Origin of the sequence: Pseudomonas sp. RAC1, from assembly GCF_030658255.1 — a bacterium.
Lineage (GTDB): Bacteria > Pseudomonadota > Gammaproteobacteria > Pseudomonadales > Pseudomonadaceae > Aquipseudomonas > Aquipseudomonas boreofloridensis.
Genome location: NZ_JAUTXS020000030.1, coordinates 1 through 57,671 on the forward strand (window position 1 = coordinate 1; position 57,671 = coordinate 57,671).

General features: G+C 61.5%; 50 protein-coding genes and 2 tRNA genes (1 of these 52 running past the window's edge). 16 read left to right on the forward strand and 36 right to left on the reverse strand.

Annotation, left to right across the window (positions count from 1 at the left end; all coding sequences use genetic code 11):
- Positions 1–445: 445 nt before the first annotated feature.
- From msrQ to mrcB, 9 genes are all read right to left on the reverse strand, one after another.
- On the reverse strand, positions 446–1,048 hold the full coding sequence (gene msrQ / locus Q7C30_RS10080; RefSeq protein ID WP_317871413.1) for a protein-methionine-sulfoxide reductase heme-binding subunit MsrQ: 603 nt from the start codon (positions 1,046–1,048) through the stop codon (positions 446–448).
- On the reverse strand, positions 1,048–2,061 hold the full coding sequence (gene msrP / locus Q7C30_RS10085; RefSeq protein WP_065864949.1) for a protein-methionine-sulfoxide reductase catalytic subunit MsrP: 1,014 nt from the start codon (positions 2,059–2,061) through the stop codon (positions 1,048–1,050). The genes msrQ and msrP overlap by 1 nt, the downstream gene beginning before the upstream one ends.
- Positions 2,062–2,139: 78 nt before the next feature.
- Positions 2,140–2,991, reverse strand: a complete 852-nt coding sequence (pssA, locus tag Q7C30_RS10090; RefSeq protein ID WP_054892580.1) for a CDP-diacylglycerol--serine O-phosphatidyltransferase — start codon at positions 2,989–2,991, stop codon at positions 2,140–2,142.
- 151 nt (positions 2,992–3,142) lie between these two features.
- A complete protein-coding gene (gene ilvC / locus Q7C30_RS10095; RefSeq protein WP_317871414.1) occupies positions 3,143–4,159 on the reverse strand; it encodes a ketol-acid reductoisomerase in 1,017 nt (338 codons plus the stop codon).
- A gap of 55 nt (positions 4,160–4,214) precedes the next feature.
- The gene (gene ilvN, locus Q7C30_RS10100; protein ID WP_003250040.1) at positions 4,215–4,706 is read right to left on the reverse strand and encodes an acetolactate synthase small subunit; all 492 of its coding nucleotides are present in this window, start codon (positions 4,704–4,706) and stop codon (positions 4,215–4,217) included.
- Position 4,707: 1 nt separating this feature from the next.
- Entirely contained in the window at positions 4,708–6,432 is a 1,725-nt protein-coding gene (locus tag Q7C30_RS10105; protein ID WP_029612653.1) for an acetolactate synthase 3 large subunit, read from the reverse strand.
- Positions 6,433–6,840: 408 nt separating this feature from the next.
- Positions 6,841–7,173, reverse strand: a complete 333-nt coding sequence (locus Q7C30_RS10110) for a YqcC family protein (protein WP_317871415.1) — start codon at positions 7,171–7,173, stop codon at positions 6,841–6,843.
- Positions 7,170–7,916 (reverse strand): tetratricopeptide repeat protein, encoded by a 747-nt coding sequence (locus Q7C30_RS10115; RefSeq protein ID WP_317871416.1) that lies wholly within the window; start codon positions 7,914–7,916, stop codon positions 7,170–7,172. The genes Q7C30_RS10110 and Q7C30_RS10115 overlap by 4 nt, the downstream gene beginning before the upstream one ends.
- A gap of 25 nt (positions 7,917–7,941) precedes the next feature.
- Positions 7,942–10,263, reverse strand: coding sequence for a penicillin-binding protein 1B (gene mrcB / locus Q7C30_RS10120; RefSeq protein WP_039575233.1), 2,322 nt, complete (start codon positions 10,261–10,263; stop codon positions 7,942–7,944).
- A gap of 115 nt (positions 10,264–10,378) precedes the next feature.
- Between mrcB and Q7C30_RS10125 the strand changes: the two genes are divergently transcribed.
- The gene (locus tag Q7C30_RS10125) at positions 10,379–11,941 is read left to right on the forward strand and encodes a bifunctional aminoglycoside phosphotransferase/ATP-binding protein (protein WP_317871417.1); all 1,563 of its coding nucleotides are present in this window, start codon (positions 10,379–10,381) and stop codon (positions 11,939–11,941) included.
- Between the two features lie 145 nt (positions 11,942–12,086).
- Entirely contained in the window at positions 12,087–12,362 is a 276-nt protein-coding gene (locus tag Q7C30_RS10130; RefSeq protein ID WP_029612657.1) for a TfoX/Sxy family protein, read from the forward strand.
- A gap of 208 nt (positions 12,363–12,570) precedes the next feature.
- On the opposite strand, the gene Q7C30_RS10135 is transcribed toward Q7C30_RS10130, so the two are convergent.
- The 3 genes from Q7C30_RS10135 to Q7C30_RS10145 are packed head-to-tail and all read right to left on the reverse strand — an operon-like array spanning position 12,571 to position 15,256.
- Positions 12,571–13,338, reverse strand: a complete 768-nt coding sequence (locus tag Q7C30_RS10135; RefSeq protein WP_295480982.1) for a heme ABC transporter ATP-binding protein — start codon at positions 13,336–13,338, stop codon at positions 12,571–12,573.
- Positions 13,338–14,321 (reverse strand): iron ABC transporter permease, encoded by a 984-nt coding sequence (locus tag Q7C30_RS10140; protein WP_317871456.1) that lies wholly within the window; start codon positions 14,319–14,321, stop codon positions 13,338–13,340. Before Q7C30_RS10140 ends, Q7C30_RS10135 begins: the two co-directional genes overlap by 1 nt.
- A 50-nt stretch (positions 14,322–14,371) precedes the next feature.
- Positions 14,372–15,256, reverse strand: coding sequence for an ABC transporter substrate-binding protein (locus tag Q7C30_RS10145; protein WP_295480984.1), 885 nt, complete (start codon positions 15,254–15,256; stop codon positions 14,372–14,374).
- Positions 15,257–15,405: 149 nt separating this feature from the next.
- Here Q7C30_RS10145 and Q7C30_RS10150 point away from each other — a divergent pair, with 149 nt between their 5' ends.
- Complete coding sequence (locus tag Q7C30_RS10150) at positions 15,406–15,723, forward strand: Rieske 2Fe-2S domain-containing protein (RefSeq protein WP_029612661.1); 318 nt, start codon at positions 15,406–15,408, stop codon at positions 15,721–15,723.
- Here Q7C30_RS10150 and sfsA read toward each other — a convergent pair.
- Both sfsA and Q7C30_RS10160 read right to left on the reverse strand, forming a co-directional pair.
- Positions 15,713–16,426: a DNA/RNA nuclease SfsA gene (sfsA, locus tag Q7C30_RS10155; protein WP_317871418.1), complete on the reverse strand. Its 714-nt coding sequence runs from the start codon at positions 16,424–16,426 to the stop codon at positions 15,713–15,715. The genes Q7C30_RS10150 and sfsA overlap by 11 nt on opposite strands.
- A complete protein-coding gene (locus Q7C30_RS10160; protein WP_317871419.1) occupies positions 16,426–17,598 on the reverse strand; it encodes a pyridoxal phosphate-dependent aminotransferase in 1,173 nt (390 codons plus the stop codon). Before Q7C30_RS10160 ends, sfsA begins: the two co-directional genes overlap by 1 nt.
- A gap of 211 nt (positions 17,599–17,809) precedes the next feature.
- Between Q7C30_RS10160 and dksA the strand changes: the two genes are divergently transcribed.
- From dksA to Q7C30_RS10220, 12 genes are all read left to right on the forward strand, one after another.
- Entirely contained in the window at positions 17,810–18,256 is a 447-nt protein-coding gene (dksA, locus tag Q7C30_RS10165) for an RNA polymerase-binding protein DksA (RefSeq protein WP_029612663.1), read from the forward strand.
- 63 nt (positions 18,257–18,319) lie between these two features.
- Positions 18,320–19,207: a tRNA glutamyl-Q(34) synthetase GluQRS gene (gene gluQRS, locus Q7C30_RS10170; RefSeq protein WP_039575215.1), complete on the forward strand. Its 888-nt coding sequence runs from the start codon at positions 18,320–18,322 to the stop codon at positions 19,205–19,207.
- A 161-nt stretch (positions 19,208–19,368) separates the two neighbouring features.
- On the forward strand, positions 19,369–19,545 hold the full coding sequence (locus tag Q7C30_RS10175) for a hypothetical protein (RefSeq protein ID WP_003250005.1): 177 nt from the start codon (positions 19,369–19,371) through the stop codon (positions 19,543–19,545).
- Positions 19,529–22,504 carry a sensor histidine kinase gene (locus Q7C30_RS10180; RefSeq protein WP_162889489.1) on the forward strand — a complete coding sequence of 992 codons (2,976 nt, stop codon included), beginning with the start codon at positions 19,529–19,531 and terminating at the stop codon, positions 22,502–22,504. Before Q7C30_RS10175 ends, Q7C30_RS10180 begins: the two co-directional genes overlap by 17 nt.
- 4 nt (positions 22,505–22,508) lie before the next feature.
- Complete coding sequence (locus tag Q7C30_RS10185; RefSeq protein WP_317871420.1) at positions 22,509–23,957, forward strand: sigma-54 dependent transcriptional regulator; 1,449 nt, start codon at positions 22,509–22,511, stop codon at positions 23,955–23,957.
- A gap of 743 nt (positions 23,958–24,700) precedes the next feature.
- Positions 24,701–26,083 carry a polynucleotide adenylyltransferase PcnB gene (locus Q7C30_RS10190; protein WP_317871421.1) on the forward strand — a complete coding sequence of 461 codons (1,383 nt, stop codon included), beginning with the start codon at positions 24,701–24,703 and terminating at the stop codon, positions 26,081–26,083.
- Between the two features lie 2 nt (positions 26,084–26,085).
- The gene (gene folK, locus Q7C30_RS10195) at positions 26,086–26,565 is read left to right on the forward strand and encodes a 2-amino-4-hydroxy-6-hydroxymethyldihydropteridine diphosphokinase (protein ID WP_029613937.1); all 480 of its coding nucleotides are present in this window, start codon (positions 26,086–26,088) and stop codon (positions 26,563–26,565) included.
- A gap of 251 nt (positions 26,566–26,816) precedes the next feature.
- Complete coding sequence (gene panB / locus Q7C30_RS10200) at positions 26,817–27,617, forward strand: 3-methyl-2-oxobutanoate hydroxymethyltransferase (protein ID WP_029613936.1); 801 nt, start codon at positions 26,817–26,819, stop codon at positions 27,615–27,617.
- Positions 27,614–28,477 (forward strand): pantoate--beta-alanine ligase, encoded by an 864-nt coding sequence (gene panC, locus Q7C30_RS10205; protein ID WP_317871422.1) that lies wholly within the window; start codon positions 27,614–27,616, stop codon positions 28,475–28,477. Before panB ends, panC begins: the two co-directional genes overlap by 4 nt.
- Before the next feature lie 195 nt (positions 28,478–28,672).
- Positions 28,673–30,337, forward strand: coding sequence for a glucose-6-phosphate isomerase (gene pgi / locus Q7C30_RS10210; protein ID WP_039575142.1), 1,665 nt, complete (start codon positions 28,673–28,675; stop codon positions 30,335–30,337).
- Positions 30,338–30,348: 11 nt separating this feature from the next.
- The gene (locus Q7C30_RS10215) at positions 30,349–31,218 is read left to right on the forward strand and encodes an oxygenase MpaB family protein (RefSeq protein WP_317871423.1); all 870 of its coding nucleotides are present in this window, start codon (positions 30,349–30,351) and stop codon (positions 31,216–31,218) included.
- 77 nt (positions 31,219–31,295) lie between these two features.
- A complete protein-coding gene (locus Q7C30_RS10220; protein WP_317871424.1) occupies positions 31,296–34,232 on the forward strand; it encodes a DUF748 domain-containing protein in 2,937 nt (978 codons plus the stop codon).
- Positions 34,233–34,337: 105 nt separating this feature from the next.
- Here the strand turns inward: Q7C30_RS10220 and Q7C30_RS10225 are convergent, their stop codons facing one another.
- From Q7C30_RS10225 to rlmE, 16 genes are all read right to left on the reverse strand, one after another.
- Positions 34,338–34,697: a BON domain-containing protein gene (locus tag Q7C30_RS10225; RefSeq protein WP_029613932.1), complete on the reverse strand. Its 360-nt coding sequence runs from the start codon at positions 34,695–34,697 to the stop codon at positions 34,338–34,340.
- A gap of 264 nt (positions 34,698–34,961) precedes the next feature.
- Positions 34,962–37,067: a polyribonucleotide nucleotidyltransferase gene (gene pnp, locus Q7C30_RS10230; protein ID WP_317871425.1), complete on the reverse strand. Its 2,106-nt coding sequence runs from the start codon at positions 37,065–37,067 to the stop codon at positions 34,962–34,964.
- Positions 37,068–37,326: 259 nt separating this feature from the next.
- Positions 37,327–37,596 (reverse strand): 30S ribosomal protein S15, encoded by a 270-nt coding sequence (gene rpsO / locus Q7C30_RS10235; RefSeq protein ID WP_029613930.1) that lies wholly within the window; start codon positions 37,594–37,596, stop codon positions 37,327–37,329.
- Positions 37,597–37,747: 151 nt separating this feature from the next.
- Entirely contained in the window at positions 37,748–38,665 is a 918-nt protein-coding gene (gene truB, locus Q7C30_RS10240) for a tRNA pseudouridine(55) synthase TruB (protein ID WP_317871426.1), read from the reverse strand.
- A 3-nt stretch (positions 38,666–38,668) separates the two neighbouring features.
- Positions 38,669–39,067, reverse strand: coding sequence for a 30S ribosome-binding factor RbfA (gene rbfA, locus Q7C30_RS10245; RefSeq protein WP_317871427.1), 399 nt, complete (start codon positions 39,065–39,067; stop codon positions 38,669–38,671).
- A 117-nt stretch (positions 39,068–39,184) separates the two neighbouring features.
- Positions 39,185–41,722 (reverse strand): translation initiation factor IF-2, encoded by a 2,538-nt coding sequence (gene infB / locus Q7C30_RS10250; RefSeq protein ID WP_039575131.1) that lies wholly within the window; start codon positions 41,720–41,722, stop codon positions 39,185–39,187.
- A gap of 27 nt (positions 41,723–41,749) precedes the next feature.
- Complete coding sequence (nusA, locus tag Q7C30_RS10255) at positions 41,750–43,231, reverse strand: transcription termination factor NusA (protein ID WP_029613928.1); 1,482 nt, start codon at positions 43,229–43,231, stop codon at positions 41,750–41,752.
- Positions 43,232–43,290: 59 nt separating this feature from the next.
- Positions 43,291–43,749, reverse strand: a complete 459-nt coding sequence (gene rimP / locus Q7C30_RS10260) for a ribosome maturation factor RimP (protein WP_029613927.1) — start codon at positions 43,747–43,749, stop codon at positions 43,291–43,293.
- Between the two features lie 130 nt (positions 43,750–43,879).
- Positions 43,880–43,956: transfer RNA gene (locus Q7C30_RS10265), tRNA-Met, on the reverse strand.
- Positions 43,957–44,055: 99 nt separating this feature from the next.
- Positions 44,056–44,141, reverse strand: a tRNA-Leu gene (locus tag Q7C30_RS10270).
- Positions 44,142–44,162: 21 nt separating this feature from the next.
- The gene (gene secG / locus Q7C30_RS10275) at positions 44,163–44,555 is read right to left on the reverse strand and encodes a preprotein translocase subunit SecG (protein WP_029613926.1); all 393 of its coding nucleotides are present in this window, start codon (positions 44,553–44,555) and stop codon (positions 44,163–44,165) included.
- Between the two features lie 4 nt (positions 44,556–44,559).
- Positions 44,560–45,315, reverse strand: a complete 756-nt coding sequence (gene tpiA, locus Q7C30_RS10280; protein WP_317871428.1) for a triose-phosphate isomerase — start codon at positions 45,313–45,315, stop codon at positions 44,560–44,562.
- 66 nt (positions 45,316–45,381) lie between these two features.
- Positions 45,382–46,722 carry a phosphoglucosamine mutase gene (gene glmM / locus Q7C30_RS10285; protein ID WP_029613924.1) on the reverse strand — a complete coding sequence of 447 codons (1,341 nt, stop codon included), beginning with the start codon at positions 46,720–46,722 and terminating at the stop codon, positions 45,382–45,384.
- Positions 46,723–46,739: 17 nt separating this feature from the next.
- On the reverse strand, positions 46,740–47,591 hold the full coding sequence (gene folP, locus Q7C30_RS10290) for a dihydropteroate synthase (protein ID WP_029613923.1): 852 nt from the start codon (positions 47,589–47,591) through the stop codon (positions 46,740–46,742).
- An 8-nt stretch (positions 47,592–47,599) separates the two neighbouring features.
- Positions 47,600–49,507, reverse strand: a complete 1,908-nt coding sequence (gene ftsH, locus Q7C30_RS10295; protein ID WP_029613922.1) for an ATP-dependent zinc metalloprotease FtsH — start codon at positions 49,505–49,507, stop codon at positions 47,600–47,602.
- A 203-nt stretch (positions 49,508–49,710) separates the two neighbouring features.
- Positions 49,711–50,337 carry a 23S rRNA (uridine(2552)-2'-O)-methyltransferase RlmE gene (rlmE, locus tag Q7C30_RS10300; RefSeq protein WP_029613921.1) on the reverse strand — a complete coding sequence of 209 codons (627 nt, stop codon included), beginning with the start codon at positions 50,335–50,337 and terminating at the stop codon, positions 49,711–49,713.
- Positions 50,338–50,439: 102 nt separating this feature from the next.
- On the opposite strand from rlmE, the gene yhbY reads away from it, so the two are divergent.
- On the forward strand, positions 50,440–50,748 hold the full coding sequence (yhbY, locus tag Q7C30_RS10305; protein ID WP_317871429.1) for a ribosome assembly RNA-binding protein YhbY: 309 nt from the start codon (positions 50,440–50,442) through the stop codon (positions 50,746–50,748).
- 12 nt (positions 50,749–50,760) lie between these two features.
- Here the strand turns inward: yhbY and Q7C30_RS10310 are convergent, their stop codons facing one another.
- From Q7C30_RS10310 to dnaJ, 6 genes are all read right to left on the reverse strand, one after another.
- The gene (locus tag Q7C30_RS10310; RefSeq protein WP_080754697.1) at positions 50,761–51,210 is read right to left on the reverse strand and encodes an MFS transporter; all 450 of its coding nucleotides are present in this window, start codon (positions 51,208–51,210) and stop codon (positions 50,761–50,763) included.
- A complete protein-coding gene (greA, locus tag Q7C30_RS10315) occupies positions 51,188–51,670 on the reverse strand; it encodes a transcription elongation factor GreA (protein WP_080754696.1) in 483 nt (160 codons plus the stop codon). The genes Q7C30_RS10310 and greA overlap by 23 nt, the downstream gene beginning before the upstream one ends.
- Positions 51,667–54,888, reverse strand: coding sequence for a carbamoyl-phosphate synthase large subunit (carB, locus tag Q7C30_RS10320; RefSeq protein ID WP_317871430.1), 3,222 nt, complete (start codon positions 54,886–54,888; stop codon positions 51,667–51,669). The genes greA and carB overlap by 4 nt, the downstream gene beginning before the upstream one ends.
- A gap of 106 nt (positions 54,889–54,994) precedes the next feature.
- Positions 54,995–56,131 carry a glutamine-hydrolyzing carbamoyl-phosphate synthase small subunit gene (gene carA / locus Q7C30_RS10325; RefSeq protein WP_295486089.1) on the reverse strand — a complete coding sequence of 379 codons (1,137 nt, stop codon included), beginning with the start codon at positions 56,129–56,131 and terminating at the stop codon, positions 54,995–54,997.
- A gap of 211 nt (positions 56,132–56,342) precedes the next feature.
- Positions 56,343–57,146 (reverse strand): 4-hydroxy-tetrahydrodipicolinate reductase, encoded by an 804-nt coding sequence (dapB, locus tag Q7C30_RS10330; protein WP_317871431.1) that lies wholly within the window; start codon positions 57,144–57,146, stop codon positions 56,343–56,345.
- Between the two features lie 13 nt (positions 57,147–57,159).
- Positions 57,160–57,671, reverse strand: the 3' portion of a protein-coding gene (dnaJ, locus tag Q7C30_RS10335; RefSeq protein ID WP_116887552.1) for a molecular chaperone DnaJ. It continues 613 nt past the right edge of the window; only the last 512 of its 1,125 coding nucleotides appear in the window; its start codon lies off the right edge, out of view; the stop codon is at positions 57,160–57,162.

Below are 57,671 nucleotides of genomic sequence, written 5' to 3' on the forward strand. Positions count from 1 at the left end.
TGGCCACTTGTGATGCTGATAATCTAGGCGACGATCAGTCCGTACTCACAAGCACCCACACGAATTGCTTGATTCGATTTGTTAAAGAGCGTTTGGCTAAGAGCGTTTCGTCTCAACCGAGGCCGCGCATTTTACAGCAGCCTTACTTCGTGTCAAGCGTTTATTTTGAAGTTTTTACCGAGAAACTCGTTTAGCTTCAAACACTTGACTCGCTGCGATCGCTCGTAGCGGGAGGCGAATCATACAGCACCATTCGATGCTGTCAACTGCCTTTTTCGCCGCTTTCAACCCGAGGATCGAAGCCCTTCGCACCGCACCGAACTCGCTTAACCCGTTGATTAACAAGAAGTTTTGCGTTCCGTTTGCTGCGGAAGTGGGGCGCATTATAAGGGGATCTGAGAGGGCGTCAACCTTTTATTTCAAAAAAACGATAAGAATGAAAAGCTTAAGCGCGCCGGCCTATCAGCCGGGGCACCCGCCGCCATACCGGTGGGGCCCGCATCACCATCAGCAGTGCACCTACCCCAGCATAGATAGCCCACTCCTGCAGGTCCGAACGCACAATCCACAGGAAATGCAGCAAGCCCAGGCCGAGAATTACATAGACCAGCTTGTGCAGCTTTTTCCAGCGCGCACCGAGCCGTCTCTGGCTATAACGGTTGGAGGTCACCGCCAAGGCCAGCAGCCCCAGGAAGGCGATAACCCCGACGATGATATAAGGCCGCTTGCGCAACTCGACGCCAAGCTGCCCCCAGTCGAGCCCAAGGATGAAGACCATATAGGCCGTCATGTGCAGGACGATATAGGCAAAACACCACAATCCGAGCTGTCGCCGCGCGACGATCCAACCACCCCACCCCGTCAGACGCTGCAGAGGGCTCATGCCCAAGGTCACCAGCAGGAACACCAGCGCACCGAGCCCTAGCCTGTCTACCAGAATTTTTCCCGGATCCGGCCCAAGCAGATTCGTAGCCGCCTCATACAACCACCAGGCCGGAAACAGGCAGCCAACGATGAAAATCGCCAAGCGAAACCAGGGATAACGCATCAGTAGTTCTTCCGAAGATCGAGGCCGCTATAAAGAGAGGCAACCTCCTCCTCATAGCCATTGAACATCTGAGTGGTACGCACATTGGGGCTGAACAGGCCACTGGGCAGCCGCCGCTCACGCGCCTGGCTCCAACGCGGGTGATCGACCTGCGGATTGACGTTGGCATAGAAGCCATACTCGTTCGGCGCCAGCCCCTGCCAAGTGGTCTGCGGTTGCTCGGCCACCAGACTGATGCGCACGATCGACTTGATGCTCTTGAACCCGTACTTCCATGGCACCACCAGACGCAGAGGCGCACCATTCTGGTTGGGCAGCTCGCGCCCATACATGCCCACCGCCAGGATCGCGAGCGGGTTCATCGCCTCATCCAGGCGCAACCCTTCCACGTAGGGCCAGTCGATCAGGGCAAAGCCCGAGCGCTGGCCCGGCATGCTCTTGGGGTCCTGCAGCGTTTCGAAACGCACATAGCGGGCCTTGGAAGTTGGCTCGACCTGCTTGAGCACCTCGGACAGCGGAAAGCCGAGCCAGGGGATGACCATCGACCAGGCCTCGACGCAACGCAGCCTATAGATGCGTTCTTCAAGCTGCAGGGGCTTGACGAAATCTTCCAGCGCGTAGCGCCCAGGCTTGCCGACCTCGCCATCGACCACCACGCTCCAGGGTTCGGTCTTGAGGCTACCGGCATTGGCCGCCGGGTCGCCCTTGTCGGGTCCGAACTCGTAGAAGTTGTTGTAGTGGGTAGCGTCCTTGAACGGCGTGATTGCCTCATCCTTGACCGTCACGGCCTGCCAGCGCGTCGCACCGAGCTTGTCCTTGAACCAGCCAGGTGTCGAACCCGCTTCCACGTCAGCATAGCGTGAAGCCTCGGCGGCCTGGCCGAGCACGGGCAAGGCGCCCAACGCAAACCCGGCTAGAGAGGCACCCAAAACAGAGCGGCGAGAGAAATAGACACTTTCAGGGGTAACGTCCGATTCGTTGCAATCGGACGACTTGGGAAGCTTGATGAGCATGGCGGCTCCACAGCACTGGTGGCGGATGTACCAGTAAGACTATGGAGCCGGAGAGTTATTCCAGCATTAAATCTTTTTTCAGACTTTGCGACGACGACCGCGCAGCAAGTACTGCACTGGGCCTGAAACCGCATAGCCGAGGAAGATCAGCAGCAGAATCCGTGGTGGATCGCTGAACACCACGGCGAACACCAGCACCACGGCCAGGATCGCAACAAAGGGTACGCGCCCCTTGAGATCCAGCTCCTTGAAGCTGTTGTACTTGATATTGCTGACCATCAGCATGCCTGCAGCCGCCACCAGCAGCGCCACCAGGAACGACAGTTTCGAGCCCTGGATACCGTAGTCGCTGAAGGCCCAGACGGTACCCGCCACCACACCTGCGGCAGCCGGGCTGGCCAGACCGATGAAGTAGCGTTTGTCGGCGGTGCCGACCTGGGTGTTGAAACGCGCCAGACGCAACGCAGCGCCGGCCACATAGATGAAGGCGACCATCCAGCCGACCTTGCCCATGTCACCCAATGCCCAACCAAAGGCCAGAAGTGCCGGCGCCACACCGAACGCAACCATGTCCGACAACGAGTCGTACTCGGCACCGAAAGCGCTCTGCGTGTTGGTCATCCGCGCCACACGGCCATCGAGGCTGTCCAGAACCATGGCGACGAAGATGGCGATAGCGGCGAAGGCGAAGTACTTACTCGCCTCGCGCGGGTCGCCTGCGCTCAGGGCGCTCTGCGCACTGATGGAGTTGATGATCGAGTAGAAACCGGCGAACAGGTTGGCGGTGGTGAAGAGGTTGGGCAACAAGTAGATGCCGCGATGCCGGACCTTGCGCCCTTCGGCGTCGTGACCTTCCTCAACATGCTCATCGACAGGTAGCAGGCTTTCGGCGTCGGAGGGCTTGTTCGGCTCTTCGGGACGTTCGCTCATGAAATGCACCTTGCAACTGGGTGGAATAAGTTCGACAGAGGCCGGCGAAACAGGTTCTAACAGCAGGCCTCTGGTCGCTTTATACCAGAAGCTGGCTGCCTAAACGAAAAAACGCGGCCGAAGCCGCGTTTTTAATCTATCGAGGCAAGACTCAGTTCTTGGTCTTGTCGACGATCTTGTTGGCCGCGATCCAAGGCATCATCGAACGCAGTTGCTCGCCGATCACTTCGATACCGTGGGCTGCGTTGTTGCGACGCTTGGCGGTCATCGACGGATAGTTGGTAGCACCTTCGCTGATGAACATCTTCGCGTACTCGCCGTCCTGGATGCGCTTGAGGGCATTGCGCATGGCCTTGCGGGATTCTTCGTTGATGACTTCAGGGCCGGTGACGTACTCACCGTACTCGGCGTTGTTGGAGATCGAGTAGTTCATGTTGGCGATGCCGCCTTCGTACATGAGGTCGACGATCAGCTTCAGCTCGTGCAAGCACTCGAAGTAGGCCATTTCCGGCGCATAACCGGCTTCGACCAACGTCTCGAAACCGGCCTTGACCAGCTCAACGGTGCCGCCGCACAGAACGGCCTGCTCGCCGAACAGGTCGGTTTCGGTCTCGTCCTTGAAGGTGGTTTCGATGATGCCGGTACGGCCGCCACCGACACCAGCGGCGTACGACAGTGCGACGTTCTTGGCGTTGCCCGAAGCGTCCTGGTAGACGGCGATCAGGTCAGGAATACCACCGCCCTTGACGAACTCGGAGCGCACCGTGTGGCCCGGAGCCTTCGGCGCGATCATGATCACGTCGAGGTCGCCACGTGGAACGACCTGGTTGTAGTGGATCGAGAAGCCGTGGGAGAAGGCCAGGGTCGCGCCTTTCTTGATGTTCGGCTCGATCTCGGTCTTGTACAGGGTGCCCTGGAATTCATCAGGGGTCAGGATCATGACCAGGTCGGCAGCAGCGACGGCGGTGGCGACGTCAGCGACTTTCAGGCCGTGGGCTTCTGCCTTGGCAACGGTAGCCGAACCTTTACGCAGACCGACGGTGACGTCTACACCGGAGTCCTTCAGGTTGCACGCCTGGGCGTGACCCTGGGAGCCGTAACCGATGATGGCGACTTTCTTGCCCTGGATGATGGAGAGGTCGCAGTCTTTGTCGTAGAACACTTTCATGGAAATACCCCTGGTTATATCTCGGCCCCGCAGGGCCATCGCTAATTGGATGAAGTTAGATGCTGAGGACTTTGTCGCCACGGGCAATGCCGGTGACGCCACTGCGCACGGTTTCGAGAATCGATGCGGTGCCGATCGCCTGAATGAAGCTGTCCAGCTTGTCGCTGGTTCCGCTCAGTTGCACGGTATACACGCTGGCGGTGACGTCCACGATCTGGCCACGGAAAATGTCCGTGGTGCGCTTGATCTCGGCACGCTGAGCGCCGGTGGCCTTGACCTTGACCAACATCAGTTCGCGCTCGATGTGGGCGCTCTCCGAGAGGTCGACCAGCTTGACCACTTCCACCAGCTTGTTCAGGTTCTTGGTGATCTGCTCGATCACTTCGTCGTGGCCCACGGTGGTCAAGGTGAGGCGCGACAACGTCGGGTCCTCGGTCGGTGCCACGGTCAGGCTTTCGATGTTGTAGTTGCGCTGGGAGAACAGACCAACCACGCGCGACAAGGCACCGGGTTCGTTTTCCAGCAGCAGGGAAATGATGTGCCGCATATCAGGTACGCTCCGTCTTGCTCAGCCACATGTCACGCATCGAGCCATCCTTGATCTGCATGGGATAGACGTGCTCGGACCGGTCCACCGCGATGTCGATGAACACCAGGCGGTCCTTCATCGCGAAGGCCTCTTCCAGCTTCGGCTTGAGATCTTCCAGGCGGGTGATGCGAATACCCACATGGCCATAAGCCTCGGCCAGCTTGATGAAGTCAGGCAGCGACTCGACGTAGGAGTGGGAGTGACGGCCGTTGTAGGCCATGTCCTGCCACTGGCGAACCATGCCCAATACCCCGTTGTTCAGGTTGACGATCTTCACCGGCAGGCCGTACTGCATGCAGGTGGACAGTTCCTGAATGTTCATCTGGATGCTGCCTTCACCCGTCACGCAGGCCACGTCCTGATCCGGGAAGTTGAGCTTGATGCCCATGGCGGCCGGGAAACCGAAGCCCATGGTGCCCAGGCCACCGGAGTTGATCCAGCGGTTAGGTTTGTTGAACCGGTAGTACTGCGCTGCGAACATCTGGTGCTGGCCCACGTCGGATGTGACGAAGGCATCGCCCTGGGTCACTTCGCACAGCGTCTCGATCACCTGCTGGGGCTTGATCACGCTGCCGTCACCCTTGTCGTAAGGGAACAGACCGCGATCACCGCGCCATTCGTCGATCTGCTTCCACCAGGCATCCAGCGCAACCTTCTCAGGCTTCTCGCCGATTTCCTTGAGGATCGTCAGCATCTCGCTGAGCACGCTGTCGACCGGGCCGACGATCGGCACATCGGCCTTGATCATCTTGGAAATCGACGCCGGGTCGATGTCGATGTGGATGATCTTGGCATTCGGACAGAACTTGGCCGGTCCATTGACCACACGGTCGTCGAAGCGCGCGCCGACCGCAAGGATGACATCGGCATTGTGCATCGCCTGGTTGGCGGTGTAGCTGCCGTGCATGCCGAGCATGCCAAGGAACTGCCGATCAGTGCCCGGGAAGCCGCCCAATCCCATCAGGGTATTGGTCACCGGCAGGTTCAGTGACTTGGCGATGTCGGTCAGCGCCGCAGAACCGCCACCCAGAATCACGCCGCCACCGGAATAGATGATGGGGCGCTTGGCGGCCACGAGCATCTCGGCCGCCTTGCGGATCTGCCCGGAGTGACCACGCACGGCTGGACTGTAGGAGCGCAGCTTGACCTTTTTTGGGTAGACGTATTCGAATTTCTCGGCCGGGTTGGTCATGTCCTTCGGAATGTCGACCACGACGGGGCCCGGACGGCCGGATTGAGCCAGATAGAAGGCTTTCTTCAGCGTCTCGGCGATCTCGGTCGGGTGCTTGATCATGAAGCTGTGCTTCACGATCGGCCGCGAGATCCCGATCATGTCGGTTTCCTGGAAGGCATCGGTGCCGACCATGGTGCTCGGCACCTGGCCCGACAGGATGACCATCGGAATCGAGTCCATATAGGCGGTGGCGATGCCGGTGATGGCATTGGTCGCCCCGGGACCGGAGGTCACCAGCACCACACCCGCCTTGCCGGTGGCGCGGGCGTAGCCGTCGGCCATGTGGGTGGCCGCCTGCTCATGACGAACCAGGATGTGTTCGACTTCCGGTTCCTTGAACAGGGCATCGTAAACATGCAGGAGAGCACCGCCAGGGTACCCGTAGATGTGCTTAACGCCTTCGTCACGCAAGAAGCGGACGACCATCTCAGCGCCAGATAAAAGCTCCACGTTGTTCACCTCTAAAACGCCAGAATACCGCCCCATCCGGGCGGGTCTTAATAGGTTTACTGCCAAGCAGAGCATGAGCGAACGTCAGCACTGACTGAGCAAGTATTGGGAGCGCCCCAGAGTGTTGCGGGGTTTTCCCACCCAGCGCGAGGTAACGCGTTGCGGGGTGTAGCGAGTCGGCGCGGGTGTGCGCCTCATGATCTGCCTAGCGGGTCTGCTTCTGGCAGTCCCCCTACAGCGGAAACTGGATTCTTCTGATTCAGCGCGTGCAAGTCAAGAAAAATTATTGCCAGTTTTCCCAAGAGTTCAATTTCATCCACCACTAAAAAGCAGTGATGCAGCAGGAAAATAAAGATTTCCACAAAAAAGGGCCACAATCTGCGGCCCCGGAAGCAAAAACAGAGAAAATCAGGCAGATGGCGTGATCAATTCGTCGAATGCGGCCAGCAGCCGCCGAAGCTCACGACTTTCTTCAGGGCGATGAGCAAACACGGTTTCGGCCATGACCAGAATCCCCGACGCATTGGGCAGGGGATGCCCATGCTCGAGAATCAACTTCATGCGTGGCAGGAAAATCCATTGCAGCCATTGCTCGAACGTTAGGCTGTCGACTGCGAAGGGAACGTTGCTGGCAAGTGCCTCAGGACTGGGCGGATGCTCATCCCACCAACCCTGGATCTGCAGCTCCCGCTCGATCAGCAGCAGATGATCGGCGATGTCGAGGATACGCTGCTCCATCACGACGCGGTCCGCGCCTTCTGACGGGCCGACGCCGCGCCAGCACTGTCACCTTGCTTGTCACGGGCCTGGGCGATGACGTTCCACAACTCGGCTTGCAGATCAGGACGGCCGTTGGCGTAGGTCAACGCCCGGCGAGCCAGTTGCTCGGCCTGCGCGGCATCACCCTGGGACAGTCGCACCTGGGCCAGGCGGAACAGCACCTGTGGCTCACGCGGGGCGATACGTTGGGCACGTTCGAGGCTCGACGCGGCGCCATTGAAATCGCCGCCGCCCTGCTGCTGCTGGGCAGTGGTGAGCAAGGCGAGTACCGGCCCATCGAGCTGCTCGTCCGCCGACAGCCCACCAGCACTGCTGCGCGGGATGCCGGTCGGCGCACTGCTGGCCGCTGGCGCATTGTTCATAGCGGCGATATCGAACGGCTCATCACCGGCCGGGTTAGGGCTGGTGGTGATCGGGCCGGTGCTCAAGGGCGCAGCACCGGTCTGTGCCGGGAAGGTCTGGATCGGCGTCGAGCCCGCGCCTTGCGGGATCATCACGGTGACGCCCGAGTCTTCAGGCAGCGACTGAGCCTGGGACGTGCCGCCGCTCGGTGCCCGCACCGGCGCACCACGATTGGCGGTCACGCGCTCGCTGTTCGAGACCCGGGTGCTCGAATCCACCACAGGTATGGCGCCACGCGGGACGCTGGCGCAACCGTGCAACACGGCCAGCGCGGTCAAGGCAGGAAACCACCACTTGTTCACGTCATACCCTCTTCAATACAGCCACTCAATTCATCCAGCCCTTGACCCAGTCCATGACCGACTCGGCAGGATTCTGCTCGCCGCCACAGGCCGTGCCGGGCGCTGGTTCGCTGCCGCGAATATACGGCATCTGCACCGCTCCCGGACAGCTGGCATCCGAGCCCTGGCCGCTGTGCGGGTCGATCCAGGCCAGGACCACGTTGTCCGGCTGCGGCATGTCCAACGGCAGCGGATCGGCCTTGCGCATGAAGCTGGTCCACACCTGCAGCGCACCGGTAGCACCCGTAAAGGGCGTCTTGCCGTTGTCGTCGCGGCCAAGCCAGACCACCGCCAGCAGATCCTGGCTGAACCCGGAGAACCAACTGTCGCGCGAATCGTTGCTGGTGCCGGTCTTGCCTGCCAAGGTCAGGTTATTCGGCAGCACGTTGTACACCGAGCGTCCGGTGCCCTCGCGCATCACCCGCTGCATGGCGTTCTGCACCAGGTAAATGGCGCCGGGGTCGAAGGTCTGCTGGATCTGGAACGGGTAGCGCTTGAGCGGCTCGCCCTCGGCGGTCAGCACACTGCGAATACCGCGCATCGGCGTATTGAAGCCGCCATTGGCAATGGTCTGGTACATGGTCGCAACCTGCATCGGCGACATGCCACCGGCGCCCAGCAGCATCGAGGGGAATGCAGGCCAGTCCACCTGCACACCGAGGCGGCCGATGGTCTTGAGTACGTTGGGCACCCCCACCTCCAGGCCGAGTTTGGCCGTGGACAGGTTGAGGGAGTTGGCCAAGCCCTGATAGAGGTAGATGGTGCCGTGCGGGCGACGGTCGTAGTTCTGCGGACGCCAGACCTGACCATCGGCGCCCTTGACCGAGAACGGTTCGTCCTGCACCCAACTGGTCAGGGTGTACTTGTTCGGTTGTTCGAGCGCGGTCAGGTAAACCGCGGGCTTGACCAGGGAACCGATCGGGCGCACGGCATCGATGGCCCGATTGAAGCCAGCGAAGCCCGACTGCCGACTGCCGATCAGCGCCTGCACTTCGCCGGTTTCCGGATTGGTCACCACCATCGCCGACTCGACCTCATCAGCGCCTTTGCGGCCGGCCAGACGCTTGAAGGTGTCGGTCATGGCCGTTTCAGCCTTCATCTGCAGGATCGGGTCGAAACTGGTGAAAATCCGTAGGCCTTCCTCGGTCAAGTCTTCGTCGCGATAGTCCTGGCGCAGTTGACGCTTGACCAGGTCGAGGAACGCCGGGAAGGAGCTGTCTGCAAGGCTGCCGCGCTTGGTGACACCCAACGGCATCTTCTTCGCGGCATCGACGACCTCCTGACTGGCCACACCTTGCTGGGCCAGCAGGTCGAGCACCAGGTTGCGACGCTGCAATGCGCGCTCCGGATATCGCCGAGGGTTGTAATAGGACGGCCCCTTGACCATGCCCACCAGCAGCGCGATCTGGTGCAGCTTCAGTTCGGACAGCGGCTGGCTGAAGAAGAACTGGCTGGCAAGACCGAATCCGTGTACCGCACGCTGACCATCCTGACCGACGAACACTTCGTTCAAATAGGCTTCGAGGATCTCGCGCTTGTCGTAGTGCAGTTCCAGCAGCAAGGCCATCATCGCTTCGGTCAGCTTGCGGCTAAGGCTGCGCTCGTTGGTCAGGAAGAAGTTCTTCACCAACTGCTGAGTCAAGGTGCTGCCGCCCTGGCGCATGGCGCCGGACGAAGTGTTGACCCACATGGCCCGGGCAATCGACTTGGGCGACACACCGTGGTGGCTGTAGAAATCGCGGTCTTCGGTCGCGATCAGGGTTTCCAGCAAGTACGGCGGCACCTGATCGATATTGATCAGAATGCGGTCTTCGAGATTTTTCGGGTAGATGCCGCCAATCATCAGCGGCTCCAGCCGCACCACATCGAGCTTGGCACCGTTGGCGCCCGCCAGCCCGGCCACATAATCGCCGGAGAAGCGCACGCGCACGAACTGCGCAGGCTCCATGCCTTCGTAGAACTGGAAGCCACGGGTGTTGAGGTCCACCGTGCCACCGTTGACCGACGCTTCACCAGGACCGTTGACGGCGGTCTCACGGCGATAGCCCAGGGCATCGAGTTCGGTGAGGAAGTCGTCCTTGCTCAGCTTCTGGCCTGTGAAGAGCTCCAGCGGCCGAGCATAGACCTTGGCCGGGATGGTCCAGCGCTTGCCGGAGAACTTCTCCTGGACGACAGCGTCGAGATACACCGCAAAGCCGGCGATCACCACCAGGCCGACCAGACTGAGCTTCAGCGCCCAGCCCAGCCAGACGCGGGAGCGGCTGGGCGGACGTTTTTTCGGAGTTCGGGGATTTCGAGTTCGAGTCATGGCGGCGGATTATACGCACTTTGCGAAGGCAGGGGTCGGCCTGCGGCGGTAGGCAGGGGCGGCTGCATTGACCATAATGTGAGCTTCGAATTCCCTGACACCCGGAAGGATCTCCGTGAGCCAAGCCCTGATCAGCGCGCTGCAGAACCCCGCCCTCTACCCTCACGCCGTCGAGGGTTTCGAGCTCATCGAGACGCACATCTCCTGGGTGCTGCTCACGGGCGAATATGCCTACAAGATCAAGAAACCGATGAACTTCGGGTTTCTGGATTTCACCACGCTGGAGCAACGCCAGCATTTCTGTAACGAAGAGTTGCGCCTGAATCAGCGCCTGACCGACGGCCTCTACCTGGAAGTGCTGCCGATCACGGGCAGCGCCGATGCGCCACAGATCGGCGGCACGGGCAAGGCGATCGAATACGCCCTGAAAATGCGCCAGTTCCCCCAAGGCCAGATGCTCGGCACGCTGCAGGCCAACGGTGAACTGAACGCCGGACATATCGACCAGATGGCCCGGCAGATCGCCGAATTCCATCTGCAGGCGCCGCAGGTGCCGGTCGAGCACCCCCTGGGCACACCCGAATCAGTGATGGCGCCGGTCGAGCAGAATTTCGAGCAGATCCGCCCTTTCCTCACCGACAAGGCCGACCTGCAGCAGCTCGATGCCCTGCAAGCCTGGGCGCGCAGCAGCTTCGAGCGGCTGCACGGCCTACTGCAAGCGCGCAAACGCGACGGCTTCATTCGTGAATGCCACGGTGACATCCACTTGGGCAATGCCACCGTGATCGACGGCAAGGTGGTGATCTTCGACTGCATCGAGTTCAACGAGCCGTTTCGCCTCACCGACGTCTACGCCGACGTCGGATTCCTGGCCATGGACCTGGAAGACCGTGGCCTCAAGTGTCTGGCTCGCCGCTTCATCAGTCAGTACCTGGAGCTGACCGGCGATTACCAGGGCCTGGAGTTGCTGAACTTCTACAAGGCCTACCGGGCCCTGGTGCGGGCCAAGGTCGCCTTGTTCAGCATGGCGCCTGACGCCGACGGCATGCAACGCGCCACCACCCTGCGCACCTACCGCAAGTACGCCGATCTGGCTGAAAGCTACAGCGCCATTCCTTCGCGCCTGTTGGCCATTACCCATGGCGTCTCGGCGGTGGGCAAGAGCCACGTGGCCATGCGCTTGGTGGAATCGCTGGGAGCGATTCGCGTACGCTCGGATGTGGAGCGCAAGCGTCTATTCGGTGAACAGCCCGTACACAGTACCGGCGAGCTGCAAGCCGGGATCTACGACCAGGAAGCAAGTACAGCGACCTACCAGCGCCTGAACGCTCTGGCAGACACCATCCTGCGCGCCGGTTTCCCCGTCGTGCTAGACGCCACCTACCTCAAGCGCGAACAGCGCAAGGCCGTAGCGAATGTGGCCAGTAGCACAGGCGTGCCTTTCCTGATCCTCGACTGCCAAGCCCCCGAGGCGGTCATCATCAGCTGGCTTGAGCAGCGTCAGACGGAAAATGTCGATCCATCCGACGCCACGCTGGAGGTCGTCAAGGCTCAACAAGCCAGTCGCGAGCCACTGGACGATGAGGAAGCGGTACACGGCAAGCGTGTCGACACCCATGAAAGCGCCAGCATGGACCAGTTGATCGAGCAGATCCGCCAGCGCCTGCCGGGTTTGTGACAAGCGCGGGGTGATCGAAGTGGCACATGGGCAGTCCGTCGTCATCCGATGGCGAAAGGCCGCGCCTGTGCCAAGCCCCGCTACACTCCAGTCTGACCGTTCGCGATTTATCCACAGAACCGATCGGCCAGCGCAAGGAGGCTCGATGAATGATGAGTTGCAGCATCTGAAGAATCTGGGCAAGACCTCTGCGCAGTGGTTGCATGCCTCCGGCATCCACAGCGTATCCGACCTGCGCCGCCTGGGTGCGGTCGGCGCGTACCAGGCAGTCAAGACCCGAGGGTTCCGTGCCTCGAAGGTATTGCTGTACGCCATAGAAGCCGCACTGCTGGACATGCATTGGAATGACCTGCCGGCCGAGCGCAAACAAGCGCTGAACCAGCAGTTGGATGCCAAGACAGTCCCGCAAAAAAAATCGTGATGAGTGGAAAAAGAGGTTGACCACGAAATGAGAATCGTTATGATTATCACAACTGGTCGCGAGACTGGTTGGATAAACTGAAAGCCCCTGGTTCGGACTCTCAGATTATCTCCTCATCAGGCTAATCACGGTTATTGACCCGGCAATTTGCCGGGTCTTTTTTTGCCTGGACAACGCTCGTTGATCGAACACACCCGTGCCAACAACGTCAGCGGGCGATGATCAGCGGATGCCCCAATTCTGGATGCGCCTGCACCAGCACATCGATGCCAAACACCGACTTCAGCGCCTGGGGTGTGAGCACCTCGGTCGGCGCTCCGTAGGCATGGGTCCTGCCCTGCTCAAGCAACAGGATATGATCGCAGTAGCGCGCTGCCAGATTCAGATCGTGCAGAATCAGCAAAACGGACGCTCCGCAATCCGCGAATCGCCGCACCGTTTGCAGGGTCGTATGCTGATGCAACGGATCCAGCGCCGAGGTGGGTTCGTCGAGCAGTAGAATCGCGCCTTCGTTACCGGGCCACAACTGGGCCAGTACCCGCGCCAGGTGCACGCGCTGGCGCTCGCCTCCGGACAGTGCCAAGTAGTTGCGCGCGCTCAGATGCAAGACATCGGCGGCACGCAGCGCTGCGTCGATGATCTGCCGGTCAGACTGTTGCCCGCTGTCGTGAGGTAAGCGCCCCATGCCCACCACCTCTTCGACGCTGAAAGCGAATCCGAGACTGGACGCTTGCGGCAACACCGCCAGGCGCCGAGCGCGCTCTGGGCCCGACCACTGCGCGAGGTCCCTCCCATGCAGCCTGACCTGACCCTGACTGGGCGCTAGCTCACCGCTCAAGCTCCCCAGCAGGCTGCTTTTGCCTGCACCATTGGGTCCCAGTACGCCCAACACCTTCCCGGCGCGCAACTGCAGGTTGATATCACGCAGGACTTCGGCACCGCCTCGGCTGAGCGACAAGCCCTCGACTTCGAGCATCAGCGGTTCCTCCTGACCAATAGGAACAGAAAGAAGGGTGCACCGATGAATGCCGTAACGATACCGATGGGCAACTCGGCAGGCGCCAGCGCCAGCCGCGCCACCAAGTCGGCGAACAGCAGCAGCGCGCCGCCAGCCAGCAACGAGGCCGGCAGCAGTACACGGTGGTCCGGCCCTGCAAGCAGTCGCACCAAGTGCGGCACCACCAGTCCGACAAACCCGATCAACCCCGCCGCAGCCACCGCCGCACCCACGCCCAGCGCCGTGCAGAACACCAGTTCGCGCTTGAGTGCCTCGACCTCGATACCCAGATGACGGGCCTCCGACTCGCCCAGCAACAAAGCATTGAGCGCCCGCGCCCGACGCGGCAGCCACAGACTCACGCCCAGCGCCACGAGCAGCAGCGGCCACAGGCGCTGATAGCTGGCGCCGTTGAGACTGCCCAGGTTCCAGAAGGTCAAGGTCCGCAAAGTGGCGTCATCCGCCAGATAAGTGAACAGCCCGACTGCCGAACCACCCAGCGCGGTCATGGCGATACCGGCCAACAGCATGGTGGCGACGTCCGTCTGCCCGTCACGTCGGCCCAGGCGATAGACCAACGCAGTGACGCCGAGCCCACCTATGAACGCACAGAACGAGAGCAAGTAGGGCGCCAGGAGGTCGGGTAAGCCACCCACCCAGCTTCCACCGACAATGGCGACGGCGGCACCGAACGCCGCGCCACTGGCGACACCGACCAAGCCGGGGTCGGCCAGCGGATTGCGAAACAGCCCCTGCATGGCCACACCGGACAGTGCCAGCACGGCGCCAACCGCCAGTCCCAACAACGTGCGCGGCAGGCGAATCTGACCGAGAATCAGCTCGGCCTGCTCTAGCCCCGCGCCTTGGAGCGGCAACCCGAGCAATCGTGCGCCTGCGCGCAGGACGTCGAGCAACGGCAGGCTGACCGGCCCCAGTGCCAGTGACAACCACACCGCCAGCACGCACAGAAGGGTAAGACCGATGAACAGCGCGCGCGGGCGGACGCGTTGCCTCATGGGGCGAGGCTGGCCTTGTCTGCCGGATAGAACGCCGCTGCCAGCTCATGCAGTGTGGCTGGGAGGCGTGGACCTAAACCACCGACCAACAAGGTGGGATCCAGCGACAGCAGGCGCTTGTCGCGTGCCGCACGCGACGCAGCAAGCCCCGGATTCTCCTTGAGCAAAGCAGCGAGCGCCTGGTCACCCGCCAGCGCACGGTCAGAGAACACCACCACATCCGGGTCCAGCCCAGCCAGCGCTTCGACGGAAAAATTCTTGTAGCCCTGATGATCGGCCAGGTTGCGCGCACCCGCTTGACGCAATAGCCAATCGCCTGCCGTGCCCTGCCCCGCGATCAGCGGCTTGGCGCCGGCATGCCCGACCAGCAGCAGTACGCCTGGCGCGCGCTGGTGAGCCTGGGCCTGTTCGATCTTGGTGCTCAGTGCCTCGAGCTCACGATGGTAGCGGGTCGTCAGCTCGCGAGCTTGTTGCTGGGCTCCGAGCAACTCACCCAGGTGCGCAAGATTCTGGTCCACTGCTGCCAGATCGGCTGCGCTGGAAAACAATTCGACACGCACGCCCGCCGCACGGACCTGCGCCAACACCGGCGGCGGCCCCATTTCTTCAGTGCCCACCAGCACATCGGGACGCAGGCTCAGAATGCCTTCGGCCGACAGCTGGCGTTGATAGCCAATGCTCGGCAAGGCCTTGAGCGACGGCGGATGCTGGCTAGTGGTGTCGACGCCGACCAGACGCGACTCACCTCCCAGGGCACTGATCCATTCGCTCAGCGCACCGCCCGCGCTGACCCAGCGCTGGGCGGGAGCTTCAGCCAACGCCTGGGTCGAAAGCGTAAAGCCGGCCAAGAGGATGAATAGTGCAGCCGTACGACGCATCATCGGGTTACCTCGCAGAAGACAGACGAGCACCTTGAGGCCCTCGGCAGAACTGCGCACCATAGGAAGGCTGACGCAGTGAATAGGGTCAATTTGATAATTATTCGCATTGATGCGTCAAGCGACTACCGCTTTCGAGAGTTACGCCTACCATGCATTTCCTCTGCCCCACCGAATCACTAGCCGAAGGCAGCAGCCGCGCCTTCAGCGTAGCCGGTCAATCGCTGTTCGGCGTGCGCCGTCAGGGTCGGGTCTACCTCTACCGAAACCGCTGTCCACACCGCGGCATCGCGCTGAATTGGGATGAACAGGCCTTTCTCGACGACAGCGCCAGCCTGATCCACTGTGCCCATCATGGGGCACTGTTCCTGATCGAATCCGGCGAGTGCATCGCCGGGCCTTGCGAAGGCGAAGCCCTGCACGCACTGGACTGTCATGAGGACAGCAGCGGCATCTGGCTCAAGGATTGAGCAGCACCGGCAAGCGACGTTCGAGCACGATCTGCTCGGCATCCAGGCGCGCGCCATAAGCCAAAACTTCGACGCCGTCAGCCACCGCAGCGCGCAACGCCTTGGCGTAGGCCGCATCGATTTCCTCGGCCGGGCGTACCGCCTCTATCCCTGTGAGATTGACGCAATACAGTTGCACCGCGCGAATGCCCTGGCGCGCCAATGCCGCCAACTCGCGCAAGTGCTTGGCGCCGCGCTGGGTCACGGCATCCGGAAAGGCAGCCACCGTGCTGTCGGGATAGCCCAGGGTGACGCTCTTGACTTCGACGTAGGCCGGGCCCTCGGCGAATTCGAGCCGAAAATCGGTGCGACTGCCCTCCTCGCCATACGCCACTTCGCGCCGCAGCGCGGTGAAGCCGGCCAGTTCGGCGATGACGCCAGCGCGCAGGGCCTCGTCGACCAAGGCGTTGGCCCGACCGGTGTTGACACAGGCCAGGCGCCCCTGCGGCGTCTCGCTGATCTCCCAGGTGCCGGGCAGTTTGCGCTTCGGGTCGTTGGAGCGGCTGAACCACACCTGTCCACCCTCACGCATGCAGTTGAGCATGGAGCCGGTGTTCGGGCAGTGAATGGTCAAGTGCTCGCCACTGTCCAGTTCGATATCGGCAAAGAAACGCTTATAGCGGCGCAGCAGGCGCGCCCGTTCGAGTGGAGGATCGAAGCGCATCAGCCTTGCCAGCTCCGCAGACCGCGCTCAATGCGCTGCACCGCCTGCTCAAGACGCGGCAGGCTCTGGGTGTAGGCAAAGCGCACATGGTGGCCGGCCTGGTGGCGACCGAAATCCAGGCCGGGCGTGAAGGCCAGATGCTCTGTCTCGAGGAAATGCCGGCAGAACGCGAAGGCATCGCCGCCAAAGGCGCTGATGTCGGCATATAGATAGAAAGCGCCTTGCGGCTCTACGGCGATTCCGAAGCCCAGCCCGCGCAGGGCAGGTAGCAGATAATCACGGCGGCGGGCGAACGCCGCACGGCGCTCTTCGAGAATCGCCAGGGTGTCGGGCTGGAAACAGGCGAGCGCCGCATGCTGGGCCATGCTCGGCGCGCTGATGTAGAGGTTCTGGGCCAGTTTTTCCAAATCGGCCACCGCCGAGGGCGGCGCGACCAGCCAGCCGAGGCGCCAACCGGTCATGCCGAAATACTTGGAAAAACTATTCAGCACGAAGGCTTCGTCATCGACCTCCAGCACGCTGGGCGCTTGCATGCCGTAGGTCAGGCCATGATAGATCTCGTCCACCACCAGATGCCCATGGCGCTCGCGCGTGGCCTGAGACAGGCTGGCCAAGTCGTTGCGATCCAGCACCGTGCCGGTCGGATTGGCAGGTGAGGCCACCAAGGCACCGACGGTGTCCTGGTCCCAGTGGCGCTGCACCAGGTCGGCGTTGAGCTGGTAATTCACTTCCGGCCCCACCGGTACCAGTTGCGCGCCGCCCTCCACCAAACGCAGGAAATGGCGATTGCACGGATATCCAGGGTCGGCCAACAGCCAATGCTTGCCTGGGTCCACCAGCAGACTGCTGGCCAGCAGCAATGCACCGGAGCCTCCGGGGGTGATCAGGACACGCTCGGGATCGACCGACACGCCGTAGCGTTGGCCATAGAAACCGGCGATCGCCTCGCGCAACGCTGGCAGACCGCGGGCGGCGGTGTAGCGGGTGTGGCCGGCAGCCAGCGCGGCCTGACCGGCCTCGACGATCGGCGCGGCGGTGGTGAAGTCCGGCTCGCCGATCTCAAGATGAATCACATCATGACCTGCCGCTTGCAGCTCATTGGCCCGTGCCAGCAGGGCCATGACATGGAAGGGTTCGATAGCGCGACTGCGCGCGCTGTAGGGATGGGCCATGACCTTCTCTCGTTTGGGACTAGACTGATGATTCTACTGTCGACCGACACAGAACGGACGCGGCGGGCCGCTGTCAATACCTCGGATCGGGCGGGCTAGCGCAACCCCCGACCTATCTGGTAAGTTCGGCGGCTCGCAGTCGCAGGGCCGGCGGTCGCCGGAAATGGAGCATCCTGCGCATTGGATCAGATGAGTGAGAGGCGGTCTATTCATGTCCACCGTAGAAAAGCAAAAAACCGGTCAGACCATGTACGGTGTCGAGCCCTATGTCGAAACCAAGGGTGAGGAATACATGGGCGCTCCCATGCGCGCGCACTTCACCAAGCTGCTCAGCGCCTGGAAAGGCGAGCTGATGATCAGTGTGGACCGCACTGTGGACCACATGAAGGACGAAGCGGCGAATTTCCCGGACCCAGCCGACCGTGCGAGCCAGGAAGAAGAATTCGCGCTTGAACTGCGCAACCGCGATCGCGAACGCAAGTTGATCAAGAAGATCGACAAGACCCTGCAGAAAATCCAGGACGAGGAATACGGCTGGTGCGACACCTGCGGTATCGAGATCGGCCTGCGCCGGCTGGAAGCTCGCCCAACGGCCGACCTGTGCTTCGACTGCAAGGAAATTGCCGAGAAGAAGGAAAAATCGGCCGGCAAGGGCTGATCCTGACTTCATCCGAATGGGGCGCATCTAGCGCCCCATTTCATTTATATGCCTGACATGCCCATGAAAGACTCCCGCTATATAGGCCGCTTCGCCCCCACTCCCAGCGGTTTCCTGCACTTCGGCTCACTGGTCGCCGCCCTGGCCTCCTGGCTCGACGCACGCGCCGCAGGCGGCCGATGGTTGCTACGCATGGAAGACACCGACCCGCCCCGCGAGATGCCTGGCGCGCGCGACGCCATTCTGCAGACGCTGGAGCGCTACGGCCTGCACTGGGACGGCGAGGTGGTCTTCCAGAGTCAGCGCCACGACGCCTATGCCGCCGTGGTCGATCGGCTGTTCAGCATGGGCCTGGCCTACGCCTGTACCTGCTCGCGCAAGCAGCTCGAGGGGCATGGCGGCCTCTATCCCGGCTTTTGTCGCAACGCGGGCCATGCTCGCGAAAACGCGGCCATCCGCATCCGGGTCCCTGAACTGATCTACCGCTTCGACGACCGCGTGCAAGGTCGCTTCGAGCAGCATCTGGGCCGCGAGGTGGGCGATTTCGTCATCCAGCGTCGCGACGGACTGTACGCCTATCAACTGGCGGTGGTTCTGGACGATGCCTGGCAGGGTGTCACCGACATCGTGCGTGGCGCCGACCTGCTCGACAACACGCCGCGCCAGCTGTACCTCCAGGAATTGCTCGGCTTCTCGCAGCCGCGCTACCTGCACATCCCGTTGATCACCCAACCTGACGGGCACAAACTGGGCAAGACCTACCGCTCGCCGCCGCTGCCGGCCGAACAGGCGACACCGCTGCTGCTACGAGCACTTCGAGCGCTGGGTCAGCAGGCACCGGCAACGCTGTCGAGCGCGCCCCCCAGTGAGGTGCTGGCCCAGGCGATCGCGCAATGGCGCCCCGACGCAATCCCGGCGCGGCCCTCGTTACCCGAGGCCGAACTGAGCTGATGCCACGGCGCACCCGCCGGCCACCGCTCCTTTCTGCGTGATAAAAAGCCCAGCCAATTCAAATCCTTGGCGAACGAGTGCGAATCCCGCTAGCATCGCCCCGGACATTTGCGCCAATAATAAGAAGCTCACTTGCGCAGCACCTTGCCATCGAGGCCCGCATGTATATCTATCGCTTGGTCCTGCTTCTGGTCGTGGGGATCTACCTGTTCTCCCCGGCCATCATGGACTGGTGGATCGAACCGACCGGAGCCTGGTATCGCCCTTACTTGCTCTGGCTGATCCTGATCGTCGTCACCTTCATCCTGCAGAGCCAACGAGATGCCGATGAGCTTTAGCCTGACCCAGATGATCCTGATCAGCGCCGCCTACCTGCTGGTGCTGTTCGGCGTGGCCTGGATCAGCGAGCGCGGGCTGATCCCGCGCTCGGTCATCCGCCATCCCCTGACCTACACGTTGTCCTTGGGCGTCTACGCCAGCGCCTGGGCCTTCTACGGCTCGGTAGGTCTGGCCTACCAATACGGCTATGGTTTCCTTGCCTGCTACCTGGGCGTGTCCGGCGCCTTTCTGTTGGCCCCCGTGCTGCTCTATCCGATCCTCAAGATCACCCGCACCTACCAGCTCTCTTCGCTGGCCGACCTGCTGGCCTTTCGCTTTCGCAGCACTTGGGCCGGCGCCCTGACCACGGTGATCATGCTGATCGGCGTGCTGCCGCTGCTGGCCCTGCAGATACAGGCGGTGGCCGACTCCATCAGCATCCTCACCGGCGAGCCGGTCAAGGCACGCGTCGCCTTCGCCTTCTGTGTGCTGATCGTGCTGTTCACCATCTTCTTCGGCTCGCGGCACATCGCTACCCGCGAAAAACACGAAGGCCTGGTGTTCGCCATCGCCTTCGAGTCGGTGATCAAGCTGCTGGCACTGGGCGGCATCGGCCTGTATGCGCTGTACGGCGTGTTCGGAGGTCCGCACGAGTTGGAAGTCTGGCTGCTGCAGAACCAGACCGCACTGGCAGCCTTGCACACCCCGCTGCAGGAAGGCCCATGGCGCACCTTGCTGCTGGTATTCTTCGCCTCGGCCATCGTCATGCCGCACATGTACCACATGGCCTTCACCGAGAACCTCAGTCCCCGCGCGCTGGTCAGTGCCAGTTGGGGCCTGCCGCTGTTCCTGCTGCTGATGAGCCTGGCGGTGCCGCTGGTGCTGTGGGCCGGTCTGCGCCTGGGCGCGAGCACCAATCCAGAGTACTTCACACTGGGCCTGGGCATCGCCGCCAATAACGAAGCGCTGGCCTTGCTGGCCTATGTCGGCGGGCTTTCCGCCGCCAGCGGCCTGATCATCGTCACCACCCTGGCGCTGTCGGGCATGGCGCTCAATCACCTGGTGCTGCCGCTGTACCAGCCACCGGCCGAGGGCAATATCTACCGCTGGCTGAAGTGGACCCGTCGCGCCCTGATCGTGGCGATCATCACTGCGGGCTTCGTCTTCTACCTGACCCAGAATACCCACCAGAGCCTGGCCAATCTTGGCATCGTCGCCTTCGTCGCCACCCTGCAGTTCCTGCCCGGCGTGCTCTCGGTGCTGTACTGGCCGACCGCCAACCGCCGCGGCTTCATCGCGGGCCTGCTGGCTGGCACCCTGGTCTGGCTGGTGACCATGCTGCTGCCACTGCTGGGCAACGTGCAAGGCTTCTACATTCCCTTGCTGGACATGATCTACGTACTGGACGACACCAGTTGGCACATGGCAGCCATCGCTTCGCTGGCCGCCAACGTCCTGCTGTTTACCTTGATATCGCTGTTCACCAATGCCAGCAGCGAGGAAGTCAGCGCCGCCGAGGCCTGTGCCGTCGACAACGTGCGCCGCCCACAGCGTCGCGAACTGCACGCTGCCTCACCCCAGGAGTTCGCCACCCAACTGGCCAAGCCGCTGGGGGCCAAGGCCGCACAGAAAGAGGTCGAGCAGGCCCTGCGCGACCTCTACCTGCCGTTCGACGAGCGCCGTCCCTACGCCCTGCGTCGACTGCGCGATCGCATCGAAGCCAACCTTTCGGGACTCATGGGTCCCAGCGTGGCCCAGGACATGGTCGAGACCTTCTTGCCCTACAAGTCCGGGAACGAGAACTACGTCACCGAAGACATCCACTTCATCGAAAGCCGGCTGGAAGACTACCACTCGCGCTTGACCGGCCTTGCCGCCGAGCTCGACGCCCTGCGCCGCTATCACCGCCAGACGCTTCAGGAACTGCCCATGGGCGTCTGCTCGCTGGCCAAGGATCAAGAGATCCTGATGTGGAACAAGGCCATGGAGGAACTGACCGGAATCGCCGCCAAGCATGTGGTGGGGTCGCGCCTGATCACCATCGCCGAACCCTGGCGCGGTTTGCTCGAAGGCTTCATCAACCTGCCTGACGAGCACCTGCACAAACAACGCCTGGCGCTCGACGGCCAGCCGCGCTGGCTGAACCTGCACAAGGCGGCGATCGACGAACCGCTGGCTCCGGGCAACAGCGGCCTGGTGCTGCTGGTCGAAGACCTCACCGAAAACCAGGCGCTAGAGGAGAAGCTGGTGCACTCTGAACGCCTGGCCAGCATCGGTCGCCTGGCGGCGGGCGTGGCCCACGAAATCGGCAACCCGATCACCGGCATCGCCTGCCTGGCGCAGAACCTGCGCGAGGAACGCGAAGACGACGGTGAGATCATCGAGCTGTCCAGCCAGATCCTTGAGCAGACCAAGCGCGTGTCACGCATTGTCCAGTCACTGATGAGCTTCGCCCACGCCGGTGGCAGCCATCAGAACAACGAAGAACCGGTGGCCCTGGCCGAGGTGGCGCAGGATGCGATCGGGCTGCTGGCCCTGAACCGGCGCAATTTCGAGGTGCAGTTCTTCAACCTGTGTGACCCCGACCATTGGGCCGAAGGCGATCCGCAGCGCCTGGCCCAGGTACTGATCAACCTGCTGTCCAACGCCCGCGATGCCTCGCCACCGGGCAGTGCGGTGCGTGTGCGTAGCGAAGCGAGCGAACACACCGTCGACCTGATCGTCGAAGACGAAGGCAGCGGCATTCCGAAAAACATCATGGATCGCCTGTTCGAGCCGTTCTTCACCACCAAGGATCCAGGCGAAGGAACCGGACTGGGGCTTGCGCTGGTCTATTCCATCGTGGAAGAGCATTATGGGCAAATCACCATCGACAGCCCGGCCGATCCTGATCGGCAATGTGGCACACGGATCCGCGTGACCCTGCCCCGGCATGTCGTAGCGACGTCCCCTGACATTCGAGACCGTCGAGAGAATTGAATCAATGCCGCACATTCTGATCGTCGAAGACGAAACCATCATTCGCTCGGCCCTGCGCCGACTGCTGGAACGCAACCAGTATCAGGTCAGCGAAGCCGGCTCGGTACAGGAAGCCCAGGAGCGCTTCAGCATTGCCTCCTTCGATTTGATCGTCAGCGACCTGCGCCTGCCCGGTGCTCCCGGGACCGAACTGATCAAGCTCGGAGAAGGCAAGCCGGTGTTGATCATGACCAGCTATGCCAGCCTGCGCTCGGCAGTCGATTCGATGAAGATGGGCGCGGTGGACTACATCGCCAAACCGTTCGACCACGATGAAATGCTGCAAGCCGTCGCCCGCATTCTGCGCGACCGTCAAAGTGCTTTCGCCAGCGCCACGCCTGCCGCCGAACCAGGCCGCGCCAGCAAGGGTGGGGCAGCCGAAAAGCCCATGAATGCCCCGGCCAATGGCGAGATCGGCATCATCGGCGCCTGTGCGCCCATGCAGGACCTGTTCAGTAAAATCCGCAAAGTCGCGCCCACCGACTCCAATGTGCTGATCCAGGGCGAGTCCGGCACCGGCAAGGAGCTGGTGGCGCGCGCGCTGCATAACCTCTCGCGCCGCGCCAAGGCGCCGATGATTTCCGTCAACTGCGCGGCCATCCCGGAGACCCTGATCGAGTCCGAGCTGTTCGGCCACGAAAAAGGCGCCTTCACCGGTGCCAGCGCCGGCCGCGCCGGCCTGGTGGAGGCGGCAGACGGTGGCACTCTGTTCCTCGACGAAATCGGCGAGTTGCCGCTAGAGGCCCAGGCTCGCCTGTTGCGTGTGCTTCAGGAAGGCGAGATCCGCCGGGTCGGATCGGTGCAGTCGCAAAAGGTCGATGTGCGCCTGATCGCCGCTACCCACCGTGACCTGAAGAACCTTGCCAAAGCAGGACAGTTCCGCGAAGACCTCTACTACCGCCTGCATGTCATCGCCCTCAAATTGCCGGCCCTGCGCGAGCGCGGGAGCGATGTCAATCAGATCGCCGATGCCTTCCTCGCTCGCCAGAGCGCACGCATCGGCCGCGACGACCTGCATTTCGCGGCCGATGCCGAGCAGGCCATTCGTCATTACCATTGGCCCGGGAACGTGCGTGAACTGGAAAACGCGGTCGAGCGGGCAGTCATCCTCAGCGAAAGTCCGGAAATATCGGCCGATCTATTGGGCATCGATATCGAATTGGCCGACCTGGACGACGACATGCTCGAAGGTCTTCACCCAGCAGGTGGCGTCAGCACCAGCAACGCCAGCCACGAACCTACCGAGGACCTGTCGCTGGAAGACTATTTCCAGCATTTCGTACTCGAGCATCAGGACCACATGACCGAAACCGAACTGGCACGAAAACTCGGCGTCAGTCGCAAATGCTTGTGGGAACGGCGCCAGCGCCTGGGCATCCCGCGACGCAAGAGTAACGTAGCCAGCGAAAACTGATCATTCGCGACGCGGGACATGCCCAACGTGTAGCACCGGACATGTCCCGCCGAGCCCCCGCCTTCAGCGTGCCATCCAGTAGCGCCCCTCCGACGTGAAAAATCTGTTACCTCGTCCGCCCCTGGCGTAACAAACCGAGGCATACGGTAACGAAATCTCATCATTTCGCCGACAAGCTTCACGCCTAAAATCGCCCAAACCCCCGATTTCATTGGCCCTCACAAAGTTGGCACGGCACCTGCTATATCTTTCGTACAAGAACAATAACAAGCACGGCAATTCAAAATAAGAACAAGACGAAACGACTCACGCATAACAAGAACAAGACGGCGGAGGCGCAGCTAACTGATTCTTTTGGAGAGGCGTTGTGTTTGGGCTTGCCCCACAACCAGGCTGAGAATAACAACACTGCACTAAAGCAGCGCCTGAACTGGTTGGATCGAATGATCAGCATGACTCAGCGACCAAAGCAATCCGTTTGCTCTTCACCCCGAACATGGGGTCGTCCACAGCGTAAATATCGGTGGACAGGGCACTCAACAAAAACAAGAAGCCCGATAAAAAAACAATAAGAGCACGCAACGACTTGAAGGGGAGCTTAGGCTCCCCTTGTCGTTTCTACCCCCATCAGAATCCCTTCGCGGCACCGCCTACACCATCCCGACAGTAAATGCTAGAATCCCCCGCCATCATGCGGCCATTCTCCTAGTCTTGGCCGAACATTCCTTCATACAGTGCATCCCATGCTGAAGAAGCTGTTCCAGTCGTTCCGTCCTCCCCTCCGTGGTCAGCACAGGCGCACCACGCCTGAGGTGATCAATCAGAGCCAGCACTCGCTCCAGCGCAGCCAGTTCAGCCGCCACGCCGTGAGCATCGTCGAGCGCCTGCAGAGCGCTGGGTACCAGGCCTATCTGGTCGGCGGCTGCGTGCGTGACCTGCTGCTGGGCATCGCCCCCAAAGACTTCGATGTCGCCACCAGCGCCACACCCGAGCAGGTCCGCGCCGAGTTTCGCAATGCGCGGATCATCGGTCGCCGGTTCAAGCTGGTGCATATCCATTTCGGCCGCGAAATCATCGAGGTTGCCACCTTCCGTGCCCACCACAGCGAGGAAGACCAAGGCGACACCCACCGTTCGTCGCACAACTCCAGCGGACGCATTCTGCGCGACAACGTCTACGGCACGCTCGAAGACGATGCCCAGCGCCGCGACTTCACCATCAACGCGCTGTACTACGATCCGGTCAGCGAGCGCATCCTGGACTACGCCAATGGCGTGCACGACATCCGTAACCGTTTGCTGCGCCTGATCGGCGATCCCACCCATCGCTATCAGGAAGATCCCGTCCGTATGCTGCGGGCGGTGCGTTTCGCCGCCAAGCTGGATTTCGGCATCGAAAAACATACCGTTCAGCCCATCCGCGACCTGGCCAAGCTGTTGCGCGAGATCCCGCCAGCACGCCTTTTCGAGGAAGTGTTGAAGCTGTTCCTGTCCGGCCACGGGGCGATTGCCTTCGAGATGCTGGTCGATTTGCAGTTGTTCGACCCGCTGTTCCCAGCCAGCGCCCAAGCGCTGGACGAACGCCCGAGCTACACCCACACCTTGATCAGCCAGGCGTTGAGCAACACCGACCTGCGCGTCAAGCAAGGCAAGCCGGTCACCCCAGCCTTCCTGTTCGCTGCTCTGCTCTGGCCTGCCCTCCCGGCGCGCTCGCTGTTCCTGCAGAGTCAGGGAGTGCCGCCGATCCCGGCGATGAACGAAGCCGCCCACGACCTGATCGCCGAGCAGTGCCAGCGCATCGCGATTCCCAAGCGCTTCACCCTGCCGATCCGCGAGATCTGGGACATGCAGGAGCGCCTGCCACGGCGCAGTGGTAAACGCGCCGACATGCTGCTGGACAACCCTCGATTCCGGGCCGGTTACGATTTCCTGCTGCTGCGCGAAAGCGCCGGCGAGGAAACCGACGACCTTGGCCAGTGGTGGACCGACTACCAGGATGCCCACGACAGCGAACGCCGCGACATGATTCGCGAACTGGGCAGCCGCGATGACGGCGCCTCGACCACGCGCAAGCGCAAGCGCAGTGGCAGCAAGCGCAAGTCCGGCGGCGAAGGCAGCTTCGACTGAGCATGACCGTTCGCGCCTACATCGGCCTGGGCAGCAACCTGGACGCCCCCGACGAGCAATTGCGCAGTGCGCTCCAGGCCGTGGACCGCATCCCCGCGACACGCCTGGTCGCAGCCTCGGGCCTGTATGGCAGTGAATCCTTGCTGCCCGGCCAGCCGCGCTACACCAATGCCGTCGCGGCACTCGACACCCGCCTGGCGCCGCTAGCGCTGCTCGACGCCTTGCAAGGTATAGAGAACGACCAAGGCCGAGTGCGCAAGGAGCGCTGGGGACCGCGCACGCTCGACCTGGACATACTCCTGTTCGGCGACGACGTCATCGATATCCCCCGGCTAAAAGTGCCTCATTACCATATGCACGCCCGCCCGTTCGTGCTCTACCCGCTGGCCGAACTGGTACCCGCCGACTTCACCCTCGCCGACGGTCGTCGCCTCGCGCAACTGCTTCAGGCCTGCCCCTTCGTGGGGCTGGAGCGCCTGTAATCCGGGCACTTCTGCCATCGGTAACGGCAGTAACACTCCGGGCGTAACAATGCGGTAACAGGGTCATTGACTTCCCCCACCTCGCTCACGACTATAGGCGTCCCGCGGCGCCCGTCAGCCGCTCTCTACCCATTTAGGCCCGGACAGCCCTGTGACCCGAACATCACGCACGATGATGTGCCGCTCCGGAAGATGAATACACGCGTTGTACGCAGTCGTTTTTCACAGCGCCTGAACGAGGATCTCGCTACATGCCTGAAGTCACCCTCACCACCCTGCATGGCCTGAAGGCCAAGGGTGAGAAAATCACCATGCTGACCTGTTACGACGCCACTTTCGCCAAGGCCGCAAGCCAGGCCGGCGTCGAAGTACTGCTGGTCGGCGACTCGCTGGGCATGGTCCTGCAAGGCCATGACAGCACACTGCCAGTCACCACCGCCGAGATGGCCTACCACACCGCCTGTGTCAAACGCGGCAACCAGGGTGCGCTGATCCTCGCCGATCTGCCGTTCATGGCCCACGCCACCCTCGAACAATCGTTCAGCAACTGCGCCACGCTGATGCGTGCGGGGGCGCACATGATCAAGGTCGAGGGCGCCGCTTGGCTGGGTGACACTATCCGCCTGCTGGCAGACCGTGGCGTTCCGGTCTGTGCGCACATGGGCCTGACACCGCAGACAGTCAATGTACTGGGCGGCTACAAGGTCCAAGGCCGCGAAGAGGCCCAGGCGCAGCAGATGCGCGCCGATGCCCTCGCCCTGCAACAGGCAGGCGCGGCCATGCTATTGCTCGAATGCGTACCCAGCGCGCTGGCTACGGACATCGCCCAGGCTGTGAGCATTCCAGTGATCGGCATCGGTGCCGGCAGCGGGACCGATGGCCAGGTGCTGGTCCTGCACGACATGCTCGGCCTGTCCCTCAGCGGTCGCGTGCCGAAGTTCGTGAAGAACTTCATGGCGGGTCAGCCCAGCATCGACAGCGCCCTGGCGGCCTACGTCAAGGCGGTCAAGGATATCTCCTTCCCGGCACCTGAACATGGGTTCAGCGCATGAATACCGTCAAGACCGTCCGTGAACTACGCGCTGCAGTAGCGCGCGCGCGCGGCGAAGGCAAACGTATCGCCTTCGTCCCGACCATGGGCAACCTGCACAGCGGCCATGCCGCTCTGGTCGTCAAGGCGGCCCAGCGCGCCGACTTCGTGGTTGCCAGCATCTTCGTCAACCCGCTGCAGTTCGGCGCCGGCGAGGATCTGGACAAGTACCCGCGCACCCTGGTCGCCGATCAGGCAACGCTGCTGCAGGCTGGCTGCAACCTGCTGTTCGCGCCAGCGGTCGAGGAGATGTATCCCGATGGCATGGGCGTGCAGACCCGAGTCAGCGTGCCGCATCTGTCAGAGGGACTGTGCGGCGCCAGCCGCCCGGGCCACTTCGAAGGTGTAGCGACCGTGGTGAGCAAACTGTTCAACATGGTTCAGCCGGATCTAGCCGTGTTCGGTGAGAAGGACTACCAGCAACTGGCAGTCATTCGCGCCATGGTGCGCGACCTGAACATGCCGATCCAGATCATCGGCGAGCCGACCGTGCGTGCCGAGGACGGCTTGGCGCTGTCCTCGCGTAACGGCTACCTGAGTCCGGACCAGCGCGCTACGGCGCCGGTGCTGTACCAGGTCCTGCGAGCGCTGGCCGAAGGACTGGGTCGCGGTCGGCGCGATTTCTCGACGCTGCTCGCCGAAGGTCAGGCGCACCTGATCAATGCGGGACTGCGCCCGGACTATCTGGAAATCCGCCATGCGCTGACGCTCAAGCCAGCCGTGATCGACGACCGAGACCTGGTCATTCTCGCGGCGGCTTATCTGGGCACTACGCGGTTGATCGACAACCTCTACCTGCACCTTGAAGAGCCTACTGCATAAGACCTTGCAGGCTCTGCGCAGACAAACGCGCAGAGCCTGCTCGCAGCACCTTGCCGCATTTCTCGCAAAAATTTCATCCCCCGCAGCACCGCTCCCATTCCCGCAATCGGACCAATGCCTATAATGGCCTTTTCTTGCAACTGGCAATGACTGCCAGTGTCCAAGTCAGACCATGCCCGAAGGAAACCACCCGCAATGGCGTATTACCGCACTCCCCACGACGTGACGGCCCTGCCCGCCTGGCAAGCGCTCAAACAGCACCGCGACGCCATGCAGGGGTTCAGCATGCGAGAAGCATTCGCCGCCGACCCCAAGCGCTTCGAGCAGTTCTCGCTCAGCAGCTGCGGCCTGTTCCTGGACTATTCGAAGAACCTGATTACCGAACAGACCCGCGACCTGCTGGTCGACCTGGCGCGGGAAGTGGGCCTTGAAGAGGCAATCAAGGCCATGTTCAGCGGTGAGATCATCAACGGCTCCGAAGGCCGTCCTGTGCTGCACACCGCCCTGCGCCGCCCGGTCGGCGACAAGCTCAATGTCGGCGGCGTCAACGTGATGCCGGAAGTGCACAAGGTGCTCAACCAGATCACCGAACTGGTAGGACGCATCCATGACGGGCTGTGGCGCGGCTACAGCGAGAAGCCGATCACCGACGTGGTAAACATCGGTATCGGCGGCTCGTTCCTGGGCCCGGAGTTGGTCTCCGAGGCGCTGCTGCCATACGCCCAGCGCGGCGTGCGCTGCCATTACCTGGCCAATATCGACGGCAGCGAATTCCATGAGCTGTCAGCCAAGCTGCGCGCCGAGACCACCTTGTTCATCGTTTCGTCGAAATCGTTCAACACCCTCGAAACGCTGAAGAATGCCCAGGCTGCTCGCACCTGGTACCTTGCCCAGGGCGGCTCGGAAGCCGAGCTCTACCGTCACTTCATTGCTGTCTCCAGCAACAAGACCGCGGCCGTGGCGTTTGGTATCCGCGAGGAGAACATCTTCCCGATGTGGGACTGGGTCGGCGGGCGCTATTCGCTGTGGTCGGCCATCGGTTTGCCGATTGCCCTGGCCATCGGCACCGCCAACTTCAAGGAACTGCTGTCCGGGGCCTATACCATGGACCAGCATTTCCAGACGGCACCGTTCGAGAAGAACATGCCAGTGCTGCTCGCCCTACTGGGCGTGTGGTACGGCAACTTCTGGAACGCCAGTAGCCACGCCATCCTGCCCTACGATCACTACCTGCGTAACATCACCAAGCACCTGCAACAGCTGGACATGGAGTCCAACGGCAAAAGCGTGCTGACCGATGGCTCGCCGGTGAAGACCGAGACCGGCCCGGTGATCTGGGGCGGCGTCGGCTGCAATGGTCAGCACGCCTATCACCAGTTGCTCCACCAAGGCACCCAGATGATCCCGGCTGACTTCATCGTGCCGGTGGTCAGCTTCAACCCAGTGGCCGACCACCACCAGTGGCTCTACGCCAACTGCCTGTCGCAAAGCCAGGCCCTGATGCTCGGCAAAACGCGCGAAGAAGCAGAAACCGAGTTGCGCGCCAAGGGGCTCAACGAGGCGGACGTGGAAACGCTTGCGCCGCACAAGGTCATCCCGGGCAACCGTCCGAGCAATACGTTGGTGGTCGAGCGCATCAGCCCGCGGCGCCTGGGCGCGCTGGTGGCGATGTACGAACACAAGGTGTTCGTGCAGAGCGTGATCTGGGGCATCAACGCCTTCGACCAGTGGGGCGTCGAACTGGGCAAGGAGCTAGGCAAAGGCGTGTACCAGCGTCTGGTGGGCAGCCTTGAGGAAAGCGCAGAGGATGGCTCGACCCAAGGTCTGATCAACTACTTCCGCGGACGTCACCGCGGTTGATCCACACGCCCTTGGAAGCACTGCGTCGCCGCATCGAAACTCAGCTGATGAGCATGACCGGGCTTGCGCTCGGTCAACTCGACCTGGAGTCGCCCAAGGGCGATCCGGGCCTGTTTGGTCCACACAGCGTGAGCTGGCGGGTCCATGGCGACTTCCCCAGCATGCTGATCGGCGGCATCAGTGCGCTGATGCTGCAACTGCTCCACCCCCTGGCGCTGGCCGGGGTGTGGGACCATTCCAACTTTCGTGAAGATTTGCTCGGACGCCTGCGTCGGACCAGCCAATTCATCTCCGGCACGACCTTCGGCTCGACCCAGGATGCGCAGTGGCTGATCGAAAAGGTCCGCAAGATTCACCTTCAGGTCGTCGGCATCGCGCCCGATGGACGCCCCTACGCAGCCAGCGACCCAAACCTGCTCACCTGGGTGCACGTCGCCGAGGTGAGCAGCTTCCTCGCCGCACATCTGCGCTACCGCAACCCGCAGATGTCCGCTGGGGACCAGGACGCCTACTATGCGGAAATCGCCCTCGTCGCCGAGCGACTAGGTGCGCGCGATGTGCCGCGCTCCTGCAGGCAAGTGCAAGACTATCTGCAAGGCATGCGCCCGCAATTGTGCTGTGATGACCGTAGCCTGGAAGTCGTGCAAATCCTGCTCGCTGCGCCGGCGCCCAGCCGAGTGGCGCAGCCCGTTGGCACACTCATGCTGCAGGCGGGCATCGACCTGCTGCCCTTATGGGCCAACGATCTCCTCGGGCAACGTCAGAGTTCGCTCAAGCGCCAGTTAGTACGTCTCGGGGTGAAGCAGATCGCGCCGATACTGCGCTGGGCGATGCGCAATGGCTCGGCTCAGCGTGCCCGCAGGCGAATGGACCTGATCTAGGGTTTGTCCGATGTTTCGGAACCGATCAGCCGTGCCATACTCCAAGGCACCTCCGTTCGCGACAGACGACGCCGCACATGCCCAAAGGATTGATCCGCGCCATCGGCGCCCTGCTAGCCATCGTGGCCCTCTACAGCCTCATGGGTTTCTTCATCCTCCCCGGCGTCGCTCTGCGCATCGCCAACCAGCAGTTGGCCCACTACGCCACCGTGCCGGCACACCTGCAGCGCATCGAGTTCAATCCTTTTACCCTCGAATTGACCTTGTGGGGCCTGCAGGTGGGCGAGCCAGGGAAGGAGCAGGTCGGGTTCGAGCGCCTCTATGCCAATCTTTCACTCGACAGTCTGTGGACCGGAGCCCTGCATCTGGACGCCATCGAGCTGGACAAGCCGCGCACCGAACTGCTGTTCGCCAAGGATGGCAGCCTCAACCTCTCACACCTGTTCAAGCTGCCGCCAAGCGAGCCCAAGGCGGACGAAACGCCAAGCGACCCCTTCCCACTGCGCATCGCCCGCATCAAGCTCAACGAAGGCTACCTGCACTTCCAGGATCTGCGCCCGAGCGAGCCCATCGAGTTTCTCTACGACTCGATGAACCTGGAGCTTAAGAACCTCAGCACCCTGCCCGACGACAGCGCGGATATGACACTGGTAGCCAACGGCCCCAATGGCGGTCGGATCGACTGGAGTGGCAACCTCAGCCTGTCCCCGATCGCCTCCGAAGGCACCCTGAAAATCACCGACGGCAAAATGAAGCTGTTCTGGCCCTATGTACGAGACGCCGTGCCGCTGGTGCTCGAGGACGGCAAGCTCAGCCTCGACACGCATTACAAGCTCAACCTGTCCAAACAGACCGAACTGTTGCTGGACAACGCCTCGCTGCGCATCGCACCGTTCGCCATTAAGGCGCCGGATGGCCGTAAACTGGCCCGTCTGGCGAAGCTGGAAATCAGCGACACCTCGGTCGATCTCGCCAAGCAACGGGTCAGCGTTGGCAAGGTCCGCAGCGAAAAGCTCGAAACCTGGGCCGCACTTGAGCGCGATGGTCAGCTCGACTGGCAGAAGCTGTTCGCCAGCCAGCCGGCCAAGGTCACACCCAAGCAAAAGGCCGAGCCAGCTACCGCCGAGCCCGTTGCCCCCGAACAGGCCGCAGCGGCGCCAAGCAAGCCCTGGCAGGTACTGCTCAAGGACGTGCAGGCACGCGATTACTTGATCCATCTGGCAGATCGCAGCCATCAGGACCCCGTAGAGCTCGATGTCGGCCCGCTGAATCTCGACCTCAAAGGCTTCGACAGCCTGAACAAGTCGCCTTTCACCTTGAAACTGGACACCGGTGTCGGCCGTCAGGGCAAGCTGCAGGCCGCAGGTAAAGTCAACCTCGCGCCAGTCACGGCCAAGCTGAATGTCAGTACCCGCGACATCGACCTGCGCGTGGCCCAGGCCTACATCAGTCCCTTCATTCGCCTGGAACTGCGCAGCGGCATGCTCGCCAGCGATCTCGACGTCGACCTCAAGCGTACCGAGCCACTGGCCTTCAGCGTCACCGGCAAGGCGCAGGTCAATCAGTTGCACACCCTCGACACCATCAAAGGCCGAGACTTCGTCAAGTGGCAGCAGGTCAACATCGATGGCTTGTCCTACGTGCATGGCAATGCACTGTCGATCGACAAAGTCACCCTGCAGCAACCCTACGCGCGCTTCATCATCAACGAAGACCGCACCACCAGCATCGACGACCTGCTGATCCCGCAAACCAGCGCAAGCTCGTCCAGCGGCGAGCGCAAACCGGCTACCGCCAGCACTGAAAAACCGCTGGGCATCCACATTGGCCAGATCGACATCAACGACGGTTCGGCCAACTTCGCCGACCTGACCTTGACACCCAATTTCGCCACGGCCGTTCAGCAGCTCAACGGCCAGATCGGCACCATCGACAATCGCCAGTCGCAGCCAGCCAAAGTCGATGTCCAAGGCAAGGTCGACCGCTATGCGCCAGTCACCATCAAAGGCGCGTTGAATCCGTTCGATCCGATGGCCAGTCTGGACATCGCCACGCGCTTCCGGCGCGTCGAACTCACCACGCTGACGCCGTATTCGGGCAAATTCGCCGGCTACCGTATCCGCAAAGGGCGCCTGGACCTCGACCTGCACTACGTGATCACCAAGGGCCAACTCAAGGCCGAGAACAAGGTGGTGGTCGAACAGTTGCAACTGGGCGAGCGCGTCGACAGCCCTGATGCCGTGGACCTGCCGATTCGCCTGGCGGTGGCATTGCTCAAGGACACCCAGGGCCGCATCTCGATCGAGCTGCCCGTCTCCGGCGACCTGAACAACCCTCAGTTCAGTGTCATGCCGATCGTCTGGCAAACGATGCGCAATCTGGTGCTTCGCGCAGCGCAAGCGCCGTTCAAGTTCATCGGTGGACTGATCGCTGGCGGCGGCTCGCAGGACTTGGGCACGGTAGCCTTCGCGCCTGGCTCCAGTGATCTGAGCACCTTTGCCAAGGGCGATCTGGACAAGCTGGCCGCTGCATTGAAGCAGAGGCCCGAGCTACGCCTGGAAATCGAGGGTACCAGCGCGCAGACCAGCGATGGCCCGTTGATTGCCCAACAACGCCTGGAGCGCGAATACCAGAGTACCTGGTACAAGATCCTCCAGCGCCGCGGCGACAAGGTTCCAGCCAACGCCTCGATGCTGGTGGTCGACGACAGCGACAAACCGGCAATGCTCGAGGGCATCTATCGCACTCGCCTCAAACAGCAACCGCCTGCCGAGTGGGAGAAGCTGAGTCGCGACGAGCGCACGACCAAGCTGCGCGAGGCGGTTATCAGGTCTTGGGCAGAAAGCGCCGCACTGTTGCGCAACCTGGCCCAGGAACGCGCTAGCAGCATCAAAGACTACTTGGTGGATCAAGGTAAGCTTGAAGATGATCGGGTGTATTTCATCGATACCACACTCGGCAAAGCCGAAGCTGACGGACGTGTGATCACACCGATGCATCTGGATGCGGAGTGAATCCTGAACAGAGTCTCAAGCTTTGTGCTCACTCAGCAAAAAGCCCCGGCCAATGGCCGGGGCTTTCGTTCTACTGGCCCGTTCCATCGGGCCTAGCACAGAGACTTACTGGGTCTTCAGCGCTTCAGCGGTAACGCTCTTAACGCCTTTGATTTTCTTGGCGATCATCACAGCGGTATCTTTCTGAGCCGAAGTCAGGGTCACGCCATCCTTCGAGGACAGAGCGACTACACCGTGAGTGGTTTCAACTTTGATATCGGAGCCGGGAATGCCTTTCTCGGTCAGCAGATCAGCCTTCACCTTGGTGGTGATCCAGGTGTCGGAGGTTTCTTGCTTGGCATCAGCTACCGGCTGATTGGAAGCCAGCATTACTGGAGCCTGAGTAGCTTCTGCGGCGAATACACCGTTAGCCATGGACAGAGTCAGAGCAGTAGCAGTAGCGGCAGCAATGGCAAACTTCTTCATGTGGTTCACTCCTGTTTATCGAAAGATCTGCGCCGTGATTCCTGGCAGCAGGTGCAAAGGTAGTTGCAGGGGCTGTGCCACATTTCAAAAACCAATTAAAACCTTACAGATCAACAGCTTACAAACAACCACCCCTTGTCTGACTCGTGCAATTTGCAAGTACCGCAAAAAAACTGCATGCAAGATGCAAGTACTGCCGTGCTTTATACAGGCGTAAAAAAAGGACCTCCGTAGAGGTCCTCTTTCAGTCAGTGCCAATCAGGCTCAGACACCCGATGCCTTGGCGGCAGCGACGTCCTTGATCGACAGCTTGATCCGGCCACGGTTGTCCACGTCCAGTACCAGCACCTCGACTTCCTGACCTTCCTTGAGCACGTCGGTGACCTTCTCCACACGCGCATCGCTGAGCATGGAGATATGCACCAGACCGTCTTTGCCCGGCAGGATGTTGACGAAGGCGCCGAAGTCGACGATACGCTCGACCTTGCCAACGTAGATCTTGCCGATCTCGGCCTCGGCAGTAATGCCCAGAACACGTTGCTTGGCCGCTTCGGCCGCTTCCTTGGTCTCGCCGAAGATCTTGATCGAACCGTCGTCTTCGATGTCGATCGACGCTTTGGTCTCTTCGCAGATGGCGCGAATGGTGGCGCCGCCCTTGCCGATGACATCACGGATCTTGTCGGTGTCGATCTTCATCGCAATCATGGTCGGCGCGTTGGCCGACAGCTCGGTACGCGACTGAGCGATGATCTGGTTCATCTGGCCGAGGATGTTCAGGCGCGCTTCCAGGGCCTGGCCCAGGGCGATCTCCATGATCTCTTCGGTGATCCCGTTGATCTTGATGTCCATCTGCAGCGCAGTGACACCTTTGGCGGTACCCGCGACCTTGAAGTCCATATCGCCCAGGTGGTCTTCATCGCCGAGGATGTCGGTCAGGACCGCGAACTTGTCGCCTTCCTTGACCAGGCCCATGGCGATACCGGCCACTGGCGCTTTCATCGGTACACCGGCGTCCATCAGTGCCAGCGATGCACCGCACACCGACGCCATGGAGCTGGAGCCGTTGGATTCGGTGATTTCCGACACCACGCGGATGGTGTACGGGAACTCGCTGTCGCTCGGCAGCATGGCCTGCACGCCACGACGGGCCAGACGGCCGTGGCCGATTTCACGACGACCAGCGCCGCCCATGCGACCGCACTCGCCGACCGAGAACGGCGGGAAGTTGTAGTGCAGCATGAAGGCGTCTTTCTTCTCGCCTTCGAGGGTATCGAGCAGCTGTGCGTCGCGCGCAGTACCCAGGGTCGCAACGACCAGTGCCTGGGTTTCACCACGGGTGAACAGCGCCGAACCGTGAGTCTTGGGCAGCACACCGACTTCGATATTCAGCGGACGCACAGTGCGGGTGTCACGACCGTCGATGCGCGGCTTGCCGTTGACGATGTTCTCGCGGACGGTGCGGTATTCCAGCTCGCCGAAGATTTCCTTGATCACACCAGCAGTCGGGCCGGTTTCGTCGTTGGACAGACGGACAATGGCCTCATCACGCAGTTGGCCCAGGCGATTGTAGCGATCGGCTTTCTGAGTGATGGTGTAGGCCTGCGAAATGGCCTCGCCGAACTCGCTACGCACGCGGTCGAGCAACTCGGTGTTGGCAACGACCGGCTGCCAGTCCCACGTCGGCTTGCCCGCTTCGGCGGCCAGTTCCTTGACCGCTTTGATCACGGTCTGGAACTCGTCGTGGGCGAACAGCACAGCGCCCAACATCTGGTCTTCGGTCAGTTCTTTGGCTTCGGACTCAACCATCAGCACCGCAGTTTCTGTACCGGCCACGACCATGTCCAGGCTCGAAGCCTGCAATTGCTCGTAGGTCGGGTTCAGCAGGTAACCGGTGCTCTCGTGGAAGGCTACGCGCGCAGCGCCGATCGGACCTTCGAACGGAATGCCGGAGATGGCCAGGGCAGCCGAGGTACCGATCATCGCCGCAACGTCCGGATCGGTCTTCTTGCTGGTGGAAACCACGGTGCAGACTACCTGCACTTCGTTCATGAACCCTTCGGGGAACAGCGGACGGATCGGACGGTCGATCAGACGCGAAGTCAGGGTTTCCTTCTCGGAAGGACGGCCTTCGCGCTTGAAGAAACCGCCTGGGATCTTACCGGCAGCGTAGGTCTTTTCCTGATAATGCACGGACAGCGGGAAGAAGCCCTTGCCTGGATCGGCCTGCTTGGCACCGACCACGGTCACCAGCACGGTGACATCGTTGTCGACGGTGACCAGCACGGCGCCGGTGGCCTGACGGGCGATGCGGCCCGTTTCGAGAGTGACGGTCGACTGACCGAACTGGAACGTCTTGATTACCGGGTTCACGGTTTCCTACCTTTTCAGTGGCTCTTGGGGGAACTTGGAAAACGGGGTCTTGCGAATGCTTGGGCGGCGGGGAGTGTCGTCTCCTTCGACCGTCCAGATACAACACGAGGCTGGGAGCCTGAGCGTCGGGCGGATAAATCCGCACGACGGCATCAGGCTGCCAACCTCGAAGATACGCCTGGCGTGTCCAGGGTTCGCGCTGCCAGGCAACGCTTCCCAAACTTGCGACACGCCACGCACACCACTGGCCGGGCCGCTATTAGCGACGCAGGCCCAGGCGACCGATCAGGGCGCTGTAACGGGTGGTGTCTTTGCCCTTCAGGTAATCCAGCAGCTTGCGACGCTGGTTGACCATACGGATCAGACCACGACGGGAGTGGTGGTCTTTTTCGTTGGCCTTGAAGTGGCCTTGCAGCTTGTTGATGTTGGCGGTCAGCAGAGCAACCTGCACTTCCGGGCTACCGGTATCGCCGGCGGCTTGCTGGTAATCGGCAACGATTTGAGCTTTTTCTTCGACGCTGAGGGCCATGTGGCTTCTCCTGATAAACGGATCCCGCAAGCGGGGTCCAATAGGCCAGGGCGTTAAATCCCTGTATGGATAAAAGAAGGTGTGACCGTGCCTACTGACAGCCACCCTCGTTCCCGCCCGACCTGACCGAAGTCCGTCCTGGCGGTATCGGTCATTCCGACCGAATCAGTCGACGCGGCGCAATACGCCCGTCTTCGCTCACTTCACCGATACCGATGAAGCGACCATTGTGATCTTGTACGCGCACCATGCCGAACTGCGGCGCATCCGGTGCACGTACTGCCTGGCCGTGCAGCCAATAGAACGCGCTGTGCTCGGACAACAGCACCAGCGGCCAGTCCTGCAACCCGCTGTCCGAGGGCAGAAGGAAGCGATCAAGCGCTTCGTTGCCACCTTCGGCATGGGCTTGCTCGAGTTCTTCGAGCGTCACGGTCTGTGCCAGCAGGAACGGCCCGGCTTGGGTTCGCCGCAGTTCTGCGACATACGCCCCACAGCCCAACACCTCACCCATATCCTCCACCAGCGTGCGGATATAAGTGCCTTTGCTGCAACCGACCGACAAGCGCGCCCGCGTGCCTTCACACTCGAGCAGTTCCAAGCGGCCAATAGTAACAGAACGCGCCTCGCGCTCCACTACCTCTCCGGCGCGGGCAAGCTTGTACAACGGCTGACCGTCACGCTTGAGCGCCGAATACATCGGCGGAATCTGGCGGATCTCGCCGCGAAATCGCGGTATCACAGCCTCGATGTTCGTGCGACCAACGGTCACCTCGCGTGTCTGCAGGACCTCGCCCTCAGCGTCGCCGGTGCTGGTAGTCTGCCCCATCTGCATGACCGTCTCGTAACCCTTGTCGGAGTCGAGCAGGTACTGGGAAAACTTCGTCGCCTCGCCGAAGCACAGCGGCAGCACGCCGGTGGCCAGCGGATCGAGGCTACCGGTATGGCCGGCCTTTTCCGCGTTGAGCAACCAGCGCACTTTCTGCAGGGCCGCATTGGAGGTGAAGCCAAGTGGCTTGTCGAGCAGGATGATGCCGCTGACGTTGCGGCGGATGCGTTTGACCTGGGCCACCACTTACTCCTTGGTGTCCGGCTCTTCGACATCCTGGTGCAGACGGTCTTCGGCCACCGCACGCTCGATCAGTGCAGAGAGGTGAACACCTCGGCTGACACTTTCGTCGAAATGGAAATGCAGTTGCGGCACGCTGCGCAGTTGCATCGCTCGCCCCAGATGCAGCCGCAGGAAGCTGGCGGCACTGTTCAGGGCCTTGAGCGTCTGAGCTACGGCATCGCTGCCATCCTGGCCCATGACGGTGATGTAGACCTTGGCGTGACCGAGGTCACGGCTGACGTCGACGGCGGTGATGGTCACCAGGCCGACACGCGGATCCTTGACTTCACGGCGGATCAGATCGGCCAGCTCGCGCTGCATCTGATCACCGATACGTTGGGTACGGCTGTATTCTTTTGCCATTCTTGCTACCTGTATCTTGAAGCGGCAAACGCCCGGTCAGACGGTATGCCTGACCGGGCGCTGCCTGCAGAGGCCGGCCCTGCCGCAGAGCGGCGGGGCTTGGGCCAGACCCGCACCTTACAGGGTGCGAGCAACCTGGACTTTCTCGAAGACTTCGATCTTGTCGCCGACCTTGACGTCGTTGTAGCTCTTCACGCCGATACCGCACTCCATGCCATTACGCACTTCGGAGGCATCGTCCTTGAAGCGACGCAGGGATTCCAGTTCGCCTTCGAAGATCACCACGTCCTCGCGCAGAACACGGATCGGACGATTGCGGTACACGGTACCTTCGATGACCATACAGCCAGCGATGGCGCCGAACTTCGGCGAACGGAACACGTCACGGACCTCGGCAACGCCCAGGATGTTCTCGCGAACATCGCTGCCCAGCATGCCGGTCAGGGCTTTCTTGACGTCTTCGATGATGTCGTAGATCACGTTGTAGTAACGCATATCCAGACCTTCCTGCTCGACGATCTTGCGAGCACCCGCATCGGCACGCACGTTGAAGCCGAACAGTACTGCATTCGAAGCCAGCGCCAGGTTGGCATCGCTTTCGGTGATACCACCGACGCCGCCACCGATGACGCGAACCTGAACCTCGTCGTTGCCCAGTCCACCCAGCGAGCCCTGGAGGGCTTCCAGCGAACCGCGTACGTCGGTCTTGAGCACGATGTTGAGGGTCTTCTTCTCTTCCTGACCCATGGTCTCGAAGATATTTTCCAGCTTGCCGGCGTGAGCACGGGCCAGCTTGACCTCACGGTACTTGCCTTGACGGAACAGGGCGACTTCGCGCGCCTTCTTCTCGTCAGCCACCACCGACAGTTCGTCACCGGCTTCCGGCGTACCGTCCAGACCGAGAATTTCGACCGGGATCGATGGGCCGGCTTGCTTCACAGGCTTGCCGTTCTCGTCGAGCATGGCACGCACGCGGCCATAGTTGGAACCGACCAGGACCATGTCGCCCTGACGCAGCGTACCGTCCTGAACCAGGATGGTGGCCACCGGACCGCGACCCTTGTCCAGACGCGACTCGACGACGACGCCACGACCAGGTGCGGTCGGGGTGGCAGTCAGCTCGAGAATCTCGGCCTGCAGCAGGACGGCTTCGAGCAGTTCGTCGACACCGGTACCCATCTTCGCCGAAACCTTGACGAATGGCGTGTCACCACCCCAGTCCTCGGAGGTCACGCCTTCGACGGCCAGCTCGTTACGAATGCGGTCGAGGTCGGCACCCGGCTTGTCGATCTTGTTCACCGCGACAACCAGCGGAACACCGGCGGCCTTGGCGTGCTGAACGGCTTCGCGGGTCTGCGGCATCACGCCGTCGTCCGCTGCCACCACCAGGATGACGATGTCGGTAGCCTTGGCTCCGCGGGCACGCATCTGGGTGAACGCAGCGTGACCTGGGGTATCGAGGAAGGTGACCATACCGCGGTCGGTTTCCACGTGGTAGGCACCGATGTGCTGGGTGATACCACCCGCCTCGCCCGCCGCGACCTTGGCGCGACGAATGTAGTCGAGCAGCGAGGTCTTACCGTGGTCGACGTGACCCATGACGGTCACGACCGGCGCACGGGACTCGACTTCACCTTCGAACTTCAGCGATTCGGCCAGGGAGTCTTCCAGGGCAGTGTCGCTGACCAGCGTGACCTTGTGGCCCAGCTCTTCGGCGACCAGCTGCGCGGTTTCACGGTCGAGCACCTGGTTGATGGTGACCGGAGTGCCCAGCTTGAACATGAACTTGACCACTTCAGCGGCCTTCACCGACATCTGCTGTGCCAACTCGGAGACGGTGATGGTCTCGCCGATGCTGACGTCGCGGATGACCGGACCGGTCGGGCTCTGGAAGCCATGCTGGTTGCGCTTCTTCAGCTTGCCCTTGCCGCCACGGCCACGGCGTGCGCCATCGCTCTCTTCGTCCGTGGTGCGCGGGGCAGCACGTGGAGTCGGGGCTTTTTCCTTCTCCTTGACCTTGACCTTGATGGACACGCGAGGGGCCTCGCCACGACGCTCACCCGCACCGCTACGACGATCGTCGTCACGGCCACGGCTTTCGTTGCGGCGGTTTTCGTCTTTCTTGCGCTCGGCGGCGCGGGCAGCCGCGTCATCGGCCACCGGGGCGTCCGCGACCACTGGCTGAGCAGCGGCAGGTGCCGGCTCGGTGCGCGCAGCAGGTGCAGCGGCCGGTGCCTCGGAGGTCTGGCGACGCGCCTGTTCCTCGTTACGCTGACGCGTCTCGGCCTCGACCTTCTCGCGTGCAGCATTCTCGGCGGCGCGGCGCTCATCGGCCTCGCGCTTCTGCTCGGCCTGGATTTCTTCCGGGCTGCGCTGCACGAATACTTTCTTCTTGCGTACTTCTACGCTAATGCTCTTGCTACCGGCGACACGCAGGGTGCTGGTGGTTTTGCGCTGCAAGGTAATCTTGCGCGGCTCTTCCGCCTTGCTCTTGTGGCTGCTTTTCAAATGAGTCAGCAGGGTCTGCTTCTCATTGTCGGTCACTACCTGACCGGCGTCGGTGTGCGGCAGACCTGCCTCACGCATCTGCTGCAGCAGGCGCTCTACCGGTGCCTCGACCTCTTGGGCCAGTTCTTTCACCGTGACTTGCGTCATGCACTTCTCTCCTCAGGCCGCGCCTAATTACTCGAACCAGTGGGCTCGGGCGGCCATGATCAACTTGCCGGCACGCTCTTCGTCGATGCCGTCGATGTCGAGCAGGTCGTCGATCGACTGCTCGGCCAGGTCTTCGCGGTTAACCACGCCGCGCACCGCCAGTTCCGCCGCCAGATCCTTGTCCATACCCTCGAGGGAGAGCAGGTCTTCGGCCGGATGGGCGTCTGCCAGTTTTTCTTCGGTAGCGATGGCCTTGGTCAACAAACGGTCCTTGGCACGAGCACGCAGCTCGTTGACGATATCCTCGTCGAAGCCATCGATGTTGAGCATTTCTTCCAACGGTACGTAAGCAATTTCTTCGAGGCTGGTAAAGCCTTCGTCGACCAGCACCTGTGCCAGCTCTTCGTCGACCTCCAGTTCCTCGATGAAGTTACGCAGGATGTCACCCGTTTCAGCTTGCTGCTTGGCCTGGATATCCTTCTCGGTCATTACGTTCAGGGTCCAGGCCGTCAACTGACTGGCGAGGCGAACGTTCTGACCGCCACGACCGATGGCCTGGGCCAGGTTGTCCTCGGCGACGGCGATGTCCATGGCATGGGCATCTTCATCGACGATGATCGCAGCGACCTCGGCTGGCGACATGGCGTTGATGACGAATTGCGCCGGGTTCTCGTCCCACAAGACGATGTCCACGCGCTCGCCACCCAATTCACCGGAAACAGCCTGCACACGCGAACCGCGCATACCGATGCAGGCACCTTGCGGATCGATGCGCTTGTCCTTGGAGCGCACGGCAATCTTGGCACGCGAACCCGGATCACGGGACGCCGCCATCACCTCGATCAACCCCTCGGCAATTTCCGGCACCTCGATGCGGAACAATTCGATCAGCATCTGCGGCGCAGTACGCGACAGGATCAGCTGCGGACCGCGATTTTCGGTACGAATTTCCTTGAGCAGCGCACGCAAGCGCACGCCGACACGGAAGGTTTCCCGCGCGATGATGTCTTCACGCGCCAGCAGCGCCTCGGCATTGTTGCCAAGATCGACGATGACGTTGTCGCGGGTGACTTTCTTGACGGTGCCGGAAATGATCTCACCGACTCGCTCACGATAAGCGTCTACCACCTGAGCACGCTCGGCCTCGCGGACCTTCTGCACGATCACCTGCTTGGCGGTCTGGGCGGCGATGCGACCGAACTCGATCGACTCGATCTTTTCCTCGATCACGTCGCCGATCTTGGCTTCGGGATGCGTGTCCTTGATCTTGTCCAGCCAAGTCTCGATCGCCGGATCGTCCAGGTCGTTTTCGTCGACCACGGTCCAACGGCGGAAGGTCTCGTAGCTACCGGTGTGGCGGTTGATTTCCACACGCAGATCGACTTCGTCCTCAAAACGTTTCTTGGTTGCAGTGGCCAGAGCCACTTCCAGCGCTTCGAAAATGACGCCGGGCGGTACACCCTTTTCGTTGGATACCGATTCAACAACCAGCAGTACTTCTTTGCTCATCGTACGCCTCGCCTTGCGCAAGCCATTAGGGCCGGAATGTCCACCGGCCCCGGCACGTCTCAGTCAAAACTGGGAATAATATTGGCCTTGTCGATCGAGTCGATCGGCAGCAGGAATTCATTGGTATCCACCTGGACCACCACGTCCTGATCCTCGACACCGCGGAGAAGGCCCTGGAAGTTGCGACGCCCTTCGAAAGGCGTGCGCAGCTTGATCTTCACTTGTTCGCCGGCATGCAAAGCAAACTGTTCCAATGTGAACAGCGGGCGATCCATGCCTGGAGAGGAAACCTCAAGGGTGTATTCACTGCTGATCGGGTCTTCCACGTCGAGGATGGCACTGGCCTGACGGCTGACCGCTTCGCAGTCGTCCACCAGAATTCCGCCGTCCTTGTCGATATAGATGCGCAGTACCGAATGCTTGCCTTGGGAAACGTATTCGATCCCCCAGCACTGATAGCCCAGACCCTCGACAACCGGGGCCAACAAGGCCTGCAACTGTTCTAGCTTGCTCGACACCTGAACCCCCTCGTGCATGCTGTGCAAATAAAAAATGGGCAAAGCGCCCATCCCTGAAAGCGCCGTTGAACAACGACGCGAAGAACTGTTCAGCTAGCAAAAAGCCCCTGAAAAGGGGCTCCGCTGAAACTGGTTGCGGGGGCTGGATTTGAACCAACGACCTTCGGGTTATGAGCCCGACGAGCTACCAAGCTGCTCCACCCCGCGACAAAGCTGGGGCGGAAGTATAAGACCGAACCCTATGCTGGGTCAATCCGACCTCCACCTGCAAGAAAGCCCGCTCAAAGCGGGCTCTCATGCTTCAATTGGTACCGAGAAGGGGACTCGAACCCCTACACCCTATGGGCACAACCACCTCAAGGTTGCGTGTCTACCAATTCCACCACCTCGGCAATATTACAACTTGAAACCCGTTACTTCTGCTCTTCTGCTGGAGGAGGGACGTCACCTTTTGGGGCGGCTTCACTCTTCTGCTGCTGGAGCACCGGTACATCATCATTTACTGCCGGCTTTTGCTCTTTGACTTCCAGCACCGCTGGATCTGGCAAACCGGCTTGAGTCAGCTGGTGTGCCTGCTGCTTGGCGAAGTATCCTAACCCAAGTGCAGTCAAAAAGAAAGTGGCGGCAAGTATAGCAGTAAACTTACTCAGGAAGGTAGCAGAACCTTGGCTTCCGAACACAGTATTTGAAGCGCCTGCGCCGAAAGATGCACCTGCTTCCGCACCTTTACCCTGTTGCATCAGCACCAGCGCCACCAGCGCCAGCGCAGCCAACAGATGAAAAACAACTACGACTGTTTCCAGCATATGTTCAGTTTCCTGCGGCGCGACAAATTGCACCGAATTCGTCTGCGTTCAGGGATGCTCCACCAATGAGCCCCCCATCAATATCCGGCATGCCGAACAGTTCGGCCGCATTGGCCGCCTTCACGCTACCGCCGTAGAGAAGCTGCATATTCGCTGCAACTTCGGCATCCAGCGACGCCAACTGAGCACGGATGGCGGCGTGCACATCCTGAGCCTGCTGCGGCGAAGCCGTCAAACCCGTGCCGATGGCCCATACAGGCTCATAGGCGATGACCGCATTGGCAAATACCGCGACACCCAAGGCATCGATGATACTACCTAGTTGCCGCCCTACAACTTCCAGTGTCTTGCCAGCCTCGCGCTCCGCGAGAGTTTCCCCTACACACAGCACAGGTTTTAATCCACCTGCTTGAGCGGCTGCAAACTTGTGAATCAGGACTTCGTTCATTTCGCCAATGATCTGACGACGCTCAGAGTGCCCAATCAACACCAACTTGCAACCCACTTCAGCCAACTGACTCGGCGCAACTTCACCGGTCAACGCACCCTGTTCGGGCTGTACTGCAGAATTCTGTGCTCCGACGATGATTTCCGTCTCGCTCAATTCATCGATGACCTGACCGATGAACAACGCCGGTGGAAACACCGCCACTTCGATACCGCTCGGAAGAACCAGATTCTTCAGGTTCAGGCTCAGCTCAGCGACGCTGGCGCGGGTACCGTGCATCTTCCAGTTACCAGCTACCATGGGGCGACGCATGCTCTACCTCGTCGGTCAAAGTGGGCGCAGATCTTACCCAACCAGAATCGCGCTGGCAAGCGTCTTTCAGGCACAAACTTCAGCGACGACCTTGGCCAAGGCCTCGGCGTGGCCACGCACCTGGTTTTCATCATCGCCCTCGACCATCACCCGCACCAGCGGCTCAGTCCCGGACTTGCGCAACAGGACGCGACCACGACCGGCCATCGCCTCGGTCACTTTGGCACTGGCCTCTTGCACCGCTGAGTTTTCCAGCGGATCGGCACCGCCTGCGCCATAGCGGACATTGATCAGCACTTGCGGACATTTGCGGATGGCCTGGCGTGCCTGGGCCAGGTTTTCACCACGACGCCTGAGTGCCATCAACACCTGCAGCGCAGCGATGATCGCATCGCCCGTGGTGGTATGGTTGCAGCAAACCACGTGCCCCGAGTTCTCGCCGCCCAGTTGCCACTCACGCTCGATCAGTTCGGCCATGACGTATCGGTCGCCGACCTTGGCACGGGCAAACGGAATATCCAGGTCCTTGAGCGCCAACTCCAGGCCGAGGTTACTCATCAGCGTCCCGACCACACCGCCTTGCAGCTTGCCGCGCTCATGCAGATCGCGGGCAATGATGAACAACAACTCGTCGCCGTCGACGATGGCGCCGGTGTGATCGACCATCAGCACCCGATCCCCATCACCGTCGAAGGCGATACCCAAGTCCGCATGCCCCACCAGCACGGCAGCCTGCAGGGACTCGATGTGCGTGGAACCGCAGTTTTCATTGATGTTCAAGCCATCCGGCTGCGCGCTGAGCACCGTGACATCGGCACCCAACTCGCGGAACACGCTGGGCGCCACTTTGTAAGTCGCGCCATGGGCGCAGTCGACGACCAACTTGAGCCCTGCGAAGTCAGTGCTGCTGGGGACGCTGCTCTTGCAGAACTCGATATAGCGTCCAGCTGCATCGTTGATCCGCGACACCTTGCCCAACTTGCTCGACTCCACCACGTTCATCGGCTGGTCAAGCAACTCCTCGATCATGAGCTCCACTTCGTCTGGCAATTTCGTGCCGGAACCGGAGAAGAACTTGATGCCGTTGTCGTCATGCGGGTTATGCGAGGCGCTGATGACGATGCCCGCCTCGGCATGGAAGGTGCGCGTCAGATAGGCGATCGCGGGGGTCGGCATCGGGCCAAGCAGCATGACGTCAGCACCGGCCGCCGACAAACCGGCCTCCAGTGCGGACTCGAACATGTAGCCGGAGATCCGGGTGTCCTTGCCCACCAGAACACGGCAGTGGCCGTGCTTGCGGAAAGCCATGCCTGCTGCCCAACCGAGCTTCAGCATGAAGTCGGGAGTGATGGGGTACTCGCCGACGCGGCCACGAATACCATCGGTACCAAAGTATTTCCTGCTCATAGTGTCTCCAAACGTTCTTATTCGGCGTTCTGCACCGCAGCGATCATGCGCACCACATCGACGGTCTCGGCCACGTCATGAACACGCAGAATGCTTGTGCCCATGGTCATGGCCAACGCCGCCAGCGCCAGGCTGCCGTAGAGACGCTCACCGACCGGACGGTCCAGCGCCAGGCCTATCATGCTTTTGCGCGAGACGCCCACCAGCAAGGGGCGACCCAGGCAATACAATGCTTCCAGATGCTTGAACAGGCTCAGGTTGTGCGCCAGGTTCTTGGCAAAACCAAAGCCTGGGTCGAGGATGACGCGCTCAGGAGCAATGCCCGCCGCCGCGCAGGCAGCGATGCGCTGCTCCAGATAACGCGCCACCTCGGCGGTGACATCGTCGTAGCGCGGATTGTCCTGCATGTTACCCGGCTCGCCGCGCATGTGCATCAAGCACACGGGAAGGCCGGTACTGGCGGCCGCCTCCAGGGCACCCTCGCGCTCCAGAGCACGAACGTCGTTGATCAGCCCTGCGCCGAGTCGAGCCACTTCGCGCATCACTGTGGGCGTCGAAGTGTCGACCGAGATGATCACATCCAGACGCGCGCTGATCGCTTCGACGATGGGTGCGACTCGACCCAGCTCTTCGTCAGGCGATACCGCGCGAGCTCCAGGCCGAGTGGACTCACCGCCCACATCGATGAGCGACGCGCCGGCCTCAACCATCGCCTCGGCATGCCGAAGCGCCTCGTCGTGGCGGCTGAACCGGCCGCCATCAGAGAAGGAGTCCGGCGTGACATTGAGGATACCCATGACATGGGTGCGGGATAAATCAAGAACCCGGTTGCCGCAAGGCAACCGGGTTGGGTACTGCTGCAAGGTCATAGAAACCCTTAATGTTGGGCCGCTGGACCACCGATCGGCGACTCGGGACGATCGCCCTGGGACGCTGGCGTGCCAGAGGTGCCGGCATCGTTGTCCCAATCACGCGGTTCGCGCGGAGCACGCCCGGACATGATGTCGTCGATTTGGTCGGCATCGATGGTTTCGTACTTCATCAATGCCTCGGCCATCGCGTCGAGCTTGTCGCGGTTTTCGGTAAGGATCTGCTTGGCGGTGGCATAGCAGTGATCGATGATGCTACGTACTTCAGAATCGATCAGCTTGGCGGTTTCACCCGACACACTCGCCTGCTGGCTGCCGGCACTGCGACCGAGGAAAACTTCGCCCTCCTCTTCGGCATACATCAGCGGGCCGAGTTTCTCGGACAACCCCCACTTGGTGACCATGTTCCGAGCGATCTGGCTGGCGCGCATGATGTCGTTCGACGCACCGGTGGTGACACCGTCGAAGCCCAGCGTCATCTCCTCGGCGATACGTCCACCGTAAAGCGAGCAGATCTGGCTGATCAGCGCACGCTTGGAGAGGCTGTAGCGGTCCTCTTCGGGGAGGAACATGGTCACACCCAAAGCACGACCACGCGGGATGATCGAAACCTTGTAGACCGGATCATGCTCGGGAACGATACGACCGACGATGGCATGGCCGGCTTCATGGTAGGCAGTATTCTGCTTTTCCTTTTCCGACATGACCATGGTCTTGCGTTCAGCGCCCATCATGATCTTGTCTTTGGCCAGCTCGAACTCTTTCATCTCGACCAGACGCTTGCCTGCGCGGGCGGCGAACAACGACGCCTCGTTGACCAGATTGGCCAGATCGGCACCGGAGAAGCCGGGGGTGCCACGGGCGATGACGGCAGCGTTGACGTTCTCGCCGATTGGCACTTTGCGCATGTGCACCTTGAGGATCTGCTCGCGACCGCGGATGTCCGGCAGACCGACCACCACCTGACGGTCGAACCGACCCGGGCGCAGCAGCGCGGGATCGAGCACGTCGGGGCGGTTGGTGGCGGCAATGACGATGATGCCATCGTTCATCTCGAAGCCGTCCATTTCCACCAGCAACTGGTTCAGCGTCTGTTCACGCTCGTCATGACCGCCGCCCATGCCTGCGCCACGGTGGCGACCAACGGCGTCGATTTCGTCGATGAAGATGATGCAAGGCGCATGCTTTTTGGCCTGCTCGAACATGTCACGAACCCGGCTGGCGCCCACGCCGACGAACATCTCGACGAAGTCGGAACCGGAAATGGTGAAGAACGGTACCTTGGCTTCACCGGCGATGGCTTTGGCCAGCAAGGTCTTACCGGTACCGGGTGGGCCGACCATCAATACACCGCGAGGAATTCGACCGCCCAGGCGCTGGAACTTGCCTGGGTCACGGAGGAACTCGACCAGTTCGCCGACTTCTTCTTTGGCCTCGTCGCAACCGGCGACGTCAGCCAGCGTAGTCTTGACCTGGTCTTCGGAAAGCAGGCGCGCCTTGCTCTTGCCGAAGCTCATAGGCCCGCCCTTGCCGCCAGCACCGCCTTGCATCTGGCGCATGAAGAACATGAACACGGCAATGATGACCAGGATGGGGAAGCTCGCCACCAGCAACTGAGTCCAGATGCTCTGTTGCTCGGGCTGCTTGCCTTCGACCACGACGTGGTTGTCGACCAGATCGCCGATCAAACCGTTGTCGGCGATGGCCGGACGCACGGTCTTGAAGTTGTCGCCATCAGTACGCTTACCGGTGATGACGGCACCGTCGACGGTGACGCGCTCGACCTTGCCGTCCTTGACTTGCTGAATGAAGTCGGAATAGTTGAGGGTCTGCGGCTCGTTAGGGCTGGAGAAGTTGTTCATCACCGTCACAAGGACGGCGGCGATGATCAACCACAGGATCAGATTCTTTGCCATGTCGTTCAATTAGCTACCCTCTGAGGTCGGCGCACGACGCAGCCGTGCCTCGCATGATAATCACCGCCCTAACTTACTACATTACCTGCGCATCCGCAGGCACCGTCTGTAACCCTTTGTGAAACCTAGACTACACGAAGTTCGGACGTTGCTGATTTCATGGCCGATTGGAATTAACTATCGGCCATTGTGGCAATTCCTGCTCATTCGCCTTTGTACCCCCTGGCCAGCAGATACTGTTCACGGGAGCGATCCCGAGACGACGAAGGCTTGCGCATCTGCACCTTGTCGAACTTGCTGCGCACTTCCTTGAGGTACACGTCGAAACCCTCTCCCTGGAAAATCTTGATCAGGAAGTCGCCACCCGGCTTGAGCACGCGAGCGGCCAGGTCCAGTGCCAGCTCGCAGAGGAACATGGCGCGCGGCATGTCCACTGCAGGCGTACCACTCATATTGGGGGCCATATCGGAAATCACAAGGTCGACGTGCGAATCGCCGACGGCCTGCAGGATCTGCTCGAGCACCGAATCCTGGGTGAAGTCGCCTTGTATGAAGGTGACATCGGGAATCGAATCCATTTCCAGAATATCGGAGGCGATCAACCGCCCTTGCCCGCCGATCAGACGACTGGTCACCTGTGACCAGCCACCCGGCGCGGCGCCCAGGTCGATCACGCTCATTCCGGGACGAATGAGTCGATCCTTTTCCTGTATCTCCAACAGTTTGTAGCTTGCGCGCGAACGGTAGCCATCCTTCTGCGCCTGCTTGACGAATGGATCGTTGAAATGCTCTCTCAGCCAGTTATGGCTGCTTTTGGAACGCTGCGCCACGGGGCACCTCGATGATTAGCGTCGTGATTGACTGGGCGGAGCCACGGGCCCTCGGGTAAAATGGCCACCAATTTTACAGAATCAGACGAAAAGGGTCAGATTATGCCGCTCAATAACGAGCAGAAGAAACAGTACAAATCCATTGGCCATGACCTGAAGCCGGTCCTGATCGTTGCCGGCAATGGGCTCAATGAAGGTGTGATCGCCGAGCTGGAGCGTGCGCTGGCCGATCATGAGCTGATCAAGATCGAGATTCGCTCGGAAGATCGCGAGGAGCGCGCCGCTGCCATCGCCGAACTGTGCAAGGCTGGCCGTGCCGAGCTGGTGCAGACCATCGGCAAGAAGGCGCTGATCTATCGCAAGAACCCGCAGCCGAACAAGCAACTGTCCAACATCCACCGCTACAAGTGACAATGACGCCCGTCAGTGGCGCGCCTTGCGCGCCCTGACAGGAACCGGCTGGGCCACCAGCACGATGCCGGAAAAACCCAGCACCAGGAAACAGAACATCTGCCAGCGCTCACCAACAGATATGCCGTAGCGCAGCGTGTAGTACCCCACACAGGCGCCCAGGCCAAGCAGTAGCATTTGGCCGCGGAACTGCCGCCACCACGCCGATAGACCCTCGACCCGCGCCAGCACGGCCAGCTGAGTCAACAGCCCAAGCAGCGCCACGCCAATCAACCAGCGGTCGATCTGCCCGGCGATGTCCTGCACCAGCAAAGGCGCCAGGCCACTGACCTTGAGCGCCGGTACCAGCCCCACATGGAAAACCCACAGGCCGCCGACCCAGAACACCTGGGCCAGTTGCCAGAGGATCCCCTCCAGGGACGGCGCGCGCTGGCGCCGGTCAGATGTGCTTGACTTCGACAATCTCGTACTCGACGGTTCCGCTCGGGGTCTTGACCACGACGGTATCACCCTCTTCCTTGCCAATGATGGCGCGGGCGATGGGTGCGCTGCTCGACAGCTTGCCTTGCCTAACGTCAGCTTCGTCCTCGCCGACGATCTGGTAGGTCACCTCGTCATCGTTCTCGGTGTTGGCCAACACGACGGTGGTACCGAAGATGACCTTGCCGGTGTGAGCGATGGTGGTGACATCGATCACCACCGAATTCTGCAACCGACCTTCGATATCGCGGATACGTGCTTCGACCATGCCCTGTTCCTCGCGGGCGGCATGGTACTCGGCATTCTCCTTGAGATCGCCCAGCTCACGCGCTTCACCGATCGCCTGGCTCAGGCGCGGGCGCTCGGTCTTGCTGAGGAAAAGCAGCTCTTCTTCCAGGGCGCGGGCGCCCTGGACGGTCATCGGATATTTGGTAATGCTCATGCTGTGAGTCCTGCATGCAGATCCTGCAGGCGACGAACGGTCTTCTCAGGACCGAATTTCAGCGCCTCGCAGATGGCTTCACCCGCCGCGATCGTAGTGGTGCAGTAGATCTTGTGCTGCAGCGCATTACGGCGAATCGAGTAGGAATCGGCGATCGACTGGCGGCCTTCGGTGGTATTGATGATCAGCGACACTTCGTCGTTCTTGATCATGTCGACCACATGCGGGCGACCCTCGGTCACCTTGTTGACACGACGCACTTTCAGACCGGCAGCCTCGATTACCTTGGCAGTCCCGGCAGTAGCGACCACCTCGAAGCCCAGGGTGATCAAATCACGGGCAACGGCAGCCACTTGCGGCTTGTCGTCGTCGCGCACACTGATGAACGCGGTGCCGCCGCTTGGCAACACTTCGCTAGCCCCCATCTGGGCTTTGGCGAAGGCCTCACCGAAGCTGTCGCCCACGCCCATGACCTCACCGGTGGATTTCATCTCAGGGCCGAGGATCGGGTCAACCCCTGGGAACTTGGCGAACGGGAAGACGGCTTCCTTGACGCTGTAGAAGTTCGGGATGATTTCCTCGGTGAAGCCCAGCTCCTTGAGCGACTTACCGGCCATCACGCGTGCAGCGATCATCGCCAGCGAAGTGCCGATGCACTTGGATACGAACGGTACGGTACGCGAGGCACGCGGGTTGACCTCGATCACGTAGATCTTGTCGCCCTGCAGCGCCAACTGCACGTTCATCAGACCGACCACGCCCAACTCCAGTGCCATTTTGCGCACTTGCTCGCGGACTTCGTCCTGCACGCCCTTGCTCAGCGAGTAGGGCGGCAGCGAGCATGCGGAGTCGCCGGAGTGGACGCCGGCCTGCTCGATATGCTGCATGATCGCGCCGATGACCACGTCGGTACCGTCGCAGACGGCGTCCACGTCCATCTCGATGGCACAGTTGAGGAAGTGGTCGAGCAGCACAGGGCTGTCGTTGGACACTTGCACCGCTTCGCGCAGGTAGCGCTTGAGCTCGTCCAGCTCGTAGACGATCTCCATCGCACGGCCGCCCAGCACATAGGACGGACGCACCACCAGCGGGTAGCCGATATCACCGGCGGCACGGATGGCTTCCTCTTCGCTGCGCACGGTCGCATTCGGCGGCTGCAGCAGGTTCAGGCGCTGGACCATCTGCTGGAAGCGCTCACGGTCTTCGGCGCGGTCGATGGCGTCCGGGCTGGTGCCGATGATCGGTACGCCAGCCTCTTCAAGGGCGCGGGCCAGTTTCAGCGGAGTCTGACCACCGTAGTGGACGATGACGCCTTTAGGCTTCTCGACGCGGCAGACTTCCAGTACATCTTCCAGGGTCAGCGGTTCGAAGTACAGACGATCCGAGGTGTCGTAGTCGGTGGAGACGGTTTCAGGGTTGCAGTTGACCATGATGGTCTCGTACCCGTCTTCACGCAGCGCCAAAGCGGCGTGCACGCAGCAGTAGTCGAACTCGATACCTTGGCCGATACGGTTCGGGCCGCCCCCGAGGATCATGATCTTGTCGCGGGTCGACGGATTGGCCTCGCACTCTTCTTCGTACGTGGAGTACAGGTAGGCGGTGTCGGTGGCGAATTCGGCGGCGCACGTGTCGACGCGCTTGTAAACCGGCAGCACGTCGAGCTTGTGGCGGTGACGACGCAGATTCTTGTCGGTCACGCCCAGCAGCTTGGCCAGGCGCTGGTCGGAGAAGCCCTTGCGCTTGAGGCGCAGCATCAGGGCCTTGTCGATGTCGGCCAGGCCGAGGGTCTTGACCTTCTCCTCTTCCTTGATCAGGTCTTCGAGCTGCACCAGGAACCAGTGGTCGATGCCGGTGAGGGCGAAGATTTCGTCGCGGCTCATGCCGGCGCGCAGGGCATCGGCCACATACCAGATACGCTCGGCACCGGGCACGGTCAGCTCACGCTTGAGAATGCTCGACGCTTCGGAACTGGCCAGATCCACTTTCGGGTCCAGACCGCAGGCGCCAACTTCCAGGCCGCGCAGGGCTTTCTGCAGGGATTCCTGGAAGGTGCGACCGATGGCCATGACTTCACCCACGGACTTCATCTGGGTGGTCAGGCGCGCGTCGGCCTTGGGGAACTTCTCGAAGGCGAAGCGGGGCAGCTTGGTGACGACATAGTCGATCGAAGGCTCGAAGGACGCCGGGGTGCGACCGCCGGTGATATCGTTCTGCAGCTCATCGAGGGTGTAGCCGACTGCCAACTTGGCCGCGATCTTGGCGATCGGGAAACCGGTGGCCTTGGAGGCCAGGGCCGAGGAACGAGAAACCCGTGGGTTCATCTCGATCACGACCATACGGCCGGTGTTCGGGCAGATGCCGAACTGCACGTTGGAACCGCCGGTTTCGACGCCGATCTCACGCAGCACCGCCAGCGAGGCGTTGCGCATGATCTGGTATTCCTTGTCGGTAAGCGTCTGCGCCGGCGCGACGGTGATCGAGTCGCCGGTGTGTACGCCCATCGGGTCGAAGTTTTCGATGGAGCAGACGATGATGCAGTTGTCCTTCTTGTCGCGGACCACCTCCATCTCGTATTCCTTCCAGCCGATCAGCGACTCGTCGATCAGCAGTTCCTTGGTCGGCGACAGGTCCAGACCACGGGCGCAGATTTCCTCGAACTCTTCACGGTTGTAGGCGATGCCGCCACCGGTGCCACCCATGGTGAAGGATGGGCGGATGATGCATGGGAAGCCCAGCTTTTCCAGGACCGCATTGGCCTCTTCCATGCTGTGGGCGATGCCCGAACGCGGGCACTCCAGACCGATGTCCTTCATTGCCTTGTCGAAGCGCGAACGGTCCTCGGCCTTGTCGATGGTGTCGGCGTTGGCGCCGATCATCTCTACGCCGAACTTCTCCAGAACGCCATGGCGCTCCAGATCCAGGGCGCAGTTGAGCGCGGTCTGGCCGCCCATGGTCGGAAGCACCGCGTCTGGACGTTCTTTCTCGATGATCTTGGCCACCGACTGCCACTTGATCGGCTCGATGTAGGTGGCGTCGGCCATGGCCGGGTCGGTCATGATGGTGGCCGGGTTGGAGTTCACCAGGATGACGCGGAAACCTTCCTCGCGCAGGGCTTTGCAAGCCTGGGCGCCGGAATAGTCGAATTCACAGGCCTGGCCGATCACGATCGGGCCAGCGCCGAGAATCAGGATGCTTTTGATGTCTGTACGTTTTGGCATGGTTGTCACTCAAATCCGCGGGTCAGTCGGCAAGCCGTCTTGAACAATCTGGGTCAGGCGCTTCCGGACACGGCACAGGCCGGTCCGGGGCCTCGATGCAGGATGCTCAGCGGCGCTTGGCCATGGCATCGATGAAACGATCGAACAGTGGCGCGACGTCGGTCGGGCCGGGGCTCGCTTCAGGGTGGCCCTGGAAGCTGAACGCGCTCTTGTCGGTGCGCTCGATGCCCTGCAGGGTACCGTCGAACAGCGACTTGTGGATGGCGCGCACATTGCCTGGCAAGGTGGCTTCATCGACGGCGAAACCGTGGTTCTGACTGGTGATCATCACCACGCCGGTGTCCAGGTCCTGGACCGGGTGGTTGGCGCCGTGGTGACCGTGGCCCATCTTCACGGTCTTGGCACCGGAGGCCAAGGCCAGCAGTTGGTGACCGAGGCAGATACCGAAGACCGGGATGTCGGTTTCGAGAATGGCCTTGATCGCCGCGATGGCGTAGTCGCACGGCTCGGGATCACCCGGGCCGTTGGACAGGAATACGCCGTCGGGGTTGAGCGCGAGCACTTCACTGGCCGGGGTTTGCGCTGGCACGACGGTCAGGCGGCAACCACGGGCGACCAGCATGCGCAGGATGTTCAACTTAACTCCGTAGTCGTAGGCGACCACGTGGTAAGGCAGCTCGGACGCTTCACGGGTCGGGTGGCTGTCAGTTTTCAGCTCCCAGACGCTGGAGCGCCACTCATAACGCTCCTTGGTGCTGACTTCCTTGGCCAGGTCCATGCCCTTGAGGCCCGGGAAACCACGAGCGGCGGCGATGGCGGCTTCTTCGCTGATGTCGTCGCCGGCCAGGATGCAACCGTTCTGGGCGCCCTTCTCACGCAGGATGCGGGTCAAGCGACGGGTATCGATACCGGCGATGGCCACCACGTTGTTGGCCTTGAGGTACTCGGGCAGCGACTGGGTATTGCGCCAGTTGCTGGCCAGCAGCGGCAGGTCGCGGATCACCAGACCTGCCGACCAGACGCGGTCGGACTCGGCATCTTCGGCGGTAGTGCCGGTGTTGCCGATGTGCGGATAGGTCAGAGTGACGATCTGCTGGGCGTAGGAAGGGTCTGTAAGGATTTCCTGGTAGCCGGTCATAGCGGTGTTGAACACCACCTCACCAACGGTTTGACCGTCGGCCCCAATGGCCTCACCGCGAAAAATGCTGCCATCAGCAAGGGCGAGTATGGCTGGCTTTGTCAAGAAGACCTCCCGTAAATGACGCATGAAGGGGCGATCGCAGGTTGCAAAAAAGCGGAGTGCCGTATGGATACGTCACCCCGCTTTTATGTGCTGAATTCAATTCTCTGCGCGCTTTTAGTGGATACACTAAAGCTGTAGTTTACAGAAAAGTGAGCTCTCGGTCTACCGCAGATGTGCCGTCTAGACACACGTATGCGACAGACCTACGCATTCAATGCAGTTCCAGCACATCCTGCATGTCGTACAGCCCTGGCACGCGTCCTTGCAGCCACAGCGCTGCACGCACAGCGCCTTTGGCAAAGGTCATGCGGCTGGACGCTTTGTGGGTGATCTCCAGGCGTTCACCGTCAGCGGCGAACAGCACCGTGTGGTCACCGACGACATCGCCCGCCCGCACGGTCGCAAAGCCAATGGTCTTGCGGTCACGGGCACCAGTCTGCCCCTCGCGACCATACACCGCCACCTCCTGCAGATCGCGACCCAACGCCTGAGCGACCACCTCGCCCATGCGCAGCGCGGTACCCGAGGGCGCATCGACCTTGTGCCGGTGGTGCGCCTCGATGATCTCGATATCGACATCATCGCCCAACACACGCGCCGCCATGTCGAGCAACTTCAGGCTCAAGTTGACGCCGACGCTGAAGTTGGCGGCGAAGACGATCGGAATGTCTTTCCCGGCTTCGGCCAGCAGACGCTTCTCGTCGACACTGAAGCCGGTGGTACCGATCACCATCGCCTTGCCATGCTTTCGGCAGAACGCCAGGTTCTTCAGCGTCACCGAGGGATGCGTGAAGTCGATCAATACATCGAAGTCGTCGGCGACCTTGGCCAGGTCATCGGACAGCAGCACACCGATCCGACCGAGGGCCGCCAGCTCACCCGCGTCCGCCCCGACCAGAGAGCTGTCGGGGCGATCGATCGCCGCCGTCAGCCCGGCTCCGGAGGTTTGCTGCACCGCTTCGACGAGGGTCTTGCCCATTCGCCCTGCTGCGCCCATTACCGCAATACGTCGCATAGCCTGTTCCTTGTCAGAGATCGCCGAAGAAGCGCTTCACACCCTCGAACCAGCCACTGGCCTTGGGCGAGTGGGAGCTGTCACCCTCGAGCGAATCGCGCAGCTCTTCAAGCAGCTCACGCTGGCGACGACTGAGATTGACCGGCGTTTCCACCGCGACCCGGCACAGCAGATCGCCCGCACCACCACCGCGCACGGGTGCCACACCCTTGCCGCGCAGACGGAATTGCTTGCCCGTCTGAGTACCCTCGGGGATTCGCAACTTCACACGCCCATCGAGAGTCGGTACTTCGAGCTCGCCACCCAGTGCGGCATCGGTGTAGCTGATCGGCACTTCGCAGTACAGGTGCTTGCCATCACGCTGGAAGATCGCATGCTCGCGCACGCTGATGACGACGTAGAGATCGCCGGTCGGACCGCCATGGGCGCCCGCCTCGCCTTCGCCGGACAGGCGAATGCGATCGCCGGTGTCGACGCCGGCCGGCACTTTCACCGACAGGGTCTTGTACTCTTCGACACGGCCTT

Bases quoted from the DNA above. Each gene is read 5' to 3' on its own strand.
- msrQ (WP_317871413.1), bottom strand. From the start codon at position 1,048: ATGCGTTATCCCTGGTTTCGCTTGGCGATTTTCATCGTTGGCTGCCTG.
- msrP (WP_065864949.1), bottom strand. From the start codon at position 2,061: ATGCTCATCAAGCTTCCCAAGTCGTCCGATTGCAACGAATCGGACGTT.
- pssA (WP_054892580.1), bottom strand. From the start codon at position 2,991: ATGAGCGAACGTCCCGAAGAGCCGAACAAGCCCTCCGACGCCGAAAGC.
- ilvC (WP_317871414.1), bottom strand. From the start codon at position 4,159: ATGAAAGTGTTCTACGACAAAGACTGCGACCTCTCCATCATCCAGGGC.
- ilvN (WP_003250040.1), bottom strand. From the start codon at position 4,706: ATGCGGCACATCATTTCCCTGCTGCTGGAAAACGAACCCGGTGCCTTG.
- mrcB (WP_039575233.1), bottom strand. From the start codon at position 10,263: ATGACTCGAACTCGAAATCCCCGAACTCCGAAAAAACGTCCGCCCAGC.
- Q7C30_RS10130 (WP_029612657.1), top strand. From the start codon at position 12,087: ATGAATGATGAGTTGCAGCATCTGAAGAATCTGGGCAAGACCTCTGCG.
- Q7C30_RS10135 (WP_295480982.1), bottom strand. From the start codon at position 13,338: ATGCTCGAAGTCGAGGGCTTGTCGCTCAGCCGAGGCGGTGCCGAAGTC.
- Q7C30_RS10145 (WP_295480984.1), bottom strand. From the start codon at position 15,256: ATGATGCGTCGTACGGCTGCACTATTCATCCTCTTGGCCGGCTTTACG.
- Q7C30_RS10150 (WP_029612661.1), top strand. From the start codon at position 15,406: ATGCATTTCCTCTGCCCCACCGAATCACTAGCCGAAGGCAGCAGCCGC.
- sfsA (WP_317871418.1), bottom strand. From the start codon at position 16,426: ATGCGCTTCGATCCTCCACTCGAACGGGCGCGCCTGCTGCGCCGCTAT.
- Q7C30_RS10160 (WP_317871419.1), bottom strand. From the start codon at position 17,598: ATGGCCCATCCCTACAGCGCGCGCAGTCGCGCTATCGAACCCTTCCAT.
- dksA (WP_029612663.1), top strand. From the start codon at position 17,810: ATGTCCACCGTAGAAAAGCAAAAAACCGGTCAGACCATGTACGGTGTC.
- gluQRS (WP_039575215.1), top strand. From the start codon at position 18,320: ATGAAAGACTCCCGCTATATAGGCCGCTTCGCCCCCACTCCCAGCGGT.
- Q7C30_RS10175 (WP_003250005.1), top strand. From the start codon at position 19,369: ATGTATATCTATCGCTTGGTCCTGCTTCTGGTCGTGGGGATCTACCTG.
- Q7C30_RS10180 (WP_162889489.1), top strand. From the start codon at position 19,529: ATGCCGATGAGCTTTAGCCTGACCCAGATGATCCTGATCAGCGCCGCC.
- Q7C30_RS10185 (WP_317871420.1), top strand. From the start codon at position 22,509: ATGCCGCACATTCTGATCGTCGAAGACGAAACCATCATTCGCTCGGCC.
- Q7C30_RS10190 (WP_317871421.1), top strand. From the start codon at position 24,701: ATGCTGAAGAAGCTGTTCCAGTCGTTCCGTCCTCCCCTCCGTGGTCAG.
- folK (WP_029613937.1), top strand. From the start codon at position 26,086: ATGACCGTTCGCGCCTACATCGGCCTGGGCAGCAACCTGGACGCCCCC.
- panB (WP_029613936.1), top strand. From the start codon at position 26,817: ATGCCTGAAGTCACCCTCACCACCCTGCATGGCCTGAAGGCCAAGGGT.
- panC (WP_317871422.1), top strand. From the start codon at position 27,614: ATGAATACCGTCAAGACCGTCCGTGAACTACGCGCTGCAGTAGCGCGC.
- pgi (WP_039575142.1), top strand. From the start codon at position 28,673: ATGGCGTATTACCGCACTCCCCACGACGTGACGGCCCTGCCCGCCTGG.
- Q7C30_RS10220 (WP_317871424.1), top strand. From the start codon at position 31,296: ATGCCCAAAGGATTGATCCGCGCCATCGGCGCCCTGCTAGCCATCGTG.
- Q7C30_RS10225 (WP_029613932.1), bottom strand. From the start codon at position 34,697: ATGAAGAAGTTTGCCATTGCTGCCGCTACTGCTACTGCTCTGACTCTG.
- rpsO (WP_029613930.1), bottom strand. From the start codon at position 37,596: ATGGCCCTCAGCGTCGAAGAAAAAGCTCAAATCGTTGCCGATTACCAG.
- rbfA (WP_317871427.1), bottom strand. From the start codon at position 39,067: ATGGCAAAAGAATACAGCCGTACCCAACGTATCGGTGATCAGATGCAG.
- infB (WP_039575131.1), bottom strand. From the start codon at position 41,722: ATGACGCAAGTCACGGTGAAAGAACTGGCCCAAGAGGTCGAGGCACCG.
- nusA (WP_029613928.1), bottom strand. From the start codon at position 43,231: ATGAGCAAAGAAGTACTGCTGGTTGTTGAATCGGTATCCAACGAAAAG.
- secG (WP_029613926.1), bottom strand. From the start codon at position 44,555: ATGCTGGAAACAGTCGTAGTTGTTTTTCATCTGTTGGCTGCGCTGGCG.
- tpiA (WP_317871428.1), bottom strand. From the start codon at position 45,315: ATGCGTCGCCCCATGGTAGCTGGTAACTGGAAGATGCACGGTACCCGC.
- glmM (WP_029613924.1), bottom strand. From the start codon at position 46,722: ATGAGCAGGAAATACTTTGGTACCGATGGTATTCGTGGCCGCGTCGGC.
- folP (WP_029613923.1), bottom strand. From the start codon at position 47,591: ATGACCTTGCAGCAGTACCCAACCCGGTTGCCTTGCGGCAACCGGGTT.
- ftsH (WP_029613922.1), bottom strand. From the start codon at position 49,507: ATGGCAAAGAATCTGATCCTGTGGTTGATCATCGCCGCCGTCCTTGTG.
- yhbY (WP_317871429.1), top strand. From the start codon at position 50,440: ATGCCGCTCAATAACGAGCAGAAGAAACAGTACAAATCCATTGGCCAT.
- greA (WP_080754696.1), bottom strand. From the start codon at position 51,670: ATGAGCATTACCAAATATCCGATGACCGTCCAGGGCGCCCGCGCCCTG.
- carB (WP_317871430.1), bottom strand. From the start codon at position 54,888: ATGCCAAAACGTACAGACATCAAAAGCATCCTGATTCTCGGCGCTGGC.
- dapB (WP_317871431.1), bottom strand. From the start codon at position 57,146: ATGCGACGTATTGCGGTAATGGGCGCAGCAGGGCGAATGGGCAAGACC.